Genomic DNA, 57671 nt, shown 5'->3' with positions numbered 1-57671 from the left:
GCGCGGCAGGTCTGGGCTACATGCTCTTCTCCGCATACTCAAGCTACAGCACCACCCTGGAGCAGTTTGACACGGTCAATAACAGCCTCGCCTCGCTGAAAAGCGCCGTCTTGGCTCCTACTCCCGAAAATCTGGAGATCAAGCAAGCCAAGGTGAAGGAGTTCACCGATATCTCCAGCAAGCTTACCCTGGTGCTCAACACCATGCAGGCGGAGACCCAGGCCAAGCCGACCACGGACACCGAGTTTCAGGCCAAGCTGAAGACCAAGATTGCGGATTCTCGCAAGCTGGCTGCTGAGCGCGGCATGGGCCTCCCTGCTGTGTACAATTTGGCTTTCGATCGCTATACAAGCGAACTGCCGAAATCCAACGAGATCGCGACCGACCTCTCCGGTTACTTGGATGCGGTGGATCAGATCGTCGCTGCCTTCGCCTCTGTCGGCGTCAAGCAGGTGGAGATGATTGAGCGTTCGGAGTTGGATGCTGAAAAAGCTGAGGCTGCCAAACCCGCCACAGGTGCCGCCAAAAAAGGCCCTCAGGCCCGTCCTGGTACGGCCGCTGCCCCCAAGCTGTCCGAGCGCCGTCAGGTACGGGCCATGCTCACGCTGGACCAGGCGGCTCTTCAGATGTTGATGAGCAAGCTCGCCAGCCCTTCGGAGATGCCTTACTTCACTGTCGTGCGTCTTCTTCGCATCGAAAATGAACGCCAGGTCGGGCCTCTCCGTGCTGAAACTAACATCCTGCCTCCGCCAACGATCAATCCAGATGCTCCGGCTCCTCTGGCACCGCCAGCAGGTGATGGCAAGGAAGCTCCTCCTGCCGCCGCTGTTCCAGCCGTGGAAGACGCCATCGCTGTTCTCGGTAATGAGAAGCTGCGGGTCTTCATGGAAATCGATCTGGTGTATTTCTTGAATACTCAAACTGCCAGCACTGGCACCCGGTGAAGACATCAACCGTCATCACGACACAACTTTGAATTAGCCATATGCAGAACAGGAATGGGAATTATGAAAAAGTCCTCTTGGGCATCACTGCGGTGATCGCCCTGGGCGTTGCGGGTTACCTTGTCTGGTCCAGTCAGAGCTTCAGCGAGCGCTTGGTGCGCCGCCCCGGCAGTTCTAAAAACGACCCCGGCCAGCCACCCACGGCATTGATCAATCAGACGCTCAAGCTTCTGACGGAAAAGACCACTTGGATCTCTCCCGTCATCAAAGGCAAGCCCGTCCCGCTGAACAAATCAGTGCTTCTGGTGAAAAAGGGCGACCAGCTTTACGATCTTCAGCTTGAAGATCCGCAGCTTCGCCCGCCGATGACGAACTCCTACCTCGTCTCTAACGATCTGCCCAACATCCTCTCCCCTAACGTGGGTGACTTGGATGCTGACTCGGATGGCTTCTCCAACCTGGAAGAGTTCAACAAAAAGACCAATCCTCGCGACGACAAAAGCCACCCTCCTTTCACGGACAAGCTGGTCCTCAAGCGCCGCATCACCTTTGATTACGTCATCAAGCTCAACAGTAGCTCGCCACCCTTCCAGGTTCAGCGTCTGACGCCTGAGCCGAAAGTGAGCAAGTTCGTTTCCCCGGGTGAAGAGTTTGGTTTCGATAAAGGTGTGGTCCGTTTCCAGGTCAAAGCTTTCACTCCCAAAAAGGTGGCGGATCCTGCCGTGGGCGAAAAAGATGTGTCAGAGCTGGTCATGCTCGACAAATCTTCTAACAAGGAATTCACCCTGGTCCGTGGCAGCGAAACCAACCTTGCCGAATACGAGGCCGAATTCGAATTCATCCTCGGTGAACGTCCGACACGGACGGTGAAAAAGGGCGACACCTTCCAGATTCCAGGCATTGGCAGCACCTACCGCTTGCTCGAAATCGAAGAGACCAGCGCGGTGATCCAGCCTGTTGACGGCGGCGAATCCATCACTGTGACCAAACCTTAACTTTTTTTCAACCCAACCAAAAAACATCTCGCCAGACAGAAGCAATTCCTGCTAAACACCTCGGCTCATTGTTAATTTTGACAAACCGCACCCTTCTATGATGCATCCCTCCCGAATGAAGAAAAAACAAATCGCCCTGATGGTCGCTCTCGCAGCACCCATGGTAGCCATGCCCGCCTTCGCAGGTGAGGGTGGTGCAAATGTCCCTGGTATCGCTGAACGGGAAATCGCCCGTCGTGCGGCCAGAATCGAAGATGCACGTCAGGCCATGGAGAAGGGTGATGAGCTTTTTGCCAAAGGAGAATATGAGGCGGCCCTTGCCCAGTATCGCTCGGCCAAAGACATCCTTGATCAGCTTCCAAACGCTCCTTTCATTCAGGATTGGCGCGACCTCGCCAACCTCAAGTTTGCTGATTGCGCCATCGTCGTCGCCCGTGAAAAGGCCAAAATCGGTGACTATGTCGCAGCCCAGAAGTTGATCGACGAAGCCCAGCTCGCGGTTCCTGGTCATAAAGGTGCCAAAGTCTTCGCCAAGCATTTGTCTGATCCAGACCGCTGGCCGCCAGCCCTCACGCCTCAGCACGTCGAAAACGTCAGCAAGGTGGAAAAAGGTCTCCTGCTTGCCAACAGCTCCCTTGAAATCGGTGACTACGATAAGGCTCTTCTCCAGTTCGAAGACGTTGTTCGTATCGATCCTTACAACTCCGCTGCCCGTCGTGGCATGGAGAAGGTCGAACAAAAGCGCGGCGAATACTTCGACACCGCCCGCGATCATCAGCGTGCCCGCATGCTGAACATGGTCAACGAAGCCTGGGAATATAAACCCCCGGTTCGTGGCCTGGTCATCGACCCTGTCGCTACTGGCGGCATCGAGCCCACCGTTTACCTGACTCGCAAGATGCAGGAAATCGTCTTCCCGCAGGTCCAGTTCTCTGGTGCTAGCATTGAAGAAGCCGTGGAGTTCCTTCGCGTGAAGAGCCGTGACTTGGACGTCAATGAGTCCGATCCAGCCAAGAAGGGTGTGAACATCATCCTCAAGGCTGGCGACGCTCCTGTCACCGCCTCCATCAGCCTTGACCTCAAGGACGTGCCGATGGTCGAAGCCCTTCGTTATGTCACCGAACTCGCTGGCATGAAATACAAGGTGGAGCCTTTCGCGGTTCTCATCGTTCCTGTTTCTGAAACCACCGCTGAGCAATACACTCGCATCTACCGGGTGAATCCAGACTTCCTCAGCCTCGGTGGCAGTGGTGGTGCAGCCGCAGCACCTGCTGCATCTGCCGATCCATTCGCAGCAGGTGGTGGTGGTGCAGCTCCGGCTTCCAACCTCATCCAGCGTGCAACCGCCATCGACATCCTGAAGTCCCAGGGCATTCAGTTCCCAGAAGGCGCTTCCGCTGTCTTCAACCCGGTGACTTCCCAGCTCATCGTCAAGAACACCCAGCCTAACTTGGATCTCGTCGAAGCCTTTGTGGACGCCAACCGTTCCCAGGGACCGAAGCAGATCTACATCACTTCGAAGTTTGTCGAAGTCTCCCAGAAGAACACCGATGAACTCGGCTTCGACTGGCTCCTGGGTGCCATTGGTGAAGGCAATGCCGTTCAGGGCGGCGGTGGTTCCGACGGCAACTCCGGCCTCGATTCCTCAACCATCGGTTATCCTGGCAACATCGCCAACATGATCGCCACGGGTTCCATCTCCCCAGTCACTCGCAGCCTCCGCACTGGCAGCAACGCCATCAGCGGCAATGCCATCGACGCCCAGATCAACGGTCTTTCCGCTGTGCCTGAAGCTCCTGGCGTGTTCAGCGTCGCAGGTGTCCTTACTGACCCTCAGTTCGCTCTCGTCATTCGTGCCATGTCCCAGCGCAAAGGCGTTGACCTCATGAGCGCCCCGAGCGTGACCACCAAAGCTGGCCAGCGTGCTACCATCGAAGTGATTCGCGAATTCATCTATCCGACGGAGTTCGATCCACCGCAGATCCCGACCAACGTCGGTGCAACCAACGGTGGCAATGGCGGTGGTTCCAGCGCCATCCCGGTGACTCCAACCACGCCAACCGCCTTCGAAATGAAGCCTGTGGGTGTGCGCATGGAAGTGGATCCGACCGTTGGTGCCGATGGTTACACCATTGACCTCAACTTGGCTCCTGAAGTGACTGAATTCGATGGCTTCGTGAACTACGGCAGCCCGATCTACAGCGTCGCTGGTGGCAACCCCATCCTTGACGTCTTCGGCAACATCATCGGCTTCCTGCCTTCGACCCGTGTGGAACTTACCCCGAACATCATCAATCAGCCTGTGTTCTCCATCCGTAAGGTGCAGACCGCAGTCACGATCTGGGATGGCCAGACGGTGGTTCTCGGCGGCCTGATCCGTGAAGACGTCCAGGACGTCGAAGACAAGATCCCTGTGCTGGGTGACCTGCCTTTCGTGGGCCGTCTCTTCAAGTCCCAAGTGGAAGACCACTTCAAGCGTAACCTCATGATCTTCGTGACGGCCAAGCTGATTGACCCTGCTGGCCAGGCCATCAATCCAAACATGCAGGGCTCCCAGGCTTCGACGGATGCAGGTCCTTCCAGTGGTCTGCTTCCTGCGGTGAGCGGAAACTAATTCTGAGCTTCTAAACTCATTCTGCGGCAGGCAGGTGGTCATTGACCGCCTGCCTGTCTGCTTTTATAGGCACTGCGACTATGAATTCCTGGATTGTGACGGGTGGCATCGGCTGCGGCAAAAGTTCGGTCACCGACTTGCTCGCGGGCCACCTTCTGAAAGATAAAGCTCTGATTTTTTCGGCTGATCGCAGCGCCCAGGCCCTTCTGGATCAGCCTGAAATCCTGGTAAAACTCAAAACTCAGCTCGGAGAAGCCTCCGTCGTGAACAGAGAGGGCAGGGAAGTCGCGGATCGCGAGTGGCTGCGCACCGAGGTCTTTGCCAATGAGGCTCGCAGGCAGGTTCTTGAGAAGATGCTGCACCCCGGTGTTCTGGCGGAGCTGGAATCGGCCCGGGCCGCCCAGTCGGCAGCCGGGGCAAATCTTTTCCTTGCGGAGGTGCCCCTGCACTATGAGATTGGAGGCACAGTATCAGCGGATCTGATCATCGTCGTGGCTGCTAGCCCGGAAGTTCAGAAAAGGCGGTTGATGGAACGTCGAGGTCTCGACGAATCAATAATCGACAAGATGTTGAGGGCTCAGTGGCCCATCGAAGCCAAAGTTGAGAGAGCGAATGTGGTCATCTGGAATGATGGTGACCGCAGTGCTCTCGAGGCTCAAGTGCTGACACTGGCAAGACAGCATTGGCAAGCATGAATCCAACCGACTCCCCCGAGACTTCCACCGAGGTCCTATCCCCCGCCACTGACGCGCCATCTGCGGAAGTCCCCGAAACACCTGCTGCCCAGACACCCCCGGCTGTCACGGAGGCTGCTGAATCCCCGGCTGCTGCCAGGGGAGCTGAAGGCCGGACTCCAGAGGAGCCCGCCCAGGACAAATCTTTTGGCCCTACCGCCGAAGCTCCTTTCCCGGTAGAGATTTCCCTGAACGATCTTCAGGAGTCTTCCCTCGCCGAAATCCAGACCCTCGCCGAAAGCGTCAACTTCCGGATGAATGCCAGCCGGTCCAAGCACCAGCTCATTTACGATCTGCTAGCCTGGATGGCTGATCATCGCACCCGCGTCAAAGTAGACGGCATTCTGGAGATCGGTGCTGATAACTTCGGCCTCATCCGCTATCCCAAGTACAGCTTCGCCCCGCTGCCAGAGGATGTCTTTATCCCCCTCTTCCTGGTTCGTAAGTTCAATCTCCGCCCAGGCAATCGCATCACCGGTTTTGCCCGCGCACCCAAGGACCGGGACAAATACCTCGCGATTGATCGCATCACCGAAGTGGATGGCGTCTCCATTGATACCTGGCAGCCACCCGTGCATTTCGACAAGCTGACCGCCATGTTCCCCAACCAGCGGATCATCCTGGAGATGGCCAAGCCCTGCCCGGCATCCGTCCGCATCATGGATCTGGTGGCCCCCCTTGGCAAAGGCCAGCGCGGCCTCATCAATGCCTCACCCCGTTCCGGCAAGACCGTCCTGCTGAAGGACATTGCCAAATCCATCGTCCACAATCACAAGGAAATCTCCCTGATCATCCTTCTTCTGGATGAGCGTCCGGAGGAAGTGACCGATTTCGAAGAGTCCGTCAGCGGCTGCGAAATCTATAGCTCCACCTTTGATGAAAGCCCCAAGCGCCACAGCCAGCTCGCCGAGCTCGTTCGCGAACGCGCCTGCCGTCTCGTGGAAGCTGGCAAAGATGTCGTCATTCTGCTAGATTCCCTCACCCGTCTGGCCCGTGGCTACAACAGCCAGAGCGGCGGTGGCAAAGGTGCTCGCACCATGTCTGGAGGTATGGATTCGAAGGCCATGATCAAGCCGAAGAAATTCTTTGGCGCAGCCCGCAATGTCGAAGAAGGCGGCAGCCTCACCATCATCGCCACGGCCCTCATCGAGACCGAGAACCGCATGGATGACCTCATCTTTGAGGAGTTCAAAGGCACCGGCAACATGGAGGCCACCCTGGACCGCGAAATCTCCGAGCGCCGCATCTTCCCCGCCCTGCACGTGCTGAAGTCAGGCACCCGTCGGGATGACCTCCTCTACCACCCGGATGAATTCAAACGTGTCTCCGCCATCCGCAAGCAGCTAGCTCAGGTGCCTGCGGTGGAAGCTCTGGAAATGTTGATCCGCAACATCAACCGCACCAGCAACAATGCTGAAATTCTGCTCACGGGATTGAAATGAGTGACGTCGTTCCACCCCTGATCCCCCCGGCGATCGTCCCGGGTGACTATGTCTTCATTGATACGCCGGAGCATTTGCAGCAATGGCTTCAGGAAACCGAAGCTCACATGCAGGCCACCGGTGAAAACCGCTGCTGCCTGGATACAGAGGCGGATTCCCTCCACCATTATCACGAAAAGCTCTGCCTCCTCCAGGTCGCCTGCGCTGGCCGCTTTGCTCTGGTGGATCCCCTCGCCATTGAGGATGTCTCTGGCCTTCTCGCCCTGCTGGACCGGCATGAACTCTGGTTCCACGGCTCCGATTACGATCTCACCATGCTCCGCCGCACCTATGGCTGGGCACCTCGCGTCGTCCGCGATACCCAAATCGCTGCCCGCCTCGTCGGTTTCCGCCAGTTCGGCCTCGCTGCGCTTATTCATTCCATGTTCGGCCTTCAGCTTTCCAAAGCCTCCCAAAAGGCTGATTGGAGCCGCCGCCCGCTCCCGGAGCACATGCTTTCTTACGCCGTGGATGATGTCCGTTACCTCATCCCTCTGGCCGACTACCTGATGAAGCTTCTCCGCGAAAAAGGCCGCGAGGCTTGGTTCGAGGAAAGCTGCCGCGATCTCCAGGTGGATGTCGCCGCCCGTAGCATGGCCCCAAAGGAAGACCCTTGGCGCGTCCAGGGCAGTGGCCGCCTCCACCCCAAAGGCCTCGCCATCCTCAAAAGCATGTGGGAATGGCGCGAAGGCATCGCCATGGAGCGGGACATCCCCTGCTACCGGGTCATGTCGAATAAGCAGATGGTCATCTACGCCGAAACCTTCGAGTCCGGCGGAGTCATGAATCCTCCTGGCGGCTGGCGTCCCCGTTGGAAAAAGGAATTTCACGATCTCATCGCCGATGTCTTCCGTGCCGGCCAGGCTTCCTGGCCACAACGGGTGAAGAAAGCCAAAGCACGCCTCAGCGATGCCCAGCGGGATCAGATCGATCGCCTGTGCAGCCTGCGTGACAAAGTCGCCGAAAGCCTCGACATCGAAAGCAGCCTCCTCGGTTCACGCAGCACCCTGGAAGAAGTCGTCGCCGAAAGCACCGGCCTCGAGGCTCTCATGAGCTGGCAGCGCGAGCTCTTGAAGGAGCCGCTTGAGGGCCTTGTTCAGCCCCAGGCCGAAGCGGCCTGATTGGTCGTTTATCGAAAGGGCAGGGAAGCACGCCCTCGTGCTTCTCACCCTTGTCGTTAGGCTCAGTCAAAGTGCATCGTCGCGATGTCCGTGCGGCGCTGTAGGCCATCGAAGGTCACCTTGCGGGATTCGGCATACGCCTTGTCGCGTGCCTCCTCGCGCGTCGTGCCCTGCGCCACCACCGCCAGCACCCGGCCACCGTTGGTTTCAAAGTCGCCCGCTGCATTCTTCCGCGTGCCGCAGTGGTACACTCGCGCACCTTCCACCGCTTCCAGGCCGGAGATCACATCGCCATTGCGTGACGTCACCGGATATCCCGTCGAGGCCGAGATCAGGCAGATGCTCCAGCCTTCCGCAAACTGGATCAACTCCGGCTTCAGCGAGCCCTTGGCCGCTTCAAAGACATAGTTGGCAAAGTCGCCGCGCACCATCGGCATCACCGCCTCAGCCTCAGGATCGCCAAACCGGCAGTTAAACTCCAGCATCTGCGGTCCCGTCGGCGTCAGCATGATGCCAAAGTAGAGAAAGCCCCGGTACTTCAGCCCATCCTTCTGCAGGCCCTTCACCGTAACCTTCACCATCTCATTTTCGATCTGGGTCATCAGTTCAGGCGTGGCCAGTTGCCGGCTCGCCACCGCGCCCATGCCGCCCGTGTTGGGCCCCTGGTCATTGTCGCCGATCCGCTTGTAGTCGCGCGCAGGCATCAGGATCTGGTACTGGTCATCGCAGACCGAGACAAAAATGCTGATCTCCGGTCCCGACAGGCATTGCTCGATCAGCAGATCACCCGCGCCAAAGAGGCGCTTCTCCAGCACATCATCAATGAAGGCCTCCGCCTCCGCCCGGTCCGGGCACACCGCCACGCCTTTGCCTGCGGCCAGGCCGTCGAACTTCAGCACGATGGGAAAAGTCGTCAGTGCCGCCTTCGCTTCCGCAGCCGTCGTCGCGATGCTGAAATCCGCCGTCGGGATGCCGTGCCGTTGCAGGAAACGTTTCGCGAAAATCTTCGAGGCTTCCAGTTGTGCCGCCTCCTTGTACGGGCCCCAGCAGGGGATGCCAGCCTCGGCACACAGATTGGCCAGACCGCGATCCTTCACCAGCCAGGCCTCTTCACCCGCCACGCAGAGATCGATGCCCTGGTCCTTCATCCACTGGATCAGCTCCGGCAGCCCGGCCACCTCCACCCGCGTCGCCAGCGTGGCGATGGCATCACTGCCGGGATACGCATACAGCTCATGCTGCTGCGGGGATTCGCTCAGTGCCGTGATGAGGGCGTGTTCACGCCCGCCTTTGCCAGTAACCAGGATCTTCATGGGGCGGGATGCATAGCGCGCCACACGCCGGAGGCAACCAGGGAAACCGATCACCTCCGTGCTCCCTTGGGTTCCTGGCAAACTTCACGCAGCCCTCGCCAGCTTTGGGGCTGCCCCGGCACCACCCTCCTTAGGGGGCAAACCGCCCGCCATCTCCCCTCCCACAGCCTTCACTGCAAAGACCGCAGAAGACGGCATTGATTCATTCTTCATCAGGGTGCAAAAGGGCGGGGGCTATTTGGCCTTTCCCGATTCACCATGTGGTTCAACAGCTTCGGTTTCTGGCTTTTTTTCGCACTCGTGGCGCTGGTTTACAGTCGCCTGCGCCTCGCTGGTCAGAACCGGTGGCTCCTAGCCGCTAGCTACTTCTTCTACGCCTGCTTCGACTGGCGCTTTCTTTCCCTCATTATCTTTTGCACCGCGCTGAATTACCATGCCGGGTTAAAGATCGCCGCCTCCCAGGATTTGCGGCAGCGTAAATTTTGGCTCGGCTGGAGCCTCCTCATCAGCCTCTTTGTCCTCGGGGTGTTTAAATACCTCGGCTTCTTCACGCGCGAGATCTCCGCCCTCCTCCTGAATTTTGGTGTGTTGGAGACCCCTTGGATCCTTCACATCCTCCTCCCGGCAGGCATCTCCTTCTTCACCTTCCATGCCCTCAGCTACACCATCGATGTGTATCGCGGGCACACCACCGTCTCCCGGAATTTTGTCGAGTTTGCCCTCTTCATCTCCTTCTTCCCTCAGCTCGTCGCCGGGCCTATCAACCGCTCCACCCTCCTGCTTCCGCAAATGGGTAAACCGCGCCCGCCCTGCGATGCACAGCGCTTTCGGGAAGGGCTCTACGCCATCCTCACCGGCCTCTTCCTGAAGATCGTCCTTGCGGATAACATGGCCTGGCTCGCCAGCCACGTCTTCACTTCAGATCCCCAGTCCCTCGCCGGGTCGGAGGTCCTGCTGGGCGTTTACGCCTTTGCCTTTCAGATTTACGGGGACTTCGCCGGTTACAGCTCCATCGCCTGCGGTACCGCCTGCTGGCTGGGGTTTGATCTCATGGGGAATTTTCGCCGCCCCTACTTCGCCACCAGCCCCCAGGACTTCTGGCAGCGCTGGCACATCAGCCTCTCCACCTGGCTGCGGGATTATCTCTACATCCCGCTTGGCGGGAACCGCGGTGGGAAATGGGCCACCTATCGGAATCTCCTCATCACCATGCTCCTCGGCGGCCTCTGGCACGGCGCCGCTTGGACTTTCCTCGTCTGGGGCGGCATTCATGGCCTCTGGCTCGCCCTTCATCGCGCTTTCAGTCCGGGCGGCCCGCCCCCATCCCGTCCTGCGCCCCTCTGGCTCACCGGGGTGAAAATGGCCGTCACTTTCCACCTCATCTGCCTCACCTGGCTCGTCTTCCGTGCCGAGTCCTTCTCCCAGGCCTGGGCGCTCCTCCTCCGCCTCGGGGCCGACTGGCAGCTCACGGCCTATGCGCAGACCACCCTCTCTCTCATTGCCTTCTTCATCCTCCCCTGGCTGCTTTTCGAGGCCTGGCTGGAGCGCCGCCGCGATGACCTCGCCCTGCTAAAGGTTGCCTGGTTCTGGCGTGCCCTGCTTTACCTTTACCTCGTCCTCATGATGCTCTTTTTCCCGCCGCCCATCCCGGCAGAGTTCATCTACTTCCACTTTTGAAAACAACGGTATGCCCTTGCTCCGCCTGCCTGAGGTCAAAGTCATCCTCTTCCTCCTCCTCGCCCTCGTCGGGCTGGAGGGGCTGTCTCGCTGCTTTGAGGTCCGGCTCTCCAAGGATGTGAAGCACATCCGCTCCCTGCCTGCCGTGGCCGCCACCCTCCGGCAGGCCCCCAAAGAACGGCTCAAGGTCCTCATCGTTGGCAACTCCCTTTCCCGCGAAGGCCTCGACAAAGCCACCCTCACCGCCGGCCTCGCCCGCCTCACAGGTCGCCAGGTGGAGCTCGCCGCCATGTATCCAGACGGCAGCAACATCCACCAGTGGTACTATGGCTACCGGCGCTACTTCCAGCAGACCGGGTCCCTGCCAGACCTCGTGCTCCTGGGCACCGCCCGCCCGCATCTTCTCGACGGTCGTTCCGAGTCCGACCGCCTCGCTGCCTTCTACACCAGCGTCGCCGACATGCCCCAGTTGCTCTCCCAGCAGCAGGGCGATGTGGAGGCCATTTCCAAGGCTCTCCTCGCCCGTTCCTCCATGCTCTTTGCCCACCGGGGCCGGGTCCAGCCCCTCGTCTTTTACAATCTCGTCCCCGGCTACACCGAGACTTCCCAGACCATCGGCGTGGTGCGGGATGCAGCCCCAGTTTCAGATCAGCCTACCTCCGAGCTGCCGGGTGAATCTTGCGACCTGCTCTCCGCCTTTCTGGCCATGCTCCGCGCAGACCAGGTTCGCACCCTCATCCTGGCCGTACCCATGCCCCAGCCCTACACTCTCCCGGCCTGCGTTCAGGCCAGTGCCAGGGCCGCCCAGGTGCCCATCCTGGTCGCGGGGGAAACCCTGCACCAAAATCCCGCCCATTTCCCCGATGATTACCACCTCGGCCCCGATGGAGCCGTGGAATACACCCGTCAGCTCCTCGAAAAAATCGCCCAAAGCCCCGGCATCCTGCCCATCGCACCCCAGCACTGAGCCAGCAAAGCCTGGCGGCCTGTTCGTTGCCTCTTCACAAAAGACCTCGAAACAGACTGACCAAAGTACTCCAGAGCTTTAGCTCGCGCAAATCCCGCTTCAGCCTAAAAACTGGGATGGGAAAGTTGTCACCGATCCCGGGTTTCGGCGGAATGGGCTGAGGGTGGGCAAACGTTGACTTTGACAGCTCACCTTGCGAGTCAGAGGGCATTGAGAGGAGCGTGGTCATTCGCTTCGCGGCTTCGCACCTGACCGCAATCCTAAAATAATGCGACGAAGTCGCCTGACTAACAAAGCGTCTTGAATGGAAGCAGATGCGCGAGTTCATCACCTTCATTGAATAGGGTGGCGGCTGCGCCGCATCTTGTTTCGGCTTGCGGAGAGGTGCGAAGCCGCGAAGCGAATCTCCGCGCTCCCCTCAGGCGGCTGCGCCACTAGGAAAAGACACTTCTCATTCCCGTTTTTAGGTTCAGATTCAGCTCGGCATTTCACCCGCAAGTAACGGTTTATCCCTGCCGCAGAGCGGCAATCGTATCGTAGCCCGGCCTTTCAAGGCCGGGAAAACCCGCACCTTTCAAGCCCCCGCCGCATAGCGTCGCACGAACCTGTCGCCAGCCCAGTTCAAACCGCCTGTCGCGCTTTCAGAAAAGGGATCAACTCATCCACCCCAAAGTCAGCCAGCACCTCGCCGTCCCAGTCCATCGTCGGGGCCTTGCTCTGCCCGGAGAGATCCACCATCTCCTTCATCGCAGCCGCGTTGCCAGACACCACCACCTTTTGGTAGGGCAGCTTTTTTTCGTCCATATAGTCCAGGACTTCATCGCACCAGGGACAGCCAGTTTTAACGTAGAGAATCGGGGTCATGAGAAAAGGATAGGTTAAGACGTTGTTTCGTCAGTAGCATACGTGTGCCACTCCTTCCACGATCCTTTTATGACCGACCTCACCGCCTCTCCCGCCACCGATCCCCTCAGCCTCTACCGTTACCGCGATGGCCTCTACGCGGTGGATCTCATCACGGCGGCCCTCCAGATGGATTTCTTCACTTGGCTGGCTTCTCAGCCCTCCACCCTCGATCAAATCTGCACCCATCATGGCTTCAGCCCCCGGCCTGTGGATGTGATGATGACCCTCTTCGTCACCCAGGGTTGGGTCACGCAAAAAGACGGCGTCTTCCACCTTTCCGCCACTGGGCACGAGCACCTGCATTCCGGGTCCGAATGGTTCCTCGGCCCCTATTACGCCTCCCTGCATGATCGCCCCATCGCCCGCGACTACCTCGAAGTCCTGCGCACGGGCAAGCCCGCAGGCTGGTCCGGCGACAAGGCCGCATTCGATTGGCACAAGGCCATGGAGCAGGAAGACTTCGCCCGCAGCTTCACCGCCGCCATGGACTGCCGGGGACGATATCTGGCCCAGTCCCTCGCAAAGAGTCTGGACCTCACAGGCCGTGCCAAGCTGCTCGATATCGGCGCAGGTTCCGGCATCTACGCCTGCTCCATCGCCGCCCAGCACACCCACCTTCAGGCGACTGTTTTTGATCAGGCCCCGGTGGACCGCATCGCGGGCAAACTCATCGCCGAGCGCGGTTGTGCAGATCGGGTCTTCGTCACCACCGGAAACATGTTCGAGGGCCTGCCTCAGGATTGCGATGTGCATCTTTACTCCAATGTCCTTCATGACTGGGATGTGAAAGAGGTGCGCCAGTTGCTCGCCATCTCCCACGCCGCCCTGCCTCCTGGTGGCCTCCTCATCATTCACGATGCCTTCATCAATGCCGACAAAACCGGCCCCCAACACGTGGCGGAATACTCCTGCCTCCTCATGCACTCCACCCAGGGCAAATGCTACAGCACCGGCGAGTATGCGGAACTGCTGACCCAAGCTGGCTTCACTCCGGGCGATTACCAGGACACCGTGGTGGGCCGCGGGTTCATGGTGGCAATTCGCTCATAGTTTCACCCCCAAAAAAAGTGGCCGCTGTTTTCACAGCGGCCACTGAGGCTAAAAAAGCGATCTAAATGCTGAATTAAGGCACCTTCGCTGGTGTTCCTACGTTGGTGCAAACGGCCACCCCCGGGACGAATGCTGAGACAGTGCGGTTATAAAGCGAGTAGCGGGCGCTCAGAAGCTGGAAATAGCTTGCTGAGTAGCCCGTGACCAGACCAGTGGTGGTATTCAGATACACCGTGACAGTCAGGTTGTTCTTCACGTTGGAAGCCGTAGCGTCTGAGAAGAGCAGGGCGACCGGCAGTGAATTGCCCATGAGAGGCACCTTGCGACCGTTGAAGATGATGTAGGACAAGTCCGGTGCGATGAAGAACTTGACTGTCGAGTTATTCGCAGGGATGCCTTTCATGGTTCCCGTCACATTGATGCCCACTCCGCCTGCACCAGGAAAACCGCTGAAGTCAAAAGTGACTGCCTGGGTGAGAAGGCTGGTGTAGTTGCCTGCGGTGCCGGGAGGAATGTCGCCACCATCTGGGGCTCCCAGACCCAGGTCTTCTAATGTGCGACCAAATTCAAAACCACCGGCTTTGATCAATTCTGTTTTTGGGTCAATCGGGGGCAGGGTGAAAAAGCCAAAGGCCCGAGGGATTTCTGGGTTATCCACATTGAACAAGATGCCTGCAATGGCGAGCTTGCGCTTGATGAACTTGATCGGCACTTTGTTTTCTACACCATCCAGATCAACGAGGTCAGACAAGGTAAGAGTGCCAGTGTAAATACCAGTTTTCGGGTCCACTTTACCCGTCCAAATTTTTGCCCATTCTTTCAAATCTGTGGGGGCAAAGGCGTCGCCATAAACGGGCACCAGATTGCCTTTAGCATCCACCGTGAGCTTTTTCGGGATCATGCCCAGATACTTGTTCACCAGATCGAGATCTGCACCAAAGAGGTCGAGATCAAACTGGAAATTTTCGGTGCCAAGAACTTGAGCCAGTGTCTCGCCTTTGCCTGGCAGTGTCCATTTTTCAATAGAAACGAAAAGGTCCAGCGGGCCAAACCCAGCACGATAGCTTTTGTCAGTGGTTTTGGGCAGCAGGCTGGCTTTTTTCCATTGGAAGTCATAGCCGCTTTCTGCTGCGATCATATGATAGCCATTGCCTTCGTCTTCGGTGAGTTGGATCTTGCCTGCCAGGAAGCTGTCCACGCGCTTGTATGGGTTGATGAAAGCCACATAACGGTAGTCTGGTCCTGCTGGGATGGATGCCGTGAAGGCTGTTCCATCGGCAGTTTTACCTGTCATTTTGAGCAGGCCTTTGGCGTCAATCGTTACCGCAGCATAACCGGAACCAGATGGATCATTTGGGCCAGGAACATCCGCTGGAGTCAATGCCATGGTGTAAGCACCCGCTGCGGCATAAGGCAGGGCCCCTTTGGCGAAGGTGATTAGCTTGAAACCATTTTCAGTGCTGCCGAGGGTAGTGGCCTCTTCATTGACGAAGATATCCACCGTGTCGTTCTCTTCGAAGTCCTTAATGCTGAGATTGACGCTCAGATTGGGAGTGGTTTTCCCTCGAACGATCTGGATGGTGGGTGCTGTGGCGCTGCCTACTGGGGCACCGGGAGCCGGATTTTCAGTCGTTGAGTAACTCAGGGCCGCCTTGAGAGGGTAGGTCTTGTTTTCCACCGTGGTCAGTTTGCCGGTCAGGGCACCTTTGGTGGTCACGGCCAAGGTGACCAGACCTACTGGGGAACCTGCATCTCCATCTTCGGAATAAAGCAGGGCTTGATAGCTCCCTGCCAGTGTCTCAGGGAAAGTTGTAGTAGGGAGGGGGGCGGCCCAGGCACTCGCAGTGCCGAGTAAGGCCATCGTGAGGCTGGTTTGAATGAATTTCATGGAGAATGGGAGCAGCATTGGATAATAGTGATTGGAAGAAATCCTTATCAAGTGACCTCTCGGACCCGAACGGAGTTATCGGCCGTCTAAGCCAAGCGATCACGGGTTTATACGCGATTATTCACTCGAGGTGTCAGTTAAAGGGAAACTTTTTTCTGCATTTAAAATAAAGAAATGATGTGGCTACGCGTCTTCTAAATTGCGCATGAAAAAACCACTGTTTATCTCTCTCTGTCTATTGTTCGCTGGCGTTGCCCGGGCTGAAACCACCGTCACCCTTGAAGGGGTTCACAATTGCTGCAAAGGCTGCACCAATGGCATCGTCAAAGCAGCCTCTGGACTAAAGGACGTCACCGTGACCGCCGAGGGCGAAACCGTGACCATCGTCTCCAAGTCCAAATCCAATGCCAAGAAGGCCGTCGAAGCCATCATGGAGGCAGGTTACTACGGGAAGTCTTCAGAGGCTGAAACCACCGCTTCCTCTTCCCTGCCGAAAACCGAGAAAAAGCTCACCGCCGCCACCGTCACAGGGGCCCACCTCTGCTGCCAAAAATGTGTCAACGCCATGACTGAAGCGGTGAAATCCGTCCCCGGCGTGACCGAATACAACATCGTTAACAAGGAGAAGACCTTCACCGTCAAAGGTGAATTCTCCGAGTCCGACCTCCTCGCTTCCATGAACAAGGCCGGTTTCCACGGCACCGTGGCGAAGTAGGCTGCGCGTCCCTTTCCTTTCCCACGGTGCAGGTGTCGCCTGCCTGTGGGATCTGTCAGCAACAAAATTCCCCACTTAGCCCCACGGGCCTCCTCTCGGCTTGCACCCCAGGTTCCCATGACGGACATTGGTCAGTGTTTCTGCCGTCTTCCGTCTCGGGCTTTGGGTTGGCCATTCCTCAGGGATCCCCAGGATTCCCCACGCCTCCCCGGAATTTCCCCGTATGGGGAACTGTATCCCCATCAAATCCCCATCGCAATGCGTTGAACAACAACGTTTTGGAGGTTGAAATCCCCCAATGGGGATTTTTTGCATTTGTCCCCATGTCTCGGGTTTACCGATGCGGCCCCTTGCATCCCTCTCTTGCCCTGCGCGTCCCCTTGGTCTAGGCTCCGCGCCCTTTTCCCGAATCCATGAGCGCCGAGCCTGCCCCTGCTAAGAACTACAAAGACACCGTCCTCCTGCCGAAGACCGACTTCCCGATGAAGGCGGATCTCGTCGCCCGGGAACCGCAGCGCCTGGCCAAGTGGCAGGAAGGCAAGCTCTACCAGCGTATCCAGGCCCAGAGCAAAGGGAAGCCCACCTTCATCCTGCATGACGGCCCTCCCTTCGCCAATGGCGACGTGCACATGGGCACCGCGCTGAACAAGATCCTCAAGGACCTCATCGTGAAGTCCAAGACGATGGCCGGTTTCCACGCCCCCTTCGTTCCTGGCTGGGATTGCCACGGTCTGCCCATCGAGTTCAAGGTCGTCAAACAGGCCGCTGGCCTGACCCCGGTGGAAGTGCGCCAGCGTTCCGAGGCCGAAGCCCGCAAATACATCGACATCCAACGCAACAGCTTCAAGCGCCTGGGCGTCTTTGGCGACTGGGAGAACCCTTACCTCACCCTCGATCCCGTTTACGAATCCGGCATCCTGCGCACCTTTGGCAAGGCCGTGGAGCAAAACCTCGTCTATCGCATGAAGCGCCCCGTCCTCTGGAGCTACGGCGCCCAGACCGCGCTCGCGGAGGCTGAGGTGGAGTACAAGGAGAAAGTCAGCCCGGCGGTGTTCGTGAAGTTTGCCCTGGCCAATGGCTCGGCCTTGGTCATCTGGACCACAACGCCCTGGACCCTCCCGGCCAACCTTGCCATCGCGCTTCATCCAGAGTTCGAATACACCGACGGGACCTTTGTTCATGAGAGCGGTCGTACCGAGCGCCTCACCATCGCCACCTCTCGCATCGAAGCCTTTTCGGCCAGCACTGGTTTCAAGCTGGATGCCTCCCAGCCAGTCACAAAATTGAAGGGTAAGGACCTCACCGGCTCGGAAGCCCAGCATCCCTTCCTGCCTCGCACGTCGAAGGTCATCAATACCCTCTTCGTGACGGATGACACCGGTACTGGCGCGGTTCACATCGCCCCCGGCCACGGTGCGGATGACTATCAGGCCGGGCGCGAGCATGGCCTGGAAATCCTTTCCCCCGTGGATGGCGATGGCAAATACACCGCCGAGTGCGGTCTGCCTGAGTTCGTCGGCAAGCACGTCTTCCAGAGCAATGAAGGCATCATCGCCATCCTGGAAGAGAAAGGCGCGCTGCTGGGTAACGAGAAGTATGTTCACCAGTACCCGCACTGCTGGCGCTCCAAGACGCCGATCATCTTCCGTGCCGTTGAGCAGTTCTTCATCAAGATCGATGACATCCGCGTCCGCGCTTTGGCGGAGATTGACAAGGTCGCCTGGCTGCCTGCCTGGGGCCGCAACCGCATCTACGGAACCGTGGAAAGCCGCCCAGACTGGTGCATCAGCCGCCAGCGTACCTGGGGCGTGCCGCTGCCTGTCTTTTATCAGGCCGATGGCACCATCATCATGGACACCGCCATCATCGGCAAGGTGGCCGACATCGTGGCCAAACAAGGCACCAACCTTTGGTTTGAAAAAGATGACGCCTGGTGGGCGGAGGCCGTCGGCCTGCCTGCGGATACGAAGCGTGGCAACGACACTCTGGACGTCTGGATTGACTCCGGCTGCAGCCACGTCTCCGTGCTGGACCAGCACCCCGAACTCCACGCTCCTGCCGACATGTACATCGAGGCCACCGACCAGCATCGCGGCTGGTTCCAGAGCAGCCTCATGATGAGCATCGTCGCCCGCAATGCGGCTCCTTATAAGAGCGTCATCACCCACGGTTTCGTCGTGGACACCAGCGGTAAGAAGATCAGCAAGAGCGACCAGGGCGCTGCGGGCAAGAGCGCCAAGCCCATGACGGCCGACCACTACTACAACACCTACGGTGCCGACATGGTGCGTCTCTGGGTCGCCAGCGTGGACTACCAGAACGAAGTGCCTTTCTCCGAAGACCTCTTCAAGCAGAATAGCGAAAACTACCGCCGCATCCGCAACACATTACGCGTCTTGTTAGGCAACCTTCACGATGAGCCCAAGGACTTCGCGCCGACCGCCGCCGATTTCACCCTCATTGACCGCTGGATCCTCGAACGCCTCCACACTCTCACCAAAGACTGTGTGGATGCCTATGCGGCCTATGACTTCCGCAAGGTCTTCACCCTGGTGAACCAGTTCATCACGGGCGACCTCAGCTCCCTCTACATTGATATCACCAAGGACCGGATGTACTGCGATGCGGCCAACAGCCCGCGCCGCCGTGCCACCCAGGCCACCATCCGTGAGATCACCGAGACCCTCTGCCGTCTCCTGGCCCCCATCCTGGCCTTCACCGCCGATGAAGCCTGGGAGTATCTGGGCCACGCAGACAGCCTGCACATGGAAGTCTTCCCGCAGCCCAACCCGGCCTTCGCCCCCAGCGATGCCGCCACCGCCGTGGACCAGCTCCTGCAGGCCCGTGCGGTGATCCAGCAGGCCATCGAAAAGGCCCGCCAGGAGAAGAAGATCGGCTCCAACCTCGAAGCCACCGTCTCCCTGACCCTCCCCGAAAAAGGCTTCGACCACTCCGTCTTCGGTGACCTCGCCACCCTCCAGGAATTCTTCATCCTCAGCGACCTGAAGATCTCCCAAGGCACCGACCTAACCGCAAGTGTGGAAGTCTGCTCCAACCCCAAATGCGCCCGCTGCTGGAAACTCCTCCCCGACGTCGGCACCCACCCCGCCCACCCAACCCTCTGCGGCCGCTGCGCCGAAGCAGTGGGGTGATTGCTTTCGAACATTGAGGCTGCTAGTGATCCGCAGCATAAACAAAAAGAGCGCGGAATGGCTTCCGCGCTCTTTGGAAAGACAGAGTCTGTTACTTCATCAGCTCGGCCAGCTTGGGCGTGATGGCATCGGCCCAGATCTGGTAACCGGCGGAGGAGAGGTGAAGGAAGTCGGGCATGACGTCCTTGGTCAGGGCACCATCGGGCTGGGGGAATTTGTCACCGATGTCGAGGAAGTGGATGTTTTTGCCATCGTCGAGCTTGGCGATGATCTTGTTCACTTCCTTCAGCTTGTCATTGGAGGCACCCAGTTTGCCGGTAGGCCGATCACCACGGGGGAAGACGGCGAGGAGAAGGATCTTGGCCTGAGGCTGCTTGGCACGGATGGTTTCGACGATGACGGTGATGCCTTTGGCGATACCTTCAGCGCTGTCTGCACCGACGTTGTTGGTGCCGATCATGAGGACGACAGCTTTGGGCTTGATGGTCTCAAGCTCGCCATTGGTGATGCGCCAAAGGACGTGCTGGGTGCGGTCGCCACCGATGCCGAAGTTGGCGGGTTTGTAGGCACCGAAGGCCTTGTCCCAGATGGCTTTCTGGCTGCCCCAGCCAGCGGTGATAGAGTCCCCAAGGAAGAGGAGATCGGTGTTGCCTTCCTGGGCGATTTTGAGGAAGCGCTCATGCGCGGCGATGAAACCAGGGTTTTCTTTGCCATCGGGCCCCATCTTCGGGGCAGCGACATCGGGGGCCTGAGGAGGAAGTTTGACAGCCGGTGCTGCGGGCTTGGCGGCTGGGGCGGCGGTCTGCGCGTGCGCGGTGAAAGCGAGGAGGAGGGCGGCAAGGATGGTTAATTTCATGCCTGATGATTTTGAGAGCCGTCTTTCCATGAGGCAATCACAAAGTCTGCGGCGAACTTCATAAAGGCAGGTCGCTTTGGATTGAAAGAGACTAGCGCCGACGCCTGCGCCTGACTGGCCGAGGGTTTGGACTCGCCTGCGAGATGGCATTGGATGCCTGCAGCAGCCGGGCGCGCCGACGCATGATTCGGCTCATCAAGAGGCAGCCAAAGCCGAGGAACAGCAGAAAGGTGGCAGCGCCGAACCAGAGGTTGCCCTGGCTCATCACTTCGGAATAAGCTTCGATCTGGCGGATATTAGCGTCGGTATCAGAGGGGTCTTTAAAACGGATGTGGCTCAGGGCTTCACGCTGGTGGGAGCAGCCTTTGATCAATGTGACCAAGGCCATGAAAAAGAGGAGGAGGGCCGTGCTGCCAGCCGGAAAGGCAAACTTCATGGGAATGGAGGCGAAGCCTCCGATGCGGGACCTGAAGTGTCCAGCAGGAATCGTTTGGTCTGCTGACTCTTGCTGGTTTCAGCAGGGGGCCTGGGGTTAAACGGAGATGACCTGCCGCACACCCTCAGCGCTGGCGAAGGTGCGCAGGCTGCCATCGGCAAGGGCGAGGATGAGGTGGCCTTCTTGATTGAGGTCAAGGGCGCGGCCGTAGATTTCCTGACCCTCGACGGTGGCGCGGATCTGCTTGCCCAGTAGCCAACTGCGATCACGCACTTCGGCCACGGCTTCGGCGTAGTCGGTGGAGATGCGGGAGAACTGGTTTGCCAGTTCCAGAAGCAGGCGGATGGCGATCGGCTGCCGGTCCAGTTCGCGGATCTGTAGGTGGGCGGGCAGGGACTGAAACAAGGACGTGGCGGTGCCTGCGAGGGCAGGGGGAAACGCGCGGGTGTTCACGTTCAGGCCGATGCCGAGTACCAGGCTCATGCCAGCGGGGGCGGTGACGGCTTCGGCCAGGAGTCCGCTGACCTTGAGGCCATTGATGTAAATGTCGTTAGGCCATTTGATCTGAGGCCGCAAGGGAAGCTCTTCCTCGATGGCGCGGCAGATGGCGAGGGCGGCGAGGGTGGTGAGGCGGGGCCAGAGGGAGATGGGAGCTTCGGGACGCAGGAGCAGGGAAAACATGAGATCCTGCCCGCGCGGGGTGACCCAGCGGTTGTCCCGGCGACCGCGGCCAGCGGTCTGGGATTCGGCAAAAAGGACGAGGTCAGCCGGTTCGCCGCGCAGGGCTGCGGCGCGGAGGGCATCGCTGGTGGAGGGGATTTCCTCCACAACCTGCACCTGCCAGGGTAGGGAAAGGGCAGCGCATTCCTGGCGCAGGCCGTCGGGGTCGAGATCACTCATGGCCGGACAAACGAGGATCAGTTGAGGAGGAGATCGCAGATGCGGTCGGTTTCGGACAGGTCTTCGAGGCATTGCCAGGGGGAATGGCCTGCAAGTGCGGCAGCCTGAAAAGTGCCGGTGCCGACGGCGAGGCAACGTGCGCCGATGGCCCGGGCGCAGGCGATGTCCTTGGGGGTGTCCCCGATGACGATAATGTCCTCCGGCGCATATTCATGGCCTGTGATGGCCTGAATGCGGCGGGTGGCGAAGGGGCCGAGGAGATTGCGGTCCTCGGCGTCGTCCCCAAAGGCTCCTTCAAGGAAAAAGGAGTCTAACTGAAAGCGTTGCAATTTGATGTTGGCACCTTCCCGGACGTTTCCTGTGAGGAGTCCGAGGTCGGCCTGGGCCAGCGTCCTGAGCTGAAGCAGCAGGGATTCGACGCCGGGGAGAAGACGGCCCGTGAAGGAGTCATGATGCAGGCGTTCACGGAGACGAGTGAGGTAGCGGGCGAGATACTGGTTCACAAGAGTGTCCTGCAGGTCGTGGCCCGTCTGGGAAAAGAGGCTGCGAACGACGCCGGCATCGGTCGCGCCGGCGAGGTCCAATGGAGCAAGCTGACTGCGAGAGACGCCGAGCACGTCCTCGACAGCATCCAGAAGGGAAGCACCGCCTGCGCCACCGGTATCCATGAGGGTGCCATCAATGTCGAACAGGAGAAGTCGGGGCATGGGGGATTTTACGGGAATGAGGTCCTGACACACATTGGCCGTGGTTGGTGAGACCACGGCCAAGTGTAAGGAGGAGGTTAGCAGGTGGGATCAGGCCTGGGCCGGGGTGTCGCCATTGGCGTGATCGTCATGATGCTCATCATGTTCATCGTGTTTGTCTTCACGTGGATCATGGTCACCCTGGTGCATGTCTTTTTCGTCAGTGACACCCTTGAGGTGGACCTTGAACTTGCGATGGCGCTGGCGTTCAGGCAGCGGGCTCATCTGCATGTTGATGTTACGGCCAGCCATCTTGGGCTCCTGATCGGCATGGCCCATGGTGCTCAGGTCAGCCTTGATCTTGGCAGCCAGGGCATGGCCGAGCTCCTGGTGGGCCATCTGGCGACCACGGAACTGGAGCTGGATGCGCACCTTGTTGCCTTCTGCGAGGAAGTCTTCCGCGTGGACGATCTTGATGAGGTAATCGTGGGGATCGATGCCGATGCGGAATTTGAGTTCCTTCAGCTTGCCGCCCTTCTGGTGTTTGTGGGCTTCCTTCTTGTGCTTTTCCTGGATGTACTTGTACTTGCCGTAATCGACAATTTTGCACACCGGAGGTTCAGCATTCGAGGCGACTTCGACGAGGTCGAGACCACGTTCCTTGGCCATGCGCAGGGCCTGCTGGGTCGGCAGCACGCCATACTGCTGGTTGGTGATGCCATCCACGACGCGGACTTTGGGCGCACGAATGCGCTCGTTGACGCGGGTTTGGTCGGCGTAGCGGCTGTTGTTGCGCTGAGGTCCACGGCCGCCGGGGCGGTTGAATGGAGGGCCGCTGCCGCCGGTGCGCGGCTGATAGCCGCCTGGGGCGGCAGGGCGGTTGACAGGGGCGCCAGTCGCGCCTCCGGCAGCAGGTGCAGGAGCCCCTGCCGCAGGCTGCGCAGGAGTCGGATTTGGATTGGGGCGAGCGCCGAATTGGCCGGTGCTCAGATTGTTGAATGGATTGCTAATGGCTGACCTCCAGTTGTGTTCGGATCAAGGGGGCACGGATTGAGCGCCCTTGAAAATTGCATATCGCTCCACGGATCATATCAAACATAACGAGCCGTGGGGGCGGTGGGAAGCATGGACGAGTTTTCCTGAACCCGGTCATGCGGGCTAACAAAGGAAAGGCTCAGACAAATCATGCGAAGAAAAACTTGTGGGAAAAAAGCAGACGAATGCTGCTCAATATTCGCGGATAAATCCGCATCTGGTTCCCACAACGTCAGAGATACTCAATTTCTTAGCGCTGGGCAAGATGTTTTCCGAGAAAGTCTGCTAATCCACCCTCGGAAACGGGTCTGTTTCGCGCCTTCAGGCCAAATGCACTGGCCCGAGGGAAATGAGGTTGAGAGAGGGTTTGCCGTCCTCCCGGGCTTTGGCGAGGTCCACGGTGAAGATGGCCTGCCAGTCATTGAGGCCTTCGAGATCCACGAGGACCTGGGAGACTTTCCAGGTTTGGCCGTCTTCGGCAGGCTCGGGGAAGGTGTAGCGACCGTTGCGGGCCTCGTTGTCGAGGAGGATGCGGTCGTGCTCGTCGTAATAGGGGGCCATGGTGGTGGCGAGGAGGTCGGCCGTCCAGGGGGCGGCATGAGGGCCGAGGGCATGGATGGCGAGGCGGTAATCCTCAATGACGAGGCCGCGGAAGAAACGGAAGATCTCGGTGCGAATGAGGGCGATGAATTCGCGCTTGTTGCGGGTGATGTCGGGGGCTTCTTCGTGCTCGGGTTTTTCCTCGTCGGGTTTCCAGTTGGGGTCGCGCAGGCGTTCCCATTCATCCAGCAGGCTGGAGTCGGTACCGCGCAGAACACCGGCCAGCCAGGCTTCCATTTCCTGAACGGGCTCGGTTTTGAATGACTCAGGGACGGTCTGTGAGAGGACCTTGTGGACGCTGGAGAGGTGGCGGAGGAGGACGCCTTCCGTGCGGTGGAGGTCGTAATCCTGGATGTAGTCGGTAAAGCTGCGGAAGTTTTCGAACATCTCGCGCACGATGCTTTTGGGGCGGATGTTTTCCTGGCCGACCCAGGGGTGCAGGGAGGCGAATTCATTGAAGGTGTTGTAGATGAAGTCGCGGCAGGGTTTGGGGTATTCCAGCTCCTCCAGCCTGGCGATGCGCTCTTCATAAGGCAGGCCTTCCTCCTTCATGGCGGCCATGGCTTCGTCCTTCACCTTGCTGAGCTGACGGCGGAGGATAAGGTCTGGATTTTCCAAAATGGACTCGCACAGCGTCAGTACATCTGCCGCGTAGTTGGGCGAGTTCGGGTCAATCAGAGCGAGGGTATCAATGAGGTAGAGGGACAGCGTTTGATTGAGGGAAAAATCATCCTGAAGCTCGACATTGAGACGGAGTTTTTGCCCGGGTTTCTGGCGGTCTTTGGGCGGGATGATGGTGATGATTTTGCGCTCGACCAAGGCACGGAAAAGCTGCCGGGCGCGCTGGCGATGCTGCTTTTTCGCCGTGGTGGATTCGTGGGAGTCTGCGATGAGCTGCTGCATGGCAGCGCAGCCGTCGTCCTCACGGCTGAGCACCTGGAGGAGCATGCCGTGGGAGACCTGAAAGCGGGAGACGAGGGACTCGGGCGCGGCGGTTTGCAGCTTTTTGAAGGTGTCCTCATTCCAGCCGACGAAGCCTTCAGGCGGCTTCTTTTTCACCATCTTGCGCATCTTCTTCACATCGCCGGCGGCCTTGGCCTCCATCTTGGTGTTTTCGATGATGTGCTCCGGGGCCTGGGCGACGACGAAGCCGATGTCGTCAAAACCCCGCCGCCCGGCGCGGCCGGTGATCTGGTGAAAGTCGCGTGCGGAAAGGGTGGCGACCTTTTGGCCGCCGTATTTGCTGAGGCGGGTGAGGAGGACGGTGCGGATGGGGACATTCACGCCAACGCCGAGGGTATCGGTCCCGCAGATGACCTTCAGGAGGCCGCGCTGGGCCAGTTTCTCCACCAGCATGCGGTATTTGGGCAGCAGGCCAGCGTGGTGAATGCCGACGCCGTGGAGGAGGTATTTTTTGACCTCCTTGCCATAGGGGCTGGTGAATTTTTCGCCGACGAGGTATTCCTTGATGGAGGTCTTTTCTGCGGTGGAGCAGAAGTTCAGGCTCATCAAATCTTGCGCGGCCTGGGCAGCATCGTTTTGGGTGAAATGGACGAGGTAAACGGGTGTCTTTTTGGCCTCGACGAGTTCCTGGAGGGTGACATCCACGGAGGTCTGTGCGTAGCTGAATTCCAGTGGCACGGGCCGATTTTGGGAAGAAACGATGACGCTTTCTGCCTTGGTGAGGCGGGTGAGCTCGCGCTGGAAGAAATCGGTGGTGCCGAGGGTGGCGGAAATGAGGAGGAAGCGGGAGCGGCCCATGGTGAGCAGCGGCACCTGCCAGGCCACGCCGCGTTCGTGATCGGAGTAGTAGTGGAACTCATCCATGATGACTTCATGGAAGGGGGCCATTTCGCCATCGCGCAGGGCGTAGTTGGCCAGGATCTCGGCCGTGCAGCAGAGGATGGGGGCGTGGCGGTTGACCGTGGCATCGCCGGTGGCCATGCCGACGTTTTCCGGGCCGAAGTCGCGACAAAGGGCGAGGAACTTTTCATTCACCAGGGCCTTGATGGGGCAGGTGTAAACGGAGCGGCGTCTTTTTGCTAGGGAGCGGAAATGCAGGGCGGTGGCGACGAGGGATTTGCCAGAGCCGGTGGGGGTATTGAGGATGACGTTTTTGTCCTCAAACAATTCCAGGATGGCCTCTTCCTGGGCGGGATAGAGCTCCAGATTTTTCTCGGCGACGTATTCCAGAAAACGGCCCAGCAGCTCGTCATTGGAGCAGTCGGGAGATTCAGGCAGGAGACGCAGCAGGGGGTGATCGGACATTCAGGGCCTAGTTTCCCCAGGGGGGAGGGTTGGGCAATCCTGGATCGTGGCTGGCGCACGAAATTGGTGGTTTTTAGCCATCACAGAAATAGTGTTCTCTTGAACATTTTGAAGATTGTGTCAGGGTCGGGTTATGTCGTCCTCCCCGTCATCTCCCATTGCCACGCGTCCGCGCTGGTTGTTCGTGGATTTGAACAGTTACTTTGCGAGTGTGGAGCAGCAGGAGCGGCCCTATTTGCGGGGGAAACCGGTGATTGTGGTGCCGCTGATGTCTGACCATACCTGCGCTATCGCGGCGAGCCAGGAAGCGAAGAAGTTTGGCATCAAGACGGGGACCAATGTGGGAGAAGCGAAGCGGATGTGCCCCAGTTTGGTCCTGGTGGAGGCGAGCCATGAGCGCTACGTGGAATACCACGAAAAGATCAAGGATGAGGTGGAACTGCACTGGCCTGTCCAGGTGGTGGGATCGATTGATGAAGTGGGATTGCTGCTGGATGACAAGCGAGCGAATGAGGCCGCTGCGCTGGACATTGCGCGCCGGATCAAGGCCGGGCTGCGAAAGAATGTGGGGCAGGTGATCACGTGCTCCATCGGCATCGCACCGAACCGTTATTTAGCCAAAGTGGCGAGCGATCTCACCAAACCCGATGGACTGGAGATCATTCGTCTGGAGGACATGCCGGGACGGCTGGCGCACCTCAAATTGACGGACTTGCCTGGTATTGGCCGCCGCATGGAACCGCGCCTGCATGAGTGCAAAATCGAAACCTTTTTAGATCTTTGGAACGCCAGCCCAGCGGTGCTGCATCAGGCCTGGGGTGGGGTGGGTGGAGAGCGTTTTTGGCGGCACCTGCATGGGGGCGAGCTGGATGGGGATTTCGATGACATGGAGAATGTGCCGCCGAAGAGCATCGGCCATAGCCATGTGCTGTCGCCGGAGTTTAGGAATCCCCCGGAGGCGGCGGTGGTGGCGCAACGTCTGCTTTTAAAAACAGCCAGCCGACTGAGGCGTGCCAAGCACCGAGCGAGCGAGCTGTACCTGAGCCTGCGCACGGAGAACGGGGCGAAGGGCAAGGCGCACATGAAGTTTTCACCCGTATCAGACAGCTATGCTCTGACGAAGAGCCTGGAAGTGCTTTGGGAGCGGGCGCTGGGCCAGCTTCCCGGACACCGGATCAAGAAGATCGGGGTGACGCTGATGGATCTGGAGTCCAATGAGCAACCGGTGCAACTGGACCTTTTTTCCATGATGGGCGGCAGCGTTTCAGGAGATGTGGAGAGGCGGAACCGGCTTTCGAAGATCATGGACGACATCAATCAGGATTTCGGCCGCGACAGCATCGCGCTGGGGTTTGCGCCGGATTTGGTGAAGACGTTTTCGGGGACGAAGATCGCCTTTACCCGCATCCCGGATCTGAAAGAATTCAAGGAGTGAAGGGGGCGGCGCTTGCACGCTGCGGAGATGAGGGGAAAGTCGGGGACGAATGAAAACGATCCTTTGCTTTGGCGACTCGAATACCTGGGGATATGACCCGGCGAGCATGACGGCCCCGTATCCGAGGCGGCATGGGCCCGAGGTGCGATGGACGGGGGTGCTGGCCCGGGAGTTGGGGGCGGATTTTAAAGTCATTGAGGAAGGGCAAAATGGCCGGACGACGGTGCATGAAGACCCGCTGAACATCTGCCGGAAGGGCAAGGACTACCTGCCCGCCTGCCTGGAAAGCCAGAAGCCGCTAGACCTTGTGATCCTGATGCTGGGGACGAATGATCTGAAGAGCACCTTCCATGTGCCGCCGGGTGAAATCGCCGCCGGGGCAGGGGTGCTGGCACGGATGATCCTGGCGAGCGATGCGGGGCTGGGAAATCGCCCACCGCAACTGCTGCTGGTCTGCCCGCCCTTGGTGGGGGACCTTTCGGGGATGCCGGATGTGGAGGCCAAGATTCCGAATGGAGCAGCGCGGAGTGCGCAGTTTCCACGTTATTACGAGGCGCTGGCGGCTTCATTGAAATGCGGGTTCTTTAACAGCCAGGAGGTGGTGGAAACCAGTCCGGTAGATGGCGTGCATCTGGAGGCCGGAGAGCACCTGAAACTGGGCCAGGCCCTGGCGGCGGCGGTGCGAGGTGTGCTGGGCTGACTGAGGGCTGGAAGAGCCTAACAATAAGTGTTGAATAATCTCCCCGTCATGTCTGCTCTCCCTGTGCCCCGGCGTAATTGGCGAGAGACTTTGCTGCATGCCTGGGATCATGTGTGGCTGGCCCTGCGGCTGCCTTTGCCCCGCTATCTGATGGAGGTGCAGATGAAAAGCCCGCGCCTGCGGGGAGTGCGGCTGAGGCAGTACCGTGAAAGTGACTTTGAGGCGTGCCGAATGCTGTGTGACCTGAATGCGCCGGGCCGCTTCCCGCGTGGGACGGCGGAGGCCCAGATCGAATACCTGCAAACGGTGCCGGAGAGGAATCTGGTGGCGGAGGTGGATGGGCAGGTGATCGGCTGCGGCGGCTATCTGCTGAATCATCCCAATCACGCGATCTTGGTCTTTGGGCTGGTGCACCCGGCCTATCAGAAGATGGGGGTGGGGAGGCTGCTGTTTTTTGCCCGGATCGTGCAGATGCCGCTGATCCGCACGGATACGATAATTCAGATCGCCACCGTCAAGGCGGCGCTGCCATACTACCGACAGTTTGGTTTTGAGCCGCAGCCGACGTTTTGGGAAGATGAAGAGAAAGGGAAACACCCGCTGGCGCTCATGGCGGTGAATGCGGAAGGCATCCGGCGGGTAAAACACTACCTGAAGCTGGCCCAGGTGCCGTATCCCGACCTGAGTGAGCTGCCGCCGGAGAAGCCGATGCTGCTGGAGTAGCGGGCGGGAGGTAAATCACAGTTTGTCCTCGCCCTGAAGGATGCGTTTGAGCAACTGGCCGCGGACACCGACGCCGCTTTCGGTGAGCTTGAGGAGCTTGGCGTCCACTCGGTCCTGTTCGACCAGGGGCAAGTTTGCCCAGGGCAGGGTGATGCTGTGGGGGCCCTGGCAGAGGGCATCGTAACGGATGAGTCCTTTGACGTAAGCGGACCAGGAAGGATAACCCAAAAGGCGGGCTCGTTTTTCGGCGACGTCGAGAAGATCTGGAGGAAGCTTGAGGGAGCGGGTGCTAGAGGCCATAGGGAATCGATGCAGGTGGTGTATCCGAGAGAATGTGTGAATATGGCGAGCAAATGCCCTTTGTCCAATGTGTTCTATTGAACATTATTTAAGGAAAATGAAGCTTTCAGCCCCCCTGGGGAAATCTGAATGGGAAGGGAGAGGCGGCTGGGATTGCCGGGCCTCGTCAGTCCTTTTTGCTGCCGCGCTTTTTGGCGGTGGATTCCGCGAGTTTGGCAGGGCTGTTGCGCATTTCCTGGCGGACGAGGAAGATCATGTAGTCGCGCACGGAGAGGAAGCCGGCGAGGACGCGGCGGCGTTCCAGCTCCTCCCACTCCTTGAGGGTGAGGGGCATGTCCCAGTCGGCATCGCCGCCGGAACTGAAGAGGGGGGTGCCCTCAATGAGGTGCTCGAGCAGGAGGGAGGCGGGACCGGAGGGGGCCTGGCCTTTTTCCCACTGGGTGACGGCGGTGGGGGAGACACGAAGCATGCTGGCAAACTGGCTCTGCGTGAGTCCTTTGGACTCGCGGTAGGTGCGAATTTGTTCAGCGGTCATGGCTGAATTGTTCAGGTCAAACTAAATGATTGCAACATATCTTTGCAGCCGGAGGGGGCGGATGGAGGGAGGCTGGCGGAGCGGAGCTGGCTTCAGGCGATTCTCGTTTTTTTGTATCATTAGTTAGGCTGTGGCGGCGGGAAGGCCTGCGTATGATACGATTTATCGTGATGGATTGGTGAAATTGCGCCTGTTCGGGTGTCGCGCTGCGACGCGATGAGTGAAGGCGGTGCTCGGGCCAAAATGGTGCCTTGAAAGGCGCGGCTAAGATACGGCCGCCGCTCTGCGGCTGGGGAAAGATGCATCGCGATGCGTCTCAAGCCCTGGGGGCCTTAATCAGTCAACAGGTCCGCCATTGCGCGGGTGGTGATCAAGGATCCGGGAAGAACTGGAGCTGATGCCTTTTGAAAATGAACCAGCCATTGGCCTGTGAAGTTCCAATGGCTGGCTATTTCATTTCTTTTCCGCCGTCCTGTGTGGGTAGCTGCGGGAGTGTGTTTCTGCCGGGCAGTCCGTCAGGGTTCCAATGTGACCTGACCGGAAAGGACCGGGGTGAGGGTAGCGGTGGGTGAGGCTTCGCTGGGGAGCTGCTGGATGAGCTGGAAGCCTACTGCTTTGGGCCCCTCGGCGGTGCGGATGGCGATGCCTTCAAACTTGATGGCTTGTTTGATGATGGCCGGTTTGCCTGTGGGCAGGGGGTTGGGGTTCTCGAGGTTAAAGCTCCCTTTGATGACACCGGTCTTCTCCGTCAGGGTCAGGGTGACCTTGCTGGGGTTGGTGGTGCTGAGGGGCACGGTGGTTTTGCTCTTGGCGCCGATGCTCACTACGATGTCCAGCACCTCAGGTGATGGCACGAGGGCCTCGATGCCGCCTTCCTGGAAGCCCAGGGTGACGTTGCTCCCGGCAGCTTGGTCTAGGAAGACCAGCGGCGAGATTGGGGCGGTGTATTCGCCTCCGATGGCCGTCAGTGTGAGGATGCCAGGGAAGCCTGAGCGATAGACGCGATGTTTGTCAGAGGGTGTGGCTGGACGATTCCAGGTGACTGTCCCCGCTAGGTCGGGCTTGTTGATGTCCAGGCTTCCGGCGACGGAGCCTTTCTCCACGGTTTTATACAGTGTCTTGAAGAGGGCGATCTCTCCTTGCGGACCTGCAAAGCCCGCGAAGGTCAGTGCTTCGCCGTCGGCGAGTTTGCCGGCGATGGCCAGCTTGCCGTCGGGTTTCACGGTGAAGGAACCGTAGCTGCTTCCCTGAGGGATGCTGGCCACGCCGAGGGATGCTTCGGGAATCTCCAGGGTGAAGGTGTGGTAGGCACCCAGTTCGGTAGGGGCAGGACGGGTCTTGGCGAGCCAGACATTGCGCCAGCCGGTGAAGCTGAGTGTGGCGGTTCCATCCGTGATCTGGCCGCTGGAGATGCGGTTGTTCGGGGCATCCAAGGTGAGCGTCAGGTCCAGGCTAGGCAGGGCCTTGCGGAGGACGGTCTGCTGAATCGTCTGCGTGCTGGCCGTCACACCGATGGCAGGCGTCACGATGAGGGCACCCTTCAAGGCCAAGGCCGTGCTACCCAGGGTCAGCTTGCCCGTGTAGGCGCCTGTTTTGGTGACTGTCAGTTCCAGCAGGCCGCCGAGGTTGCCGTTCAGCGTGGCCTCCCGGCCAATCGGAGCTGCGAAGGTGCCGATGACGTTTTCTGGCAGGGCCTGGACGATCAGCCGTCCCTCGGCTGTGGCTTTGCCTTTGGAGTTGGTGGCGGTGAGCTTCACTAGGTAGCCGAGCGGATCTTTGGAAACCGCTGTTGGCCTGCCGGTGATGCGGCCTGTCTTGACATCAATTTTCAGGCCTGGAGGCAGCCCTGTAGCTGAGTAGGAAAGAGGAGCCTTCTTGGGAGCAGGATCCACCTGGATGGTGTAGGGCGTGAAGTCACCCCCGACGATGGCGGCCGGGAAGAGGGGAGGATTTTCCGTGATGACGGGTGCTTCCGTGAAGATGCTGAGCCGGTGACCCAGGGTGGTGAGTGTGCCGCCGGGGCCGCTAACCACAAGTTGGTAAAGGCCCGAGTCTTCGTCGCCCAGGGGCTTGGCCAGACTGAGGATGTTTTTGTCTACACCTGTGATGCGTTCGGTCGCGGCCAGGGCGGTTTCATCCTTTTGCCAAGCATAGGTCAGGCCTGCACCGCCGGTCTTTACCTCAAGCTTGGTGGCTCCGCCGCTGGCGAGGGTGAGGGTGCGTTCGGCTGCATCCACCAGGCCCACTTCCACATTTGCACTGCTCACGGGGGCTTCACCGCCGGAGCTGACATCCACGCGGTAGGTGCCAGCGTTTTTAAGCTGGGCGTTGTTCAGACTGAGCTGGGCAGCGGTGCCTCCGGCCACCTTGGCCGAGCCAAGATACCACTGGTAAGTCAGCGGCGGCTGGCCGACGGCCTGGACCTGGAGAACCACGTTTGTCCCCACGCTGCGCAGTTGGTGGGGCGTGAGGCTGATGATTTTCGGCGTGTCTCCGGCCACCACCAGGGCGGCAGGTTCACTGATGGTGGTGCCGACGATGTTGGTCACCCGCACGGAGTAGGCCCCTTCATCGCTGAGTGCGAGATTGCTCAATGTGAAGGTTGCCAGGGATGCGGCCTCACCTGGGAGGTCGGTGCCGTTTTTCCGCCAGCGGTAGCTGAAGGGGCCTGTGCCCGCTACCTGCACGCTGAAGGTGGCGCTGCCGCCCACCAGAGCACCCTGCGGGGCTGGGGGAATGGTGAAGGTCACGGGATCGTTAACCAAAAGTGTGGCGGGATCACTTAGGCGTGTGCCGACGACGTTGGTCACGGCCACCTGATAGTCGCCCTGGTTCTCTTCAGTGACCGAAAGCACCGAGAGAGTGTCCTCTGTTTCATCGGGAATCAGAGTGCCGTTTTTCCGCCACTGATAGGTGAAGGGCCCCGTGCCGGTGGCCTGAACGGTGAAGACCGCATCGGCTCCTGGATTCAGGGTGACATTGTCAGGGGTGTCGGCGAACGTCACCGGGTCATTGACTGTCAGGACCGCCGGAACGCTGGTGGTGAAGCCTGCAGGGTTGGTGACGGTGACGGTATAGCTGCCCTGGGCTGCCTCGCTGGCGGTGAAGGTGCGCGTGGCACCTGTCGCATTTGGGATGGGTGTGTTGTTGAAGTTCCACTGGTAAGTGTAGGGCTCCAGACCCGTCACCGTCGCGCTTGCCGTGATCTCCGTGCCTGGGTTCACCGTGGCTGCGGGGGTGAACTGGATGTCTCCCACCACAGGGGGCTCGGGGCTGATGAAGAGCAGGCCGTCGGTCACAAAGAGGCTGCGGTTCCAATACAGGCCCACAGGCAGGGCTGGCAGTTCTAGGTCCGTGAGGAGAAGGGGATTGAAGCCGGTGCCATTGGCATCCGCATCGGTGTTGAGGCTGCTCCAGTTGGCGAGATTAAACACATCGCCCAGGGCCGGGGTGTAGCCTTCTGCCAGTTCGATCCGGATCGTGCTGCCTGCATCCAGGGCGAGGATCCCGGCGATGGCCAGATGATCATGCTGGGTGGGCACTGTGCTGCCAAAGGTGGCCAAGCTAGGCGTATCCAGCGGGTTGGCCACCTGACCTGTCGGCCCGGCCAGACGCAGCGTGACGCGCGGGAAGCCTGGCAGTGCTGCGGCTCCCAGGGTGAGATTGCCACCAAAGTTCAGGATACCGATTCCATCTCCAGCGGTGCTGATATCGCCCTCCAGGGAGGAGGTGCCGGGATGAATGCCAGCCAGGCCATTGATGATGTAGCTGCCATTCAGTGTTCCTCGGCCGCTGATGATGCGGGATTCTACGGTGCCACCAAAGGTGATGCCGGCCACCACGGCCTGCGCATCCAGCAGCGCTCCCTCATCCACCTCAATCCAGCGGGTGCCGTTCAGTCGGCCTCCTGTTCCCAGGATGATGGATCCTGCGGTGATCTTCACCTTGCCGGTGAAGCTGTGGGCGGTGTTCAGAGTCAGGCTTCCGGTGCCGCTTTTGGTTAGGCCGGTGAAGCCTCCGATGGATCCAGTGCCGCCGAAGACATAATTTTGCGTCGCGGAGACCACGACCGAGGAAGGGGTGAGCACGCCTGTCAGGGTGACATTGGGATTGGTGCTGCTGTCATCAAAGGTGACGGCATCGGATTGGTAAAACAGTTCCGTTCCGGCATTCCAGATGCCGGGGGTTGTGCGGTCCCAGACATTGGTCGTGCCATTGCGTGACCAGACAAGGTTACCTGCGGTGCCGCCGACATTCAATTGGACAACCCCTGGGGTGCTGAAATCCAGTGCAGTGATGTAGCGAGTGGGATTGATGAGGGTCAGATTTGCGGCATCTCCAGTTAGGCTGCCTGTGTAATTGATTAGGCGGTAGCTCCCGTTCAGCAGGACACCCGTGGAGCCGAGTTCGATGCTGCTCGGGCTGGCGATCACGAGATCTCCACCGACGGAGACTGCATCATTAAAGGGGGCCCCTTCGGCAGGCGGCGGCGTGATGGCGACCTGGAAGGTGCCGCCCTGGAGGGTCAGGTTTTGGGTGATGCGGACTGAGCCCGCAACTGCGCCAGAGCCTGGATTAAGGAAGGCATTGCTTCCCAAGGTGAGTGAGCCCTGGAGGGTGCCGGTTCCGCGCAAAGATTGGTTGGCTGCGAGGGCTAAGCCTCCAGGAATATCGGTGACATCCAGCACGCCTTCCGTGGCCAGATCAATGTTAGGGCTGTTGGCCAAGCTGCCGTTTGCGCCGATTTTCAGCGTGCCTGCCGTCACCGTGGTGTTGCCTGTATAGGTGTTTGCGGCATCCAGCACCCAGGTGCCTGTGCCGAGTTTCTGTACGGTGAGGGCAAATGGGCCGCCGTTGCTGAGGATGCCCGTCACAAAGCCAGAGCCAACACCATCCAGCAACAGACCGCGTGTGCTTGTGGCTGCGGCTGCAGAGCGCACTGGGCCAGCCAAGGTAAGAGTGTCGCCAGCGACCAGGATGCGGGTGTTGCCGCCACCGCCATTGGTCAGATCAATGCTGCCCTGGATGACGTTGTTGCCAGCCTGATTGAGAATGGCCCCCGCCGGACCGTCGCTGCTGGTGGTGAAAAGGATCGTCGGAGCAAGGGTGATGTCTCCAGCGCTGCCATCCAAGATCAGCGTGGGTCTGCGCGCTGTAGAGATATCCACCAGCTTGGTGGGGGCAGGTTCGCCTTCTGCTGCGGGTGGCAAGGTTTTACCCAGAGCGTTGCTATTGGTAATTTTCAAAAAGGCACGACGAATGGTGACATTGCCTTCAAAGGTATTGTCGCCGCTGAGGGTGACGACGTAGTCATTGGAATTTGGAATGGCATCTGGCAGACTGATCTGGCCGATTCCTGAGATTTTTTGTGAGATGACCAACGGGGCTCCGCTGCGGCGGAAGATGAGGTTGCCATTGTTGATGATTTCACCTGGCGGCAAGTTGCCGGTAGGGCCGTCGTTGCCGATCCAGAAAGCACCTTGGCTGATGGTGGTGGTGCCGCTGTAGTCATTAGCATCATTGGTGATTTTGACGATGCCTGTCGTGGTTTTTGTTAGTCTGCCGTTCCCGGTGATTTTGCCAGCCAGGACGATCTCCGTTGATGTGGCCGCATTGACCGTCAGCCCATTGGTGATGTTGATGGTACTGCTGATGACATTGGTTGTGCCGCCTGTGGCATTGATCGTGGCAAGATCTGCAAAGATCGGCTTGGTGACGGGCACCGTGCTATCTTCCAGCCCCAGTTGGGCTCCAGATTCGATGCGGATTTCACCTGGACGATCACCCGCGGTGGTGTTTCCGGCCAGAGTCAGTCGGCTGCTTGCTCCGTTGATGAAAAGGTTGCCCAGATGAGTTTCGCCGATGTTGTGCCACTGGATGACATTGGAACCTGTCTTGGTGACATCATGGCCGTTGGCATTCACACCGCCCGGGCTTTCGCGAATGTCCCAGCGTGCGGAACCACCGAGGGTGGCGGGGCCAGTCAAAACGAGCTTTTTCAATCCCACTCCCGCACCGCCTGCGCCTGTGTTGATCAGTGCGCCGGACTGGGCGATACCCTGACCGCTGATGCGGACGATTTCATCCTCTGGGAGAAGCTGGCCGTTCAAGTCCAGCGCCGCGCCATCCGCCACCACGGTGGCCCCTGCTGTGTCGCCGAGGGCGTTGGCATTGGCGAGCCGCAGGGTGCCCGCATTCACTTGGAGTTCGCTGGTGAAGCTGCTGTTGCCAGAGAGAGTTGTCGTGCCTGCGCCCAGCTTGATGATGCTGCCCGCACCGCTGATCGCCCCGCTGAGGGTGTAGGCATCCGGACGGTTCAGCAGCAAGGTGCCTGTGTTGATGATGGGGCCATTGCCCAGGCTGCCTGCCAGCGCGGTGATGCCATCGCCTACCTGGACGGTGCCTGCGTTGATGGTGGTCGTGCCTGTGTAGGTGCTGGCGGTGGTGTTAAGCAGGATCAGGCTGCCAGTTCCATTCTTGGTTAGGCTGCCAGGGCCCTCCAGATTGCCGGGTCCGTCAAAGGTGTAGGTTTTGTCCGAGTTGCTGACCAGGACGGAGGCCGGTGTCAGTGGCCCGCTGAGGGTCACGGTGGTCGGCCCGCTGGCGGTGTCGTCAAAGACCACGGAATCTGTGGCAGATGTCCCTTGGAGGTAACGTGTGAGTGCGCCGCTGTTCACCTCGCGCCAGTTGGTGGTGCCTGTGCCTGTTCCATCATTGATGTCCCAAACGGCATTGATCTCGCCCGTCCAGCGGGGCAGATCAAAGCCAGTCACATTCAGCAGAACGAGACCGTTCAAGCTGTCATCCACGAGGGAGGCAGTGACACGCGCAGGCACTTCTGCGAGTTGCAAGCCTGCAAAGCCGGCACCGCCAATGCTGCCTTCATAGTCCAGGAGAGGAATCTGCCCGATGCTCAAGCCACCGCCTTTCAGCGTCACTCCAACCACACCCGTAACGCTGAGAGCTGATGTTTTGAGCACCGGAACAGAGGGGTTTCCAAGGCTGCCCAAATCAAAGGCCAGCGCGGCATCGGAGGTGCCGGAAAGACTGACGGACGTCGCTTCCACGCTCTGTCCGGGGACGGTTACTTGCAGGCCCAGCGTGGCGCCGTCGGCCACGGTGATGGCGTTTTCTGCGGCATGGGCCGTGGTAAGATCCAGACGGCCCGCATTAACCTGCACCGGGCCGGTGAAGGCATTGGCCCCGCTCAGGGTCCAGGTGCCCAGACCGGTTTTGGTGATTCCCAAGGCATCGCCCCCGGCACCGATGATGCCTGCGATCTGGCCGGCACCAGCGCCCTGCAAATGCAGGGTCGTGGCACCCACGCTGTCACCATAGTCAATGGCCCCCTGCACGGTTACTGTGCCTGCGTCCGAGCGCAGGGCATACTCTGTAGCGCCTGTGTTCAGGAGCAGTGGGCTGGTGAGGAGATTGTTGCCAGAAAGATTGACCAGCAGAGGTGCATCTGCGCTGCTGCGGCCAGAGATGACCAGGGGCTCATCCAGGGCGATGCTGCCGGAAATTTCTAGCCTGCCAGTGGAGAGACCGCCGCCCAGCACGGTATCGCCTGCGGCAGAGCCCAGCGAAGTGGCGCGGTTGATGCGGATGCTGCCTTCCTCCAGGAAGATGCGGCCATTCCAGGCGGCGCTGCTGCCATTGAGCAGGAGGCTGCCGGGACCTTGTTTGATCAGGTGACCGCCTTGGCTCGTCTGGCTGCCCAGGCCAGAAATCAGGCCGCTGATGGTTACGTTGTTCGGGCCGGTGATGATGAGGTTGCGCCCGGTGGTGGCCGCGCCGTTGCCGATGTCGATGAAGCTGTTGGCCCCGACGGAGATGGTGCTGCCTGCGGCATCCAGCTTGCCAAAGGAAAAAAACACGCCGCCCGTGGTGGTCAGGGCCAGGTTGGCAGTGCTGTTGTTGATGAAGAAGCCGGAGTTCGGTTGCACCGTGCCCGTGCTGGTATCCCCCAGGCGCAGGGGAAAGGCGCCCTGGAATGTGTAGCCCAAGCCCCCGCTGACGATGATGCTTTTCGACGTGGCATCCAAATTCACATTCACGACGCCTGTGCCTGTGCCGGGGAAGAGCAGGGCATCGGTATTGGCGGCGGCCCCGAAAGTCGGCCGCTGCTCATTGTTCCAGTTGCTGGCGTTGTTGAGTGCATTGTTGGCATCGCCATCCCAGGTTTTGAGGACATCGACGGCCGGAGACAGGAGGGGCAGCCCCAGGCTGAGAAACAGCAGTGGGCGAAGGATATGGGGGAGTTTCATAACGGTGTGGAGGCCCTCTTCCTGAATGCAGGTCGGATGGGCGTGGAGCCTTGAGATTGAGCGGGTGCCTTCCATTTTTCGGATCGGCAGCGTTGCTGGTTTTTGACCTCACAACTAAACCCATACTGAATGAGTATGAGATTAAGTGGCCTTTTATTCCTCTTTGTCTAGTAGGAATTAAAAAAGGCTGATTAAAATTTCTGCGAATGATTTCAATCTCCTTGAATCCGTAGATCCAAGAATGATTGAGCCCCACAGATCGACCCTTGCCGAGGGGGATAAACGCGAATGGCGCTCAGTGGCGGATGCGATGGCAATGCTGGTGGAGCCTTCAGTTCCCTGGAAATCAGTGATAACTTTTGGCTCTTTTTTGGCTCCAGGCCGCAAAAAAGCCCGACTCAGTGAGTCGGGCCTTTTTTGTGTAAACCCTTGATTTTCAAGGGGTGGTGCCGGTGGTCGGACTCGAACCGACACTCCTTTCGGAACAAGATTTTGAGTCTAGCGCGTCTACCATTTCACCACACCGGCATGTGCAGTTCTTGCGAAGGGACTGCTAAAATGCCGAATCGCCGGAAGATTGCAAGGCTTTTGGCGGACCAAGTATTTCCCGAAGCAAAACAGCCTGGCGAAGATTGGCTGGTGTTTGGAGGAGTTTGCGGAGGTCGTTGAGCTCGGGTGTGGACAGGCTGGAGGCCGAATCATGGGCGGGCTTGAGCAACGGTGGGGTGGGTGGCGAGGCGAAAAAGACGGGTGGTGTGGCTGGCGTGTTGGCCTTGGCCGTTTCGGGGAAGGGATCCGCAGGGATGGGGGGCGGAGTGGGAGCGGGGCGGACATCGGCCCGAACGGTGCCGGGCTGTGTGCGCTGGCGGCTAGGGGGCGGAGTGGCAGGGCGCTGGGGGACGGGCGGAGGAAGGCCGGGGTTCTGGGCTTTGCGGGATTCTTCTTTGATCTGCTCGAACACGTCTTTGACGGTGGCCCAGGGATCCTGGACGGGCGGTGGTGTTTTGGGAGATGGGCGGTTGGGGCTGCCTGGGGACTTCATCTGCTGCTGCCAGGCCTGTTCGCGAGCTTCACGATCTTCGTCGCTCAGCGGCGCGGCGTTGCGCCGTTCGGCCTCGTCTTTGCCCTGTTTGATGAGTCCCCAGAGCCACTGCACAAAGCCGGCGCCCATGGCGATGACGATGATGATGATCTGGATGGGATCAATCTCGGCGAGCAACATGTGCGGAGTGTGGCATCAATCCAGGGGGCGCGCCACCACGATTCCGGCGTGACTTTTAAAGTCGGCCAGGTAGGCATGCAGGGCTTTGTCTACCAGCACCCGTTTATGAGTCTGGGAGGCGTGCATGAAATGGCAGGTGCCATCGGCGGTGCGCACGGCCAGCCCGACGTGGCTGCAATAGACATGGGGCTTGTGAGTGACGATGCCGATGATGTCGCCGCTTTGCAGCCGGGGTTCGATGTCGCGCACCTGGTCCTTGGGCAGGTAGCGGAAGGGGCGCGTTTGCAGCTCGGCCTCGATCCGGGCCATGCCGGGACGGAGGTCGGGGTTGTGCTTCAGGTAGCGGTAGCTTTTCCACAGCACGGTCATTTCATCAATGCGGCGGCCTTCGAGCGGAACGGTTTTCCCCAGCGTGGGGGTGATGTTGCGAATGTGGCCACGTTTTTGGTTATCCTGGAACCATTCGTCGAGGTAGTGGATGCGGTCCAGGTAGCTGCCATTGCAGATGCCGCTGCGGTAGCGGGTGAGTTCGATCTGATGCAGGAGGTCGGCGGGCGTGAAGCGGTCCTGAGGGAGGGCCAGCATGCGGGCAAGGCCGAGGGCGATCTCAAAGAAGGTCCAGCAGTCCTGACCATCGAAGTTGGCGGAGGGGGATTCGATGTGGTCGTGGATCTCAAGGGTGTAGCCGACATACGGCGTGCCGGCCATGGCGCGCGCGGCGCGGGTGATGCGCTCGCCGATGGGCAGGGTGCGCCATTTTTCCTGGAGGGCACGGGTGACAATGCGGTCAAATTTCGCCTGGCCGATGAAGGTTAGATTTTGCGGGAGATGCTCGGCAGCTGGCAGGAAGCCCGGAAGGGAGGCGGCGGCCAGGGCGTGAAGAAGAGAGCGGCGATTCATGCAGGAGGATACGTGGAGCACCACGGGGTGTTGCGGGGCAAAAGGCAGGTGGAGAGCCGCAGGCCAGATCTGTGGGTAGCGTGGGGAACAGATTAGTGGCTCAGCTTTTTTAATAATTAGCAGAAATGAAATACAAAAGTGGTAAAATTTCCATTTTTGATATTGATGAATGTGAGAGTGCTCTTATTATTTCCAGACATAACACTCATATTTGATAATCAACGCAAAAGTGAGTGTCGATCTTGTGCATCGTCTAAGCCTGCCCCTATGAAAACTTTAATCGTCTCTTTTGCGACCACCATGCTGCTGGCCGCTTCTGCACAGGCCAATGTGTTGGGGCGTTTTGACTTCAATCATCTGGCTGGCGTGAATGCTGCAAATGAGGCGAGCTGCATTTCCCCGTGCATTGATGTGACGGATTTGGATGCCTGCTGCCTGAATGAAGGGCTGCGCACTTCAGGTGGACCGGATGGCAGTGCCTTCCGCACTTATTCAGGCTGGGACCGCAACCAGTATGATTCGGCAGTGTATTTGAACCGTAGCGGACTCTGGCAATGGCCAAAGACGCTGGCATTTGAGGTGCAGGCCTCGGCGACGAGCCTGGGCACGATCAGCGGACTGTCGGTGGATGTTAAGCGGCCCTACGCGTATTCTCCAGACTCGATCATGGCCTCTATTTTTTGGGAAGATGCGACGGGAACAATCCAGCAGCGGAATTCTGGCCCGGTCAGCATTGCGAGCGCTTCTGGCTGGACGACGTTGGACTTTGATTTTGCCAATGGCAGTGCCGAACTGCCTTTCGGCATCGAATTCAGCGGCGAAACCTTTAACGTGGAATTGTATGCGTGGGGTGGCACGGGTGGTGCCCTGTATCTGGACAATGTGACTTTGAAAGGAGATTGTGCACCAATCCCCGAGCCCAGTGGGGCGATGCTGATCGGCATGTCGGGCCTGGCTCTGCTGCTGCGTCGGCGCAGCCGATGGAGTTGAAGGTAAGGTCTTTAGGCCTGGCCTGCGGGCAATTCGAGTCTTGCGCAGTCGGGCGGTAGCAGCCACATTGGATGGTTAGAATCCATCCTGCCTCATGTTTCGCTGCGTCCTTTTCGCTGCTGCTTTTGCCCTCATGACCTCATCATCGTCCGTTGCTGCCCACGTCGTCTCCACGTCCTGGGGAAAAACAACCGCAGGTGAAGAGGTGCAACTTTTTACCCTGAGCCGAGGTGCTGGGCTGGAGGTGCAGGTGACCAATTACGGGGGCATCATCGTCGCCGTGAAGGTGCCGGACAAAAAAGGCGTGGTGGCGGATGTGGTGCTGGGATTTGACACGCTGGAGCCTTATCTGGGCAAACATCCTCACTTTGGCTGCATCACAGGACGTTATGCGAACCGGATTGGCGGGGCCTCATTTCAGATTGATGGCGTACAGCATGAAGTCACGGCGAACTCGGGTAAGCATCACATCCATGGTGGTAAGGAGGCCTTTGACAAAAAAGTCTGGAAGGCCCGGGTGTTGGAAGATGAGGTGGCGGTGGAGCTGAGCTACACGAGTGCCGATGGCGAGGAGGGATTCCCTGGAAAGCTGGACTGCACGGTAACCTACACCGTCACGCCTGAACAGGAACTGAAGATCGAATACCGGGCCACGACGGACAAGGCGACAGTGGTGAACCTGACGAACCACAGTTACTTCAATCTCGCAGGGGAAGGCAGTGGGGATATTTTGGGGCATGAGCTAACCATCCCGGCAGAAACCTTTACCGCGACAGATGACGCCCTGATTCCTACCGGGGAGATCGTGAGCCTTGTGGACACGGCGCTGGATTTTACGACACCGCATCTTATCGGCGAGCGCATCGGAACAAACTATAAACCGTTGATCCAGGGCAAGGGGTATGACCACAATTATGTGCTGCCAGGTTCTGGGATCAAGCTGGCGGCGCGGGCCAAGGACCCGAAAAGCGGCCGCGTGATGGAGGTGCATACGAGCGACCCTGCGGTGCAGCTTTACACCGGCAATCATCTGAAAGGTGTGAAGGGCAAGGCGGGACATGTGTATGAGGCCCGCCATGGATTCTGTCTGGAAACCCAAAAGTATCCGGACAGCCCGAACAAGCCGCAGTTCCCCAGTGCCGTTGTGCGCCCTGGCGAGCCCTATTTGCACACCACGATCTTTAAGTTTTACGCTGAGTGACCGCTCCTGTCCCACTGCCCATTTTCATGCCACCTACCGCGCCTGCTTTTGTGCAGGAGCAGGACTTTGCCGCGCGCCAGTACAAGGGGCGGCGGGATAACCAGGAGGACTACTATGCCTTTGCCGATGCGGCAGAAATGACGGAGGAGCCGTTGCAAAAGCTGCTGCTCGTCGTGGGTGACGGTCTGGGGGCTCATGCTGGCGGCAGCGTGGCCAGCTACCTGGCGGTGAATGCTTTTGTGCGGGCGTTTCATGAACAACCGGGAGATGCGAGCTGGCGCCTGCGCACGGCTCTGGATACGGCCAATGAAACGCTGGGCTACATCACGGACCGCATGCCCTCCGTGGCACCGCCGATGGGCACGACGATGCTCTCCGTTCTGGTCAGCCACCAGGAGGTGCAATGGATCAGTGTGGGGGATTCGCCTTTGTTTCTTTACCGTCGGGGACTTTTGACCCGACTGAATGCGGATCACTCGCTGACACCTCTCCTCGAAGAGCGCGTGCGTGCCGGAACGATGACGGAGGAGGAGGCGGCACACCACCCGGACCGCCACACGCTGCAGAGTGCAGTGATGGGGCTGCCTATGGCGCTGATTGATTTTGCGGCGGATCCGATCAAGCTGCTGCCGGATGACATCGTCATCGCGGCCAGCGATGGCATTTTTACGCTTACCTCCAAGGCTCTTGAGGAATTGCTTCACTTTGGTCAAAATACCACGGCGGACAAGATCGCGGATGCCATCATCTTTGCCATCCGGCGGATCAACTATGATCGTCAGGACAACACGACGGTGGGAGTGGTGAAGATTCCCTGAGTCCTGGGCGGGCTCACTTCACCGTGTCCCGGCCGAAGGTCTGCCACTCCAAATTGAAGCGGGCGAAGTGTTGGCAGGGGGAAGGAATGACGGAAAGGCGAGAGTTTTGCCCGTCCGCCCCTTGACCTCTGGCCTCTGCCTCCTATGCTCGCCCGTCCCAGCCCCGGGACGTGCAGCTATCTCCCCCACTTTCGCTCCATGAACATCCACGAATACCAGGCCAAAGAACTGTTTGAGAAATTCGGTGTCGCCACACCTCCTGGCAAAGTTGCCTCCACGGCTGAAGAAGCTGGCAAAATTGCCGAAGAACTGGGTGGCGCTGGCCTCGTGGTGAAGGCCCAGGTCCATGCAGGTGGCCGTGGCAAGGGCACTTTCAAAAACGGCTTTAAAGGCGGCGTGCATGTGATCAACACGGCGGCTGAAGCTCAGGACATCGCTGGCAAGATGCTGGGGCAGACCCTCGTCACCCACCAGACCGGGCCGGAAGGCAAGCTGGTGAGCAAAGTGCTCATCGCCAAGTCGGTGGACATCGCCAAGGAGCATTACTTCGCCATTCTGTTTGATCGCCAGAGCAGCAGCCACGCCCTCATCGCCAGCACGGAAGGCGGCATGAACATCGAAGAAGTGGCCGAGAAGACCCCGGAGAAGATCGTCAAGGAATTCGTCCACCCGACCCTCGGTCTGCAGAGCTACCAGGCTCGCAAGATCGCCGCCTCCCTGGGCCTCAAAGGTCCTCAGGCCAATCAGACGGTGAAGCTGGTCACTGCGCTGTGGAATCTTTACATCAAGAGCGATTGCTCTCTGGTGGAAGTGAACCCACTGGCCATCACCACCGACGGTCAGGTCGTGGCCCTGGATGCGAAGTTCAACTTCGACGACAACGCCCTCTACCGTCAGAAGGACGTCGTCGCCATGCGTGACACGACGGAAGAAGACCCGCGTGAAGTCGCCGCGAGCGAGTTCGGCCTGAGCTACATCGGTCTGGATGGCAACATCGCCTGTCTCGTCAATGGTGCCGGTCTGGCTATGAGCACGATGGACATCATCAAGCTGCACGGGGGTGAGCCTGCCAACTTCCTCGACGTGGGCGGTGGCGCCACGAAAGAGCAGGTGACAGCAGCCTTCAAAATCATCCTGGGCGACCCGAATGTGAAGGGCATCCTGGTGAACATCTTCGGTGGCATCATGGACTGCGACATCATCGCCAACGGCATCATCGCCGCAGCGCAGGAAGTCAGCCTGAACATCCCCCTCGTCGTCCGTCTGGAAGGCAACAACGTCGAAGCTGGCAAGGCCACTCTGGCCGCCAGCGGCCTGGCCATCACCAGCGCCGATGGTCTCACCGATGCGGCGCAGAAGATCGTGGCTGCTGTGGGCAAGGCGTAACCGTAAGCCTGTCCAAGTTTAACATTCAAAGCTCCGAGGGCGACCTCGGAGCTTTTTTGCGCACAGTGTTCATCACTCTCCGAGTGATGGGATTGATGGACAAGATAAGTCAGGTTAGGCTTGAATATTGGAGGACCACGCAAGATGCCAAAAACCTACTTCTGCTGGCGCTGTAAAATTCCTGTTCCGATGCTCACTGATGATGAGTGGGAGGAATTGGAGCCTTTGTTGAAAAAGGATATTGAGTGCATAAAAGCCTACCGCACTGAGACCGGGGTGGGACTGCGGGAGGCACTTGACATCCTTCGTCATGACGCTTGTGAACGATGTTTTGAGATCACTGGTTTCACAGAGACCAATCCCGATGTGCTTTGGCATCATCGTCTTTCGATTTATGGTTCTGAATGCACACAGTGTGGTCATCTTTTCAGAACCCCCGAGGCCTCGTTTTGCGCAAACTGTGGGTATATACCGAGTGCCATGGTCGAGAGTGCTGTATAAAAACCGACGCTAACTCTTCTGGAAGTCACCTTTACATCCTCCCCTTTCACTCTGTAACTCACCTCCATGATTCGTCTCGCCACCCTTGAGGATGCTCGAAGAATCGCCGAGATCCAAGTGGCCTCTTGGCAGGTGGCCTATCGGGGAATTCTGCCGGATGAGTATCTGGAACAGATCAATATGGAGCAGCGGGAGGCCGTTTGGCGGGGATGCTGTGGGAAAGAAAAAGAGGTTCTTTGGGTGGGGATGAGAGATGATGTGGTGGCCGGGTTTTGCCATGTCAGGGCATCGCGAGATGCGGATGCCGACAGTGCCAGTGCAGAGGTGACTTCGATTTACCTGGATCCTGCTAAGTGGCGGCGGGGCCTGGGGCGGGAGCTGATGGCTGCGGCGAGGACTTCTGCGAGCGAACTGGGGTTTGAGCAGATCAGCCTGTGGGTGCTGGTGGAAAACATGGCGGCCCGGCAATTTTATGAGGCCGTAGGATTTCGCTCGGACGGCTGCCTGAAGCAGGAAGAGGGCCCGGCATTTTACTTCAACAAACTGCGGTATGTTTGGGCAGCGGGAGGCAATGTCGCAAATGATCTGCCTCGGTCTCACTAGGAATTGCTGAATGCTCGGCGGAGCAAGGCAGACTCAGGTGAATCGAAGATTCTTAGCTGGGATGAAGTGAAAGGACGGATAGGAATGGGGTGAATCATTTTCTTCACGCGCAGATATGAGTGGCGATCCGTTCCTGATTTGTAAGATGGTGATTGCCGCCCCACCCTTAACCTCACTACCACTATGCTTAAAGTCACCGAATTTGCTTTTACTGGTTACAGCGTCACGGACATGGACCGGGCGCGTGCGTTTTATGAAAACGTGCTTAATCTGAAAACGGCCTCGACCTTTGCCGAGGAAGGGCAGGAGCCAACCTGGGTGGAGTATGAAATTGGGCCGCATACGCTGGCCATCACCATTGGCGGTGAGATGTGGAAACCGAGCAAGGATGGCGGTGGTGTGGCCCTGGAGGTGGAGGACTTTGAGGAGTCCCTGAAGTGGCTGAAAGACAAGGGGGTAGAGCCTTACTTTGGCCCTTATGAATCTCCGGTCTGCCACATGGCGCTGATCTCAGATCCGGACGGCAACTCCATCTGCATTCACAAGCGCAAGCCTGGGCATCATTGAACCAGGGCGGCATTACTCCACACGCACCTTGATGCCGATGTCCTTGAATCCGGCGATGATCTCGGCGGCCAGTTTGGCATAGGGCCGTTCATCCAGGAGGATGGGCAGGTGCTTTAGCGGGGCGGTGTCGCTCATATCTGGTGGCGTGAGTTCGCGCGGGTAGCTGAAGCGGCCGCCATCCATGCGCTTGACACGGGGGTCGGCAAAGAAGGCACGCATGGCGGTGACTTCGCCGTGGACGGCCTCCATGAAGCGGATGAAACGGGTGCCTTTTTTGTCGCCATCCAGGTGGCAGAAGTAATAGACCAGGAGCTGGGAACGGTGGTACATTTCACGCATCTTGACCGGGGAACTGCAGGCGGCGAGCCACTGGTCTCGGGTCATGCTCATGTGCTCTTCCAGCTTGCCCAGGTCGGGAGGGAAGCCTTCCTGTTTCTCCCACACGGTGGCATCTTCTTTCATGCCACTTTTGTGGGCGTCTGCGCGGAAGGTGCCAGATTTATAAGGGAGCATTTCGGTGTACTCCGCCGTGCCTTCGACAACCCAGGTGGGCAGGAAGCCGAGGTACTCATCCATGAGTTGGTGGGTGATCTCATGCACCAGCGTGCCGTTGCTGTAGTTGTCGTTTTTGAAATAGGTCTGGCCGCGCTTCTCCATGCCGAGGCTGGGGAAGGGGATTTTGAAGACCTTGTCGCCGGTGCTGTAAACGCCGCCGGAATTTTCCGGCCCGCCAGCCTCAATGTAGTCCTGGCGGGATTCAAAGAGGGCGGCCTTGAAGCGGGGCATGCCCTCCGGCGGGCGACAGACGATGCCCCAGGGCAGGGCCTCCACCAGGGAGCGGGTGGCCTCGAAAGTACGGGCGACTTCCTTCATCACGCTGCCGGCGAGTTTGGCCTGGGAGGTGAATTCGAATGCCTCTGATTGATAGACGTATTTGCGTTCGGCCACGCTTTCGGAGATCACGCTGATTTCGACGGAGCGTGCGGGCACCTCGACGTTCTGAGGCCAAGTGCGTTGCTCGATTGGCAGTCTTTTCGGATCTGCGGGTAGTGCGGGCGAGGTTGTCGCTGGGCTGGCGGTCTGCGCTTTGACAAAGGCCTGGTCCTCTGCGCTCAGCCGTGCCAGGGGGAAGGGGATGGTTTTGTCTGCGGAGAGGCGGAGCAGGACGCTGTCTCCCTGCATGCCGGCAAATTCGGCCTCGACCTTACGGCCGTTGTCGTCTGTCCAGGCGCGCGGAGCCGCCTGCACCTGGGCGGACAGGCAGCCGAGCGTGGCGAGGCAAAGACAGAACGTGATTTTTTGCATGACAAATCCCGGTTTATCATGGGCCGCCGCCTCCGTGCAAGCGGTGTGTGCAAACTATCACTGGCACAGGCGCTGCATCTCTCTAAAAAAGCAGCGACTATGGCCCCAACCCCTCCGCATGTTTTTGAGCAGCCTGCTCCAGCCTTTGATGTCTCCAGTGTGGAGACGCCCGCTTACGTCGTGGACCTGGGCCTGCTGAAACGAAACCTGGAAAAGCTGGCCGATGTGCAGCAGCGTTCCGGTGCTCGCATCCTGCTGGCGCTGAAGGGGTTTTCCATGTTTTCCACCTTTGATCTGGTACGCCAGTATCTGCATGGCTGCTGCGCCAGCGGCATTCATGAGGCGTTGCTGGGTCACGAAGAATTTCGCAAAGAGCTGCATGTTTATGCGCCTGCCTTTAAGGACGCCGAAATGCGGGAGATCATTCCCATCGCTCATCACATCAGCTTTAATTCGCCGGGCCAGTGGCGGCGTTTCCGTCCGATGCTGGATGCGGCCCGTGCGGCGGGACTGCATGCGCCCAGCCCAGGCATCCGGGTGAATCCGGAGCACAGCGAGGTGGAAGTGAGCCTGTATGATCCGTGCTCGCCAAGCTGCCGCCTGGGCACGCGGGATGAAAGCATTGAGAACGAAGATCTCAGCGGCCTGGAAGGTCTGCATTTCCATGCTCTTTGCGAGCAAGATTCGGACGTGCTGGAGCGCACGCTTGCGGCTGTCGAGCGCCGGTTTCCCAAGCTGCTGGCCCAGGTGAAATGGGTGAACATGGGCGGTGGCCACCACATCACCCGCAACGGGTATGATGTAGAGCGTCTGGTGCGCGTGATCCGCAGCTTCCGCGAGCGCTGGGGCAAAGAAGTGTATCTGGAACCCGGCGAGGCCGTGGCTCTGAACACGGGCTACCTCATCGCGAGCGTGCAGGACATCGTGCCGACGGATATTCCGACCGCCATTCTAGATACCTCCGCCACGGCCCACATGCCGGATACCCTGGAGATGCCGTATCGCCCGCACATTCTGGGGGCCGAGCTTCCCGGTGTGTTGCCGCATCATTACCGCCTGGGGGGCCTGACCTGCCTGGCTGGAGACGTGATCAATGAGTACAGCTTTGCCGAACCTTTGCAGTTAGGCCAAAAGCTGGTCTTCACGGACATGGCCCACTACACGATGGTGAAGACGAGCACCTTCAACGGTGTACCTCATCCGGACATTGATCTGTATGATCCGGCGGTGGGTGAAGTGCGCGTGATCCGCCGTTTTGGCTACGAAGACTTCAAGCGCAAGCTGTCCTAATACTCTATTGGCTTGGGCCGCCAGACTTCCAGGGCTGGTGATGTTTTGTTTTCACGCGTTCTGTTTCTTTTGATCATGGTCTGCCGAAGCTGGGGTTCTCTCTTTTTTCATCGTCAGGGTTGGGTGTTGTTGGTGCTGGGGCTAGCCTGCAGCGGTAGTATGGAGGCTGCTCCGGCTGTGTTTAAGGACCTGAACTTCAGCAACACGGTCATTGTGCGCGACCTCAACGGCGCGGGTATGGCTCCGGTCAACTATGGTGGCGGTGTGGCCCCGGCTGAAACGAATGCCGGGGGAGTGAGCACGTTCACTTACACGGGGGCGGCCAGTGATCCCATGATCATCCTGAACAGTCCCGCAGGTACGTTTGACTTCGCTACCTTTAACTGGGCACGGCTGCGTTATCGCAGCAGTTCGGCACCCCAGATTTGGGAAAACAGTGCGGTGGGTGGCCAGTCGTTCAATGGAGGTGCCAATGCCGCGGCCTTTCTTGAGGCCCGTGGTGATCCCGCCAACCCAAACCCGACGGGTTCAGGCTACCGCATTGATCCGGTGAACAGCGTCGTTGCTGGCACGCCTTATACCTTTGAACTCGACTACTTCATGGCCGACCGAATGCAGACGCTGGGCCTGGGTGAGTGGGATGCCGATGGAGATTTTAACGGCCCCAGTGCCAGCGGCAGCACGTGGACGGGAAGCAACCTCACAGGGCTGACGGTTTCCGGCGGCGTGATCTCCGGCACGGGTTCTGGAGATGCGGTTCTCAACCAGGGCACGAGCTTCAATGGGGCTACGTGGGGGCTGGTGGAGATCCGGATGAAGGCCACAGGTTCCTCTGCTGAGTTCTTTTGGGCAAACAATGGCTCGTTCGTTGGCGCTCAGCGGGTGGATCTGGGCAGTCAGGATGGAAGCTACCATGTTTACACCTTAGACTTTTCCAAGGAGAGTACCTGGATCAGCGGGGCAAACATGCGCCTGCGGCTGGATCCGGTGACGGTGGCAGGGCAGTCTTTCGAGGTGGACTATGTGCGTGTCATGCAGGTGCCTGTGGGCTACTGGGACGCCGATGGAAACACGACTTCCGCCACAGGGGGCAGTGGTGTGTGGGAATCGTCCCAGACCAATCGATCCTGGCGGGGCGAGCAGAGCAGCACAGCCGGCGGTGGCCTGCCCACCTATTGGGTCAACAGTCCCTATGATGATGCGGCCTTTGCCGGAACGGCAGGCACGGTGACGGTCAATGGCACCGTGACCGTGAATGATCTCTCGATCCAGACCAGCGGCTATCTAATCACCTCCGGCACCCTCACGCTGGCAGGCACAGTTCCAGCCATTGAGGTGACAACGGGCGCCTCCGAAGTCCAGTCCACACTGGCAGGGACGGCAGGGTTAAACAAAACCGGCAGCGGCACGCTGGTGCTCTCGGGCAGCAACAGTTACTCCGGTGGTACCACCATCACTACAGGCACTCTGCTGGTGGCAAATGGCAGCGGATCTGCCACGGGAACTGGGACTGTGAATGTGGCCGCAGGTGCGACTTTGGGCGGCAACGGTTCCCTTTCCGGGGCCGTGACAGTCAATGGGCGTTTGTCGCCGGGTGGGGATGGCTCACTGGCGAACCATGGCATCGGCGTCCTCAGGACCGGGGCCCTGACGCTGACGGCATCCTCCACCGGCAGTGTGCTGGAACTTGCAGGCAATGGCTACGCCAGCGACACCCTGACGCTGCAAGGTGGCAGCGGCATCAATACAGGCTACATCGGCACTGCGGGCAACCGTGTGGCGGGTCGAAATGACCGGCTGGATGTCCTGGGTGCTTTGAACCTGAGCGAAGCCGGTTCAGTACAGGTGGCCTTTGCTGACGGCTATTTGCCCGCCTATGGCCACGCATACGATTTGTTGGACTGGTCCAGCCTCACCCTCACCAATTTCACTTACGGCAGCCTGGGGACATTGCGCACCGGAGGCGACCTGGAAAACGCCTCCTTTGATCTTGATCTGCCGGATCTGAACTCGGCTACCACCGGCCTGTATTATAACATGGACGCCTTTCTTTCCCACGGCGTCATTGTGGTCGTCCCGGAGCCGGGCCGCATGGCGTTGCTGCTGTGTGCGGGCTTTTGTCTGTTGCTGCGCCGTCGTCGTGCCGGGCTGGCCTAAACGGGGGTCATTCCAAGACGGCTCAGCACTTTGGTAAGGTCTTCCGCCAGCGGTGCCTCCACGCTTAATCTCTGGCCACTGGCCGGATGTTTGAGCGTTAGCCGATGCGCATGAAGAAAGAGGCGCTTTAGCCCCAGATCCTTCTTCATCTTCCTGTTCAGTTCGAAGTGGCCGTACACGTCATCGCCTAACAAATGATGCTGACGTGACGAGGCCTGTACTCGGATCTGGTGGGTTTTGCCGGTGATGAGGGTGATGTCCAGCAGGGAGACTTTTTCTGAGGCATGATGTGCCAGCGTGCGGAAGTCCAGTTCGGCATTGGGCAACCTGCCTTTGATGACTGCGGTGCGTACGTGTCCTTTTTCTCGGATGGTGGTCAGGTTGTCCAGCCAGGTGCCTTCTGGGCCGGGGTTTCCACGCACCAGGGTGAGGTACTGTTTCTGCACGGCGTCTTCATCAAAGAGGGCGCGGCATTTCTCCGCCGTTTTTTCATCCAGCGCCGCCATGAGGACGCCTGAGGTATCCTGGTCCAGGCGGTGAATCAGCCAGACTTTTCCGGCGGGGGAGTCGAAGCATTTTTGATCCAGGTCATACCGTCCTTCAAAGGCGGCCTTTTCCGTGCTGCGGGCGGTATTGGGATGGGAGAGAACACCGGCGGGTTTGTTCACGATCACGATGAAGCGATCCCTGTGCAGGATGGGGCAGGTGGTGATGGCAGGGGACTCAGCCGAAGACATGACTACGGATGGCATGAGGTGGGGCAGGTGTCACGAAAACGATGGCACGAGGCGCACCTCGTGCGCCCCCATCTGGGCATAGTCAGCCGGGGTGCAGGTGAGGAGGATGATCTGAAGACCGCGGGTGGCGGCTAGATCCAGCATGCGCTGGAGGTTCTGCACGCGTTCGGGATCGGAGTGGGCGAAAGCATCGTCGAAAACCACGGGAAGGCAGCCGCCGTGAGATTCGGCGAGGATTTCTGCCAAGGCCAGACGGAAGGCCGCTGCCACCTGTTCCCGGGCTCCTTCGCTGAGGCTGTCGAACGAGAACGCTCCCTGGCTGGCCCGGCTGAGCGTGAGGCCCTGAAACTGGTTTTCCTGCAGCGTAACATTCACCTGCACATCTGTGCCGAACAGACGCTGCAAGTACCCCGTCACACGCTCCGCCAAGGGGCGGGTGAACTGATCTGCCAGGGTCTGCTGCTCCTCCAGCAGGAGGTCGTGGATGTGTTTGACGGCGCGCGCATGGCGTTCGGCAGCTTCCCGATGCGCCCGCGCTATCTGTAAACGTGCTTCGGCTAGGGCCAGCGCTGCGGCGGGGTCGCTGCTGCCATCGCTGCGGAGAAGGGCGGCGGCGGAAATCCGCATCTCATGCGCCTGCATTTTCTTATCGCTCTGAAGCTTCCATGCCCGCTCAAAGCGAGCTTGGTCAGCCTCTAAATGTTCCGGCTGATGCTGCGCCAGGGCCTGTCGGGTGTCGGTGATCTGGGCCTCAGCCGTGGTCTTGAGAATCTGTGCCTGAGCTAAAGCTTGGGCCCGGGTGTGGTCATCGCCTTCATGCTCGATCAGCATGGAGAGACGTGTCTCCACCTGGGTGATTTCTGTCTCCAACGCCCGCATGGATTCACCTTGCAGAGAAAGGGCTGCATCAGCCTTTTTGAGGCCGGATTGCTGGGCCTCAAGCTGCTTGCGGCAGGTCTGCTGGTGTGTCTCGGTTTCAGCGAGGGTTCGTTTGGTGGCTGCCAGATCCAAAGAGGCTGGTGAGCCGGTGGCATGCCGTCTCTCCACCTCGGCTTTTGCGGCGGTGAGTTCGCGTTCGGCAGCGGTCAGTTCGGCGGCCAGCTTTTCGTAGTCCAGGCCTTTGAGTTCGGCCGTCACGGTCTTCCACTCGGTCTGCAAGTGCTCGCGCCCTGCCTGAGCTGCACTGGCTTCAGCGAGTGTTTTGATCCCGAGTTTGGCAAGCGCTTCGCGTAACTGGTGCAGCGTTTCCTGTTCCTGCTGGCGGGCCTCGGCGAGGGAGGTGCCACCGCCTGGGCGGATACGCAGCCGGGTTTCGCCCACGGCCAGTTCAGTCTCCTCCGTGAGGGTGAGGCGCTGCCCGTTTATGAGTGTTTCCTTGCCTGCCTGAACGGGGTGCGGGGAGGACAGAACTTCAATCTCCGTGGCCACGCTGGCCAGCACCGCCTGGGCTTTGTCATGCGCACGTTCCAGCCCTTGAAGCTGGCGCAACGCGGCCGCATCCACTTTGGGCAGGCGCTCGGCCTGTTGTTCAATGGAAGTTCGCTGCTCCAGCAGATCCTGGATTTGTTTCGCACGCGCTTTAAGGCGATCTTGCAGTCGGTTTTTCTCCTGAAGGCTGGCCTGAGCCTGGGCGAGATCATGCTGCGCACGTGCTTCTTGCAGCGTTTGCTCAGCGCGACGGAGAGTGTCCTCGGTCTCATCCAGTGCCAGCCGTGCGGAAAGACTGGCTTGTTTGAGGGTGCCCAGCTTTTCATTCTGGGGGGCTAGGCTGGCGCGCTGGCTCGCCAAGGTGCGTCTGAGTTCCGATACTTTTTGTTCGGCGTTGAGACGAGATTCATGGAGCCGGATGGCTTCATTGGCGGTGCGGAGCTGGTCTTGCTCCAGCAAACGCAAGCGAGTGATTTCGGCGCTGCGTTGGTCGAGGGCGACTCGCTCCGCCTCCTGGTGCTTTAGAGCGTTGTCAGCCTCAGCGATCTGGGTACTGGCTCGTTCATACTGGGCAATCGCGTGCTGAAGGTTTTGCAGAATGCTCCGCGCCTGAGCTTCTGCCTCCATGGCTTCGCTCTCGGCCTGAAGGGCCTGGCCATATTCGGAGTTCTTCCGGGGCTCGCCCGCATTTTGAAAAAGTTCCTTGATGAGGTTGGCGAAATGTTCGGCCACCCGGGTGTCCAGTGCCGACTGGATCACGGCTGCACCACCATGGGACTGGAGGCGCTGCACGAGAGTTTCCCGTTCGGCATTTGCCTGGGCGAGCGGGTCTCCTGAAGAGCTGCCCTGCCATACCCAGAGGTGGTTCCATTGCTCCGCGAGTTTACGTCCCGTGCCACTGGTTTTGAGAAGCGCAGAGAGCTGTTCTTCAGCTTCATCTCCTTGCCACGTCTTGCCGCTGGCTTGCATGAGGCGGGTGATGCCGCTGGTGCCTTTGAAGCTTTTGCTCAAAGTGTAGCGGCTGCCTCCGGCTTCAAACTCCACCTCCACTTCAGGTTTGCCGCCATGGGTGAGGGAGAGCATTTCACGGTGCTCTTTGCTATTGCCCTTCGCCTTTAAAAACAAGGCCCGGTGAGCAGCCTCCACCAGCGTGCTTTTGCCAGACTCATTCGGGCCGCCGATGAGTGTGCGCGCCGGGTCCAGATCCACCCGCAGCTCTTTGTGGCGGCGATAGTTGCGGACGGTGATGGAATGGAGGCGCATGGAGGGACAACAGGCGGGCAAGGTGGAACGCAGCCCGTGCAATGGCAAGGCTGCGCAGGAGGAAACGTGCGTTCTTCGCTGGCTTACATCTTGCCGATCTGGCCCACGGTAAGGCCACCATCAATGGTGATGATTTCCCCGGTGAGATAACGCCCGGCCTGGGAGCACAGAAACACCACGGCACCGGCGCAATCCTCGGGTTTGCCGACCTCACCGAGCAGGATTTTTTTCTCGTACTGACGCAGCAGGTCCTGCGCGCGGGGTTCCATCCAGGCGGAGGTCAGGGGCGTGCGGATGAGACCGGGGGCGATGCCATTGACGCGGATCTGCATGGGGGCCAGGGAAACGGCGAGGGTGCGCGTGAGCATGACCAGCGCGCCCTTGCTGGCATCGTAGGCGCAGGAGTCCGCCTCGGCTTGGAAACCATTGGTGGAGGAGGTGATGACGATGCTGCCGGGCACTCCCCGGGCCACGCACTGGCGGGCAAAGGCCTGGGCGAGAAAGAAGGTGGAGGTGACATTGAGCTGGAAGGTGCGGTCCCAAAGTTCCCGGGTCATCTCCAGCACGGGCAGGTCAAAGAAGCTGCCCGCGTTGCAGACCAGGATGTCCACATCGCCGGCGGAATCCATGAGAAGCTGGGCCCCTTCAGGATCGAGCAGGTCTGCCTTCACATAACCAGCCGCATCGTGCAGGTCGTCTGGCCGTTTTTGCAGGCCGTGATGCACCACGGCGGCTCCGGCTTCATGCAGAGCCTGGCCGATGGCCAGACCGATGCCCTGCGAGGAGCCTGTGACAAGGGCGCGATGTCCTTCAAGCGAGAATGCTTTCATCTTTCAGCTTCAGGTAAGCGCGGGTGTTTGTCTCGGCAATCCTTTGCACGACTTCGGGCGGATTCTTTTTCAAGGCCTTCACTTCTTTTTCATAGGTGCAGATGAGGCGAACAATCTCGTGATTGATCTCCGCCGCGTAGCTGTAAAAGGGCGAGTCACTGCCCCACATGAACTTGGTGGGGTAAGCGGCGGCAAGATCGGCGATGACACGGGCTGGGTCCGTGTAGTCGCTGTCAAATCGGCGATGGCGCGGAGCGATGAAGGGCATGTCATTCACGGCGCCTTCGCAGTGGATGCAGTGGGCTGAATTGTCGAACCAAGTGTTAGGCAGCGCATTGATACGGTCCAGGCACTCCTTGTCGTAACGGCAGGAGTGGGCCAGGCAAAAGCGCACCTGGGGATTCTCTTCGGCAATGTCAAGAATGTCGCTGGCCTGTGCCCAGAGGTCGCTCTCAGCGACGCTGGAGTGGATGAGCATGGGGAGGTCCCATTCCTCGGCGAGTTCCAGGAAGACTTTGCCACGGTCCCGCAGGTGCTTGATGTCGGATTGCAGGATGGTGGTCTGCATCTTGATGCCGTAAAACGGGTAGTCCTTGCGCAGGCGGCGCAGTTCCTCGGCTTGGGCTGCGGGGTTGCGCATGGGGTCCACCATGATGAAGGGCAGCAGGCGCGGGGCGTATTCGGGGAAGAGATCATAGATCTCCTTCAGCAGGCGGCGGTTTTCCAGGGCATAGGGGACCTGGGTGAGCTGCATGCCGCCCTCACGAATCTCGTTGGTGAGGAAGCCACTGGTATCCAGCGCCATGTGGCTGACGAAGGGGAAGACGATCCAGCGATCCACCCCCAGCGCCCCGCCTTCCTCTACCATGGCAACGAGATGCTGCGCATAGGGAAAGTCGCCATGCAGATAAAACAGCACGTCCACACCGACATGATTGTGACAGTCAATGATCATCAGGCAGACAAACGGCCCTCAGGGAGAAAACCCTTCATTCAAACACAAAGGGCAGGCCCTGGGCTTTCATGAGGTCGCGTTCCTTGGCCAAGTATTGGTCCGCCAGTTTGGCAAAGACGCCTTCCTTTTTCATCCGGGCGATGGTCTCATTCACCTGGGCCTTCAGATCTTCGCGGCCTTTTTTCAGGCCCACGGCCCAGGATTCCTCCCGCAGCGGGGCCAGCAGGGCGCGGGTGCGGTCTGGATGCTGCGCGTGATAATTCATGACCGAGACCTGGTCATACACCCACGCATCCACCGTGCCATTGACGACTTCCAGCACGCAGGCGGCATCGGTATCCAGCGAGACTTTTTGGGCATCGGGCAATTCGGCGCGGCACCATTGTTCACCAGTCGTGGCCAGACGTACGGCAAGCTTGCGGCCTGGGGCGCGGAGGTCCTCGGACGTCTTTACTGGGGAGTCTTTGGCCACCAAAATAGAGAGCCCGGTTTTGACGTAAGGGTCTGAAAAATCTATGGTCTTCCGCCGCTCTGGACTGGCGGTGACGGAGGAGATGATGAGGTCAACCTGGCCGCTTTGCAGGGCGGGGATGAGGCCGTCAAAACCCATGTTTTTGTACTCCACTTTTTTGCCCAGCGTCTTGCCGATTTCATCGCCGATGGCAACGCTGATGCCGCTGACTTGGCCCTGTGGGTCTTTGAATTCGAAGGGTGGGTAAGTGGCATCCATGCCGATCACCAGGACATCCCGGCGCGCACATCCGGTAAAGGTGGTTAGGCAAAGGGCACTGGCAAACAGGGCGAGGCAAAGGGCGGTGGCTCTCATGACAGAGCCATTACGCACCAGAAAGCGTGTGAGTGCCAGAAGAGAAACGCGGGGATCTTTCCTGGGGCGCTGCGGGCTCAGTCCAAAGTGGACAGCATCTTGTCGAGCCGTTTGCGCGCCGCCGCCGCCTTTTTTTCTTCGCCCTGGTTTTCCAGGAGGGCGATGTAGTCCAGGCTCACGGCTTCATAACTCACTGCTTCATTGGCCAGATGCAGCTCCAGAATGCGCAGGCTTTGCTCGAAGTCACGAATCGAGGCCGCATTGTCCCCAAGTTCATGATTGGCTGTGGCCAGGTTGCAGTGGGATTGGGCCACATCTGGATGGTCCGGACCCAGCAGCTTGCTGCGGATTTGGAGGGCTTCGGTGAACATCTCCTTGGCCTGATCTGGAAAGC

Annotated in this window: 43 protein-coding genes and 1 tRNA gene (2 of these 44 running past the window's edge); 22 read left to right on the top strand and 22 right to left on the bottom strand. The window is 59.3% G+C overall.

Annotation, left to right across the window (positions count from 1 at the left end; translation table 11 throughout):
- From ABEB25_RS07580 to ABEB25_RS07555, 6 genes are all read left to right on the top strand, one after another.
- Positions 1–944, top strand: partial view of an Amuc_1100 family pilus-like protein gene (locus ABEB25_RS07580; RefSeq protein ID WP_345735789.1) — the 3' portion only. The gene continues 58 nt to the left of window position 1, outside the view; only the last 944 of its 1002 coding nucleotides appear in the window; the start codon falls outside the window, past its left edge; the stop codon is at positions 942–944.
- A gap of 41 nt (positions 945–985) precedes the next feature.
- On the top strand, positions 986–1939 hold the full coding sequence (locus ABEB25_RS07575; RefSeq protein ID WP_345735788.1) for an Amuc_1099 family pilus-like system protein: 954 nt from the start codon (positions 986–988) through the stop codon (positions 1937–1939).
- Between the two features lie 115 nt (positions 1940–2054).
- Positions 2055–4553: an Amuc_1098 family type IV pilus outer membrane protein gene (locus ABEB25_RS07570; RefSeq protein WP_345735787.1), complete on the top strand. Its 2499-nt coding sequence runs from the start codon at positions 2055–2057 to the stop codon at positions 4551–4553.
- Positions 4554–4633: 80 nt separating this feature from the next.
- Entirely contained in the window at positions 4634–5248 is a 615-nt protein-coding gene (coaE, locus tag ABEB25_RS07565) for a dephospho-CoA kinase (RefSeq protein WP_345735786.1), read from the top strand.
- Positions 5245–6729 (top strand): transcription termination factor Rho, encoded by a 1485-nt coding sequence (gene rho, locus ABEB25_RS07560; RefSeq protein WP_345735785.1) that lies wholly within the window; start codon positions 5245–5247, stop codon positions 6727–6729. The genes coaE and rho overlap by 4 nt, the downstream gene beginning before the upstream one ends.
- The gene (locus tag ABEB25_RS07555; RefSeq protein WP_345735784.1) at positions 6726–7889 is read left to right on the top strand and encodes a ribonuclease D; all 1164 of its coding nucleotides are present in this window, start codon (positions 6726–6728) and stop codon (positions 7887–7889) included. The genes rho and ABEB25_RS07555 overlap by 4 nt, the downstream gene beginning before the upstream one ends.
- A gap of 62 nt (positions 7890–7951) precedes the next feature.
- Here the strand turns inward: ABEB25_RS07555 and purD are convergent, their stop codons facing one another.
- Positions 7952–9202, bottom strand: a complete 1251-nt coding sequence (purD, locus tag ABEB25_RS07550; RefSeq protein WP_345735783.1) for a phosphoribosylamine--glycine ligase — start codon at positions 9200–9202, stop codon at positions 7952–7954.
- A 258-nt stretch (positions 9203–9460) separates the two neighbouring features.
- Here purD and ABEB25_RS07545 point away from each other — a divergent pair, with 258 nt between their 5' ends.
- Together ABEB25_RS07545 and ABEB25_RS07540 are read left to right on the top strand one after the other, a co-directional pair.
- On the top strand, positions 9461–10879 hold the full coding sequence (locus ABEB25_RS07545; protein WP_345735782.1) for an MBOAT family O-acyltransferase: 1419 nt from the start codon (positions 9461–9463) through the stop codon (positions 10877–10879).
- 10 nt (positions 10880–10889) lie between these two features.
- Positions 10890–11846 carry a hypothetical protein gene (locus tag ABEB25_RS07540; RefSeq protein ID WP_345735781.1) on the top strand — a complete coding sequence of 319 codons (957 nt, stop codon included), beginning with the start codon at positions 10890–10892 and terminating at the stop codon, positions 11844–11846.
- Between the two features lie 621 nt (positions 11847–12467).
- Here ABEB25_RS07540 and ABEB25_RS07535 read toward each other — a convergent pair.
- Complete coding sequence (locus tag ABEB25_RS07535; protein WP_345735780.1) at positions 12468–12710, bottom strand: glutaredoxin family protein; 243 nt, start codon at positions 12708–12710, stop codon at positions 12468–12470.
- Positions 12711–12779: 69 nt separating this feature from the next.
- Here ABEB25_RS07535 and ABEB25_RS07530 point away from each other — a divergent pair, with 69 nt between their 5' ends.
- Positions 12780–13802, top strand: coding sequence for a methyltransferase (locus ABEB25_RS07530; protein WP_345735779.1), 1023 nt, complete (start codon positions 12780–12782; stop codon positions 13800–13802).
- 73 nt (positions 13803–13875) lie between these two features.
- On the opposite strand, the gene ABEB25_RS07525 is transcribed toward ABEB25_RS07530, so the two are convergent.
- Entirely contained in the window at positions 13876–15690 is a 1815-nt protein-coding gene (locus ABEB25_RS07525) for a hypothetical protein (protein WP_345735778.1), read from the bottom strand.
- Positions 15691–15895: 205 nt separating this feature from the next.
- On the opposite strand from ABEB25_RS07525, the gene ABEB25_RS07520 reads away from it, so the two are divergent.
- Positions 15896–16405: a cation transporter gene (locus tag ABEB25_RS07520; RefSeq protein WP_345735777.1), complete on the top strand. Its 510-nt coding sequence runs from the start codon at positions 15896–15898 to the stop codon at positions 16403–16405.
- A gap of 413 nt (positions 16406–16818) precedes the next feature.
- Positions 16819–19557, top strand: coding sequence for an isoleucine--tRNA ligase (gene ileS / locus ABEB25_RS07515; RefSeq protein ID WP_345735776.1), 2739 nt, complete (start codon positions 16819–16821; stop codon positions 19555–19557).
- A gap of 91 nt (positions 19558–19648) precedes the next feature.
- Here the strand turns inward: ileS and ABEB25_RS07510 are convergent, their stop codons facing one another.
- The 6 genes from ABEB25_RS07510 to ABEB25_RS07485 all read right to left on the bottom strand — a co-directional run bounded on the left by ABEB25_RS07510 (position 19649) and on the right by ABEB25_RS07485 (position 26338).
- Entirely contained in the window at positions 19649–20413 is a 765-nt protein-coding gene (locus ABEB25_RS07510) for a GDSL-type esterase/lipase family protein (RefSeq protein WP_345735775.1), read from the bottom strand.
- Positions 20414–20504: 91 nt separating this feature from the next.
- Positions 20505–20849 carry a hypothetical protein gene (locus ABEB25_RS07505; protein WP_345735774.1) on the bottom strand — a complete coding sequence of 115 codons (345 nt, stop codon included), beginning with the start codon at positions 20847–20849 and terminating at the stop codon, positions 20505–20507.
- A gap of 96 nt (positions 20850–20945) precedes the next feature.
- Complete coding sequence (locus tag ABEB25_RS07500; RefSeq protein WP_345735773.1) at positions 20946–21749, bottom strand: biotin--[acetyl-CoA-carboxylase] ligase; 804 nt, start codon at positions 21747–21749, stop codon at positions 20946–20948.
- Between the two features lie 17 nt (positions 21750–21766).
- On the bottom strand, positions 21767–22456 hold the full coding sequence (locus ABEB25_RS07495; RefSeq protein WP_345735772.1) for an HAD family hydrolase: 690 nt from the start codon (positions 22454–22456) through the stop codon (positions 21767–21769).
- A gap of 90 nt (positions 22457–22546) precedes the next feature.
- A complete protein-coding gene (infC, locus tag ABEB25_RS07490; RefSeq protein ID WP_345736240.1) occupies positions 22547–23425 on the bottom strand; it encodes a translation initiation factor IF-3 in 879 nt (292 codons plus the stop codon).
- Positions 23426–23791: 366 nt separating this feature from the next.
- Positions 23792–26338, bottom strand: coding sequence for a DEAD/DEAH box helicase (locus ABEB25_RS07485; protein ID WP_345735771.1), 2547 nt, complete (start codon positions 26336–26338; stop codon positions 23792–23794).
- Between the two features lie 133 nt (positions 26339–26471).
- On the opposite strand from ABEB25_RS07485, the gene ABEB25_RS07480 reads away from it, so the two are divergent.
- The 3 genes from ABEB25_RS07480 to ABEB25_RS07470 are packed head-to-tail and all read left to right on the top strand — an operon-like array spanning position 26472 to position 29196.
- Positions 26472–27773 (top strand): Y-family DNA polymerase, encoded by a 1302-nt coding sequence (locus ABEB25_RS07480; protein WP_345735770.1) that lies wholly within the window; start codon positions 26472–26474, stop codon positions 27771–27773.
- Positions 27774–27822: 49 nt separating this feature from the next.
- Complete coding sequence (locus ABEB25_RS07475; protein ID WP_345735769.1) at positions 27823–28473, top strand: SGNH/GDSL hydrolase family protein; 651 nt, start codon at positions 27823–27825, stop codon at positions 28471–28473.
- A 48-nt stretch (positions 28474–28521) separates the two neighbouring features.
- The gene (locus ABEB25_RS07470) at positions 28522–29196 is read left to right on the top strand and encodes a GNAT family N-acetyltransferase (protein WP_345735768.1); all 675 of its coding nucleotides are present in this window, start codon (positions 28522–28524) and stop codon (positions 29194–29196) included.
- A gap of 15 nt (positions 29197–29211) precedes the next feature.
- On the opposite strand, the gene ABEB25_RS07465 is transcribed toward ABEB25_RS07470, so the two are convergent.
- The 6 genes from ABEB25_RS07465 to ABEB25_RS07440 form a co-directional block, all read right to left on the bottom strand.
- A complete protein-coding gene (locus ABEB25_RS07465; protein WP_345735767.1) occupies positions 29212–29496 on the bottom strand; it encodes a hypothetical protein in 285 nt (94 codons plus the stop codon).
- Between the two features lie 166 nt (positions 29497–29662).
- Positions 29663–30031, bottom strand: a complete 369-nt coding sequence (locus ABEB25_RS07460; RefSeq protein WP_345735766.1) for a helix-turn-helix domain-containing protein — start codon at positions 30029–30031, stop codon at positions 29663–29665.
- 515 nt (positions 30032–30546) lie between these two features.
- A complete protein-coding gene (locus ABEB25_RS07455) occupies positions 30547–38298 on the bottom strand; it encodes an immunoglobulin domain-containing protein (protein WP_345735765.1) in 7752 nt (2583 codons plus the stop codon).
- Positions 38299–38742: 444 nt separating this feature from the next.
- Positions 38743–38826 (bottom strand) — tRNA-Leu (locus tag ABEB25_RS07450).
- 25 nt (positions 38827–38851) lie between these two features.
- A complete protein-coding gene (locus ABEB25_RS07445; protein ID WP_345735764.1) occupies positions 38852–39520 on the bottom strand; it encodes a hypothetical protein in 669 nt (222 codons plus the stop codon).
- 15 nt (positions 39521–39535) lie between these two features.
- Entirely contained in the window at positions 39536–40420 is an 885-nt protein-coding gene (locus ABEB25_RS07440; RefSeq protein ID WP_345735763.1) for an N-acetylmuramoyl-L-alanine amidase-like domain-containing protein, read from the bottom strand.
- A 267-nt stretch (positions 40421–40687) separates the two neighbouring features.
- Here ABEB25_RS07440 and ABEB25_RS07435 point away from each other — a divergent pair, with 267 nt between their 5' ends.
- The 6 genes from ABEB25_RS07435 to ABEB25_RS07410 all read left to right on the top strand — a co-directional run bounded on the left by ABEB25_RS07435 (position 40688) and on the right by ABEB25_RS07410 (position 46486).
- Positions 40688–41410 (top strand): hypothetical protein, encoded by a 723-nt coding sequence (locus tag ABEB25_RS07435; RefSeq protein WP_345735762.1) that lies wholly within the window; start codon positions 40688–40690, stop codon positions 41408–41410.
- A 94-nt stretch (positions 41411–41504) separates the two neighbouring features.
- Entirely contained in the window at positions 41505–42611 is a 1107-nt protein-coding gene (locus ABEB25_RS07430) for an aldose epimerase family protein (protein ID WP_345735761.1), read from the top strand.
- The gene (locus tag ABEB25_RS07425; RefSeq protein ID WP_345735760.1) at positions 42608–43429 is read left to right on the top strand and encodes a PP2C family protein-serine/threonine phosphatase; all 822 of its coding nucleotides are present in this window, start codon (positions 42608–42610) and stop codon (positions 43427–43429) included. The genes ABEB25_RS07430 and ABEB25_RS07425 overlap by 4 nt, the downstream gene beginning before the upstream one ends.
- Positions 43430–43627: 198 nt before the next feature.
- Positions 43628–44815 (top strand): ADP-forming succinate--CoA ligase subunit beta, encoded by a 1188-nt coding sequence (sucC, locus tag ABEB25_RS07420; protein ID WP_345735759.1) that lies wholly within the window; start codon positions 43628–43630, stop codon positions 44813–44815.
- A 567-nt stretch (positions 44816–45382) separates the two neighbouring features.
- Positions 45383–45919, top strand: coding sequence for a GNAT family N-acetyltransferase (locus ABEB25_RS07415; RefSeq protein WP_345735758.1), 537 nt, complete (start codon positions 45383–45385; stop codon positions 45917–45919).
- Positions 45920–46102: 183 nt separating this feature from the next.
- Positions 46103–46486, top strand: a complete 384-nt coding sequence (locus tag ABEB25_RS07410; protein ID WP_345735757.1) for a VOC family protein — start codon at positions 46103–46105, stop codon at positions 46484–46486.
- A 12-nt stretch (positions 46487–46498) separates the two neighbouring features.
- On the opposite strand, the gene ABEB25_RS07405 is transcribed toward ABEB25_RS07410, so the two are convergent.
- On the bottom strand, positions 46499–47791 hold the full coding sequence (locus tag ABEB25_RS07405; RefSeq protein WP_345735756.1) for an SHD1 domain-containing protein: 1293 nt from the start codon (positions 47789–47791) through the stop codon (positions 46499–46501).
- Between the two features lie 99 nt (positions 47792–47890).
- On the opposite strand from ABEB25_RS07405, the gene nspC reads away from it, so the two are divergent.
- Positions 47891–49081 carry a carboxynorspermidine decarboxylase gene (nspC, locus tag ABEB25_RS07400; RefSeq protein WP_345735755.1) on the top strand — a complete coding sequence of 397 codons (1191 nt, stop codon included), beginning with the start codon at positions 47891–47893 and terminating at the stop codon, positions 49079–49081.
- Positions 49082–49156: 75 nt separating this feature from the next.
- Positions 49157–51238 (top strand): autotransporter-associated beta strand repeat-containing protein, encoded by a 2082-nt coding sequence (locus ABEB25_RS07395; protein ID WP_345735754.1) that lies wholly within the window; start codon positions 49157–49159, stop codon positions 51236–51238.
- Here the strand turns inward: ABEB25_RS07395 and ABEB25_RS07390 are convergent.
- The 6 genes from ABEB25_RS07390 to ABEB25_RS07365 all read right to left on the bottom strand — a co-directional run.
- Positions 51235–51990, bottom strand: coding sequence for an RluA family pseudouridine synthase (locus tag ABEB25_RS07390; protein ID WP_345735753.1), 756 nt, complete (start codon positions 51988–51990; stop codon positions 51235–51237). The two genes, ABEB25_RS07395 and ABEB25_RS07390, sit on opposite strands and share 4 nt — an antisense overlap.
- Before the next feature lie 15 nt (positions 51991–52005).
- Complete coding sequence (locus ABEB25_RS07385; protein ID WP_345735752.1) at positions 52006–54666, bottom strand: AAA family ATPase; 2661 nt, start codon at positions 54664–54666, stop codon at positions 52006–52008.
- Positions 54667–54749: 83 nt separating this feature from the next.
- Complete coding sequence (locus ABEB25_RS07380) at positions 54750–55496, bottom strand: SDR family NAD(P)-dependent oxidoreductase (RefSeq protein WP_345735751.1); 747 nt, start codon at positions 55494–55496, stop codon at positions 54750–54752.
- Positions 55477–56451, bottom strand: a complete 975-nt coding sequence (locus ABEB25_RS07375; protein WP_345735750.1) for an amidohydrolase family protein — start codon at positions 56449–56451, stop codon at positions 55477–55479. Before ABEB25_RS07375 ends, ABEB25_RS07380 begins: the two co-directional genes overlap by 20 nt.
- A 34-nt stretch (positions 56452–56485) precedes the next feature.
- The gene (locus ABEB25_RS07370; RefSeq protein ID WP_345735749.1) at positions 56486–57277 is read right to left on the bottom strand and encodes a transporter substrate-binding domain-containing protein; all 792 of its coding nucleotides are present in this window, start codon (positions 57275–57277) and stop codon (positions 56486–56488) included.
- 77 nt (positions 57278–57354) lie between these two features.
- Positions 57355–57671, bottom strand: partial view of a tetratricopeptide repeat protein gene (locus tag ABEB25_RS07365; protein WP_345735748.1) — the 3' end only. 577 nt of this gene lie beyond the right edge of the window; only the last 317 of its 894 coding nucleotides appear in the window; its start codon lies beyond the right edge, outside the window; the stop codon is at positions 57355–57357.

It is taken from the genome of Prosthecobacter algae (assembly GCF_039542385.1).
Classification (GTDB): domain Bacteria; phylum Verrucomicrobiota; class Verrucomicrobiia; order Verrucomicrobiales; family Verrucomicrobiaceae; genus Prosthecobacter; species Prosthecobacter algae.
This window is presented reverse-complemented; position numbering and strand designations above follow the sequence as displayed.

Bases quoted from the DNA above. Each gene is read 5' to 3' on its own strand.
- ABEB25_RS07370 (WP_345735749.1), bottom strand. From the start codon at position 57,277: ATGAGAGCCACCGCCCTTTGCCTCGCCCTGTTTGCCAGTGCCCTTTGC.
- ABEB25_RS07525 (WP_345735778.1), bottom strand. From the start codon at position 15,690: ATGAAATTCATTCAAACCAGCCTCACGATGGCCTTACTCGGCACTGCG.
- ileS (WP_345735776.1), top strand. From the start codon at position 16,819: ATGAGCGCCGAGCCTGCCCCTGCTAAGAACTACAAAGACACCGTCCTC.
- ABEB25_RS07385 (WP_345735752.1), bottom strand. From the start codon at position 54,666: ATGCGCCTCCATTCCATCACCGTCCGCAACTATCGCCGCCACAAAGAG.
- ABEB25_RS07395 (WP_345735754.1), top strand. From the start codon at position 49,157: ATGGTCTGCCGAAGCTGGGGTTCTCTCTTTTTTCATCGTCAGGGTTGG.
- ABEB25_RS07480 (WP_345735770.1), top strand. From the start codon at position 26,472: ATGTCGTCCTCCCCGTCATCTCCCATTGCCACGCGTCCGCGCTGGTTG.
- ABEB25_RS07500 (WP_345735773.1), bottom strand. From the start codon at position 21,749: ATGAGTGATCTCGACCCCGACGGCCTGCGCCAGGAATGCGCTGCCCTT.
- ABEB25_RS07375 (WP_345735750.1), bottom strand. From the start codon at position 56,451: ATGATCATTGACTGTCACAATCATGTCGGTGTGGACGTGCTGTTTTAT.
- ABEB25_RS07410 (WP_345735757.1), top strand. From the start codon at position 46,103: ATGCTTAAAGTCACCGAATTTGCTTTTACTGGTTACAGCGTCACGGAC.
- sucC (WP_345735759.1), top strand. From the start codon at position 43,628: ATGAACATCCACGAATACCAGGCCAAAGAACTGTTTGAGAAATTCGGT.
- coaE (WP_345735786.1), top strand. From the start codon at position 4,634: ATGAATTCCTGGATTGTGACGGGTGGCATCGGCTGCGGCAAAAGTTCG.
- ABEB25_RS07475 (WP_345735769.1), top strand. From the start codon at position 27,823: ATGAAAACGATCCTTTGCTTTGGCGACTCGAATACCTGGGGATATGAC.
- nspC (WP_345735755.1), top strand. From the start codon at position 47,891: ATGGCCCCAACCCCTCCGCATGTTTTTGAGCAGCCTGCTCCAGCCTTT.
- ABEB25_RS07485 (WP_345735771.1), bottom strand. From the start codon at position 26,338: ATGTCCGATCACCCCCTGCTGCGTCTCCTGCCTGAATCTCCCGACTGC.
- ABEB25_RS07530 (WP_345735779.1), top strand. From the start codon at position 12,780: ATGACCGACCTCACCGCCTCTCCCGCCACCGATCCCCTCAGCCTCTAC.
- ABEB25_RS07380 (WP_345735751.1), bottom strand. From the start codon at position 55,496: ATGAAAGCATTCTCGCTTGAAGGACATCGCGCCCTTGTCACAGGCTCC.
- ABEB25_RS07460 (WP_345735766.1), bottom strand. From the start codon at position 30,031: ATGACCGCTGAACAAATTCGCACCTACCGCGAGTCCAAAGGACTCACG.
- ABEB25_RS07570 (WP_345735787.1), top strand. From the start codon at position 2,055: ATGAAGAAAAAACAAATCGCCCTGATGGTCGCTCTCGCAGCACCCATG.
- ABEB25_RS07430 (WP_345735761.1), top strand. From the start codon at position 41,505: ATGTTTCGCTGCGTCCTTTTCGCTGCTGCTTTTGCCCTCATGACCTCA.
- ABEB25_RS07495 (WP_345735772.1), bottom strand. From the start codon at position 22,456: ATGCCCCGACTTCTCCTGTTCGACATTGATGGCACCCTCATGGATACC.
- ABEB25_RS07455 (WP_345735765.1), bottom strand. From the start codon at position 38,298: ATGAAACTCCCCCATATCCTTCGCCCACTGCTGTTTCTCAGCCTGGGG.
- ABEB25_RS07510 (WP_345735775.1), bottom strand. From the start codon at position 20,413: ATGAAATTAACCATCCTTGCCGCCCTCCTCCTCGCTTTCACCGCGCAC.
- ABEB25_RS07470 (WP_345735768.1), top strand. From the start codon at position 28,522: ATGTCTGCTCTCCCTGTGCCCCGGCGTAATTGGCGAGAGACTTTGCTG.
- ABEB25_RS07390 (WP_345735753.1), bottom strand. From the start codon at position 51,990: ATGCCATCCGTAGTCATGTCTTCGGCTGAGTCCCCTGCCATCACCACC.
- ABEB25_RS07415 (WP_345735758.1), top strand. From the start codon at position 45,383: ATGATTCGTCTCGCCACCCTTGAGGATGCTCGAAGAATCGCCGAGATC.
- ABEB25_RS07540 (WP_345735781.1), top strand. From the start codon at position 10,890: ATGCCCTTGCTCCGCCTGCCTGAGGTCAAAGTCATCCTCTTCCTCCTC.
- ABEB25_RS07520 (WP_345735777.1), top strand. From the start codon at position 15,896: ATGAAAAAACCACTGTTTATCTCTCTCTGTCTATTGTTCGCTGGCGTT.
- ABEB25_RS07445 (WP_345735764.1), bottom strand. From the start codon at position 39,520: ATGTTGCTCGCCGAGATTGATCCCATCCAGATCATCATCATCGTCATC.
- ABEB25_RS07555 (WP_345735784.1), top strand. From the start codon at position 6,726: ATGAGTGACGTCGTTCCACCCCTGATCCCCCCGGCGATCGTCCCGGGT.
- ABEB25_RS07575 (WP_345735788.1), top strand. From the start codon at position 986: ATGCAGAACAGGAATGGGAATTATGAAAAAGTCCTCTTGGGCATCACT.
- ABEB25_RS07435 (WP_345735762.1), top strand. From the start codon at position 40,688: ATGAAAACTTTAATCGTCTCTTTTGCGACCACCATGCTGCTGGCCGCT.
- ABEB25_RS07440 (WP_345735763.1), bottom strand. From the start codon at position 40,420: ATGAATCGCCGCTCTCTTCTTCACGCCCTGGCCGCCGCCTCCCTTCCG.
- purD (WP_345735783.1), bottom strand. From the start codon at position 9,202: ATGAAGATCCTGGTTACTGGCAAAGGCGGGCGTGAACACGCCCTCATC.
- ABEB25_RS07465 (WP_345735767.1), bottom strand. From the start codon at position 29,496: ATGGCCTCTAGCACCCGCTCCCTCAAGCTTCCTCCAGATCTTCTCGAC.
- ABEB25_RS07505 (WP_345735774.1), bottom strand. From the start codon at position 20,849: ATGAAGTTTGCCTTTCCGGCTGGCAGCACGGCCCTCCTCCTCTTTTTC.
- ABEB25_RS07535 (WP_345735780.1), bottom strand. From the start codon at position 12,710: ATGACCCCGATTCTCTACGTTAAAACTGGCTGTCCCTGGTGCGATGAA.
- ABEB25_RS07405 (WP_345735756.1), bottom strand. From the start codon at position 47,791: ATGCAAAAAATCACGTTCTGTCTTTGCCTCGCCACGCTCGGCTGCCTG.
- ABEB25_RS07545 (WP_345735782.1), top strand. From the start codon at position 9,461: ATGTGGTTCAACAGCTTCGGTTTCTGGCTTTTTTTCGCACTCGTGGCG.
- rho (WP_345735785.1), top strand. From the start codon at position 5,245: ATGAATCCAACCGACTCCCCCGAGACTTCCACCGAGGTCCTATCCCCC.